The sequence below is a fragment of the Flagellimonas halotolerans genome (assembly GCF_035818535.1).
Lineage (GTDB): Bacteria > Bacteroidota > Bacteroidia > Flavobacteriales > Flavobacteriaceae > Flagellimonas > Flagellimonas halotolerans.
Genome location: NZ_JAYKYV010000007.1, coordinates 56,862 through 114,532, shown reverse-complemented (window position 1 = coordinate 114,532; position 57,671 = coordinate 56,862). Strand labels below are relative to the sequence as shown.

General features: G+C 42.6%; 53 protein-coding genes, 2 tRNA genes and 1 pseudogene (2 of these 56 cut by a window edge). 36 read left to right on the top strand and 20 right to left on the bottom strand.

Features of this window, described 5'->3' with window-relative positions; genetic code table 11:
- The 16 genes and pseudogenes from VM932_RS10185 to VM932_RS10120 form a co-directional block, all read left to right on the top strand.
- Nucleotides 1-47, top strand: the 3' end of a protein-coding gene (locus tag VM932_RS10185; protein WP_326278702.1) for an alpha/beta fold hydrolase. Its footprint begins 850 nt before the window's first position; 47 of the gene's 897 nt are visible here — the last part of the coding sequence; the start codon falls outside the window, past its left edge; the stop codon is at nucleotides 45-47.
- 107 nt (nucleotides 48-154) lie between these two features.
- Entirely contained in the window at nucleotides 155-481 is a 327-nt protein-coding gene (locus VM932_RS10180; RefSeq protein ID WP_326278701.1) for an ArsR/SmtB family transcription factor, read from the top strand.
- Nucleotides 474-965 (top strand): SRPBCC family protein, encoded by a 492-nt coding sequence (locus tag VM932_RS10175; RefSeq protein ID WP_326278700.1) that lies wholly within the window; start codon nucleotides 474-476, stop codon nucleotides 963-965. Before VM932_RS10180 ends, VM932_RS10175 begins: the two co-directional genes overlap by 8 nt.
- 1 nt (nucleotide 966) lies before the next feature.
- A complete protein-coding gene (locus VM932_RS10170) occupies nucleotides 967-1,308 on the top strand; it encodes a DoxX family protein (protein WP_326278699.1) in 342 nt (113 codons plus the stop codon).
- Between the two features lie 84 nt (nucleotides 1,309-1,392).
- Nucleotides 1,393-1,854 (top strand): SRPBCC domain-containing protein, encoded by a 462-nt coding sequence (locus VM932_RS10165; RefSeq protein ID WP_326278698.1) that lies wholly within the window; start codon nucleotides 1,393-1,395, stop codon nucleotides 1,852-1,854.
- Between the two features lie 883 nt (nucleotides 1,855-2,737).
- A complete protein-coding gene (gene istA, locus VM932_RS10160; protein WP_326278687.1) occupies nucleotides 2,738-4,282 on the top strand; it encodes an IS21 family transposase in 1,545 nt (514 codons plus the stop codon).
- 23 nt (nucleotides 4,283-4,305) lie between these two features.
- The gene (istB, locus tag VM932_RS10155) at nucleotides 4,306-5,025 is read left to right on the top strand and encodes an IS21-like element helper ATPase IstB (protein ID WP_326278686.1); all 720 of its coding nucleotides are present in this window, start codon (nucleotides 4,306-4,308) and stop codon (nucleotides 5,023-5,025) included.
- A 46-nt stretch (nucleotides 5,026-5,071) separates the two neighbouring features.
- Nucleotides 5,072-5,833 (top strand): penicillin-binding transpeptidase domain-containing protein, encoded by a 762-nt coding sequence (locus VM932_RS10150; RefSeq protein ID WP_326278697.1) that lies wholly within the window; start codon nucleotides 5,072-5,074, stop codon nucleotides 5,831-5,833.
- Between the two features lie 60 nt (nucleotides 5,834-5,893).
- Complete coding sequence (locus VM932_RS10145) at nucleotides 5,894-6,166, top strand: hypothetical protein (protein ID WP_326278696.1); 273 nt, start codon at nucleotides 5,894-5,896, stop codon at nucleotides 6,164-6,166.
- Nucleotides 6,157-6,528: pseudogene (locus VM932_RS16815) on the top strand (YdeI/OmpD-associated family protein). Before VM932_RS10145 ends, VM932_RS16815 begins: the two are co-directional and overlap by 10 nt.
- A 150-nt stretch (nucleotides 6,529-6,678) precedes the next feature.
- Nucleotides 6,679-7,110 carry a hypothetical protein gene (locus VM932_RS10140; protein ID WP_326278695.1) on the top strand — a complete coding sequence of 144 codons (432 nt, stop codon included), beginning with the start codon at nucleotides 6,679-6,681 and terminating at the stop codon, nucleotides 7,108-7,110.
- 224 nt (nucleotides 7,111-7,334) lie between these two features.
- Nucleotides 7,335-7,631 (top strand): hypothetical protein, encoded by a 297-nt coding sequence (locus VM932_RS10135; RefSeq protein ID WP_326278694.1) that lies wholly within the window; start codon nucleotides 7,335-7,337, stop codon nucleotides 7,629-7,631.
- Nucleotides 7,541-7,837, top strand: a complete 297-nt coding sequence (locus tag VM932_RS16770; RefSeq protein ID WP_428979826.1) for a GNAT family N-acetyltransferase — start codon at nucleotides 7,541-7,543, stop codon at nucleotides 7,835-7,837. The genes VM932_RS10135 and VM932_RS16770 overlap by 91 nt, the downstream gene beginning before the upstream one ends.
- 187 nt (nucleotides 7,838-8,024) lie before the next feature.
- The gene (locus VM932_RS10130) at nucleotides 8,025-8,357 is read left to right on the top strand and encodes a metalloregulator ArsR/SmtB family transcription factor (protein WP_326278693.1); all 333 of its coding nucleotides are present in this window, start codon (nucleotides 8,025-8,027) and stop codon (nucleotides 8,355-8,357) included.
- Entirely contained in the window at nucleotides 8,347-8,862 is a 516-nt protein-coding gene (locus VM932_RS10125; RefSeq protein WP_326278692.1) for an SRPBCC family protein, read from the top strand. The genes VM932_RS10130 and VM932_RS10125 overlap by 11 nt, the downstream gene beginning before the upstream one ends.
- A gap of 33 nt (nucleotides 8,863-8,895) precedes the next feature.
- Complete coding sequence (locus tag VM932_RS10120; protein WP_326278691.1) at nucleotides 8,896-9,753, top strand: alpha/beta fold hydrolase; 858 nt, start codon at nucleotides 8,896-8,898, stop codon at nucleotides 9,751-9,753.
- A gap of 425 nt (nucleotides 9,754-10,178) precedes the next feature.
- Here VM932_RS10120 and VM932_RS10115 read toward each other — a convergent pair whose 3' ends face one another.
- On the bottom strand, nucleotides 10,179-10,364 hold the full coding sequence (locus VM932_RS10115; protein ID WP_326278690.1) for a CPBP family glutamic-type intramembrane protease: 186 nt from the start codon (nucleotides 10,362-10,364) through the stop codon (nucleotides 10,179-10,181).
- Nucleotides 10,365-10,754: 390 nt separating this feature from the next.
- On the opposite strand from VM932_RS10115, the gene VM932_RS10110 reads away from it, so the two are divergent.
- The 5 genes from VM932_RS10110 to istB (VM932_RS10090) all read left to right on the top strand — a co-directional run bounded on the left by VM932_RS10110 (nucleotide 10,755) and on the right by istB (VM932_RS10090) (nucleotide 15,049).
- On the top strand, nucleotides 10,755-10,982 hold the full coding sequence (locus tag VM932_RS10110) for a helix-turn-helix domain-containing protein (RefSeq protein ID WP_318345870.1): 228 nt from the start codon (nucleotides 10,755-10,757) through the stop codon (nucleotides 10,980-10,982).
- Nucleotides 10,979-11,314 carry a HipA N-terminal domain-containing protein gene (locus tag VM932_RS10105; RefSeq protein WP_326278689.1) on the top strand — a complete coding sequence of 112 codons (336 nt, stop codon included), beginning with the start codon at nucleotides 10,979-10,981 and terminating at the stop codon, nucleotides 11,312-11,314. The genes VM932_RS10110 and VM932_RS10105 overlap by 4 nt, the downstream gene beginning before the upstream one ends.
- A complete protein-coding gene (locus VM932_RS10100; protein ID WP_326278688.1) occupies nucleotides 11,304-12,245 on the top strand; it encodes a HipA domain-containing protein in 942 nt (313 codons plus the stop codon). Before VM932_RS10105 ends, VM932_RS10100 begins: the two co-directional genes overlap by 11 nt.
- Before the next feature lie 516 nt (nucleotides 12,246-12,761).
- Nucleotides 12,762-14,306 (top strand): IS21 family transposase, encoded by a 1,545-nt coding sequence (gene istA, locus VM932_RS10095; protein WP_326278687.1) that lies wholly within the window; start codon nucleotides 12,762-12,764, stop codon nucleotides 14,304-14,306.
- Nucleotides 14,307-14,329: 23 nt separating this feature from the next.
- Nucleotides 14,330-15,049 (top strand): IS21-like element helper ATPase IstB, encoded by a 720-nt coding sequence (istB, locus tag VM932_RS10090; RefSeq protein WP_326278686.1) that lies wholly within the window; start codon nucleotides 14,330-14,332, stop codon nucleotides 15,047-15,049.
- 407 nt (nucleotides 15,050-15,456) lie between these two features.
- Here the strand turns inward: istB (VM932_RS10090) and VM932_RS10085 are convergent, their stop codons facing one another.
- From VM932_RS10085 to VM932_RS10070, 4 genes are all read right to left on the bottom strand, one after another.
- Nucleotides 15,457-16,680 carry a site-specific integrase gene (locus VM932_RS10085; RefSeq protein WP_326278685.1) on the bottom strand — a complete coding sequence of 408 codons (1,224 nt, stop codon included), beginning with the start codon at nucleotides 16,678-16,680 and terminating at the stop codon, nucleotides 15,457-15,459.
- Nucleotides 16,681-16,905: 225 nt separating this feature from the next.
- Nucleotides 16,906-16,980, bottom strand: a tRNA-Pro gene (locus VM932_RS10080).
- A gap of 17 nt (nucleotides 16,981-16,997) precedes the next feature.
- Nucleotides 16,998-17,081, bottom strand: a tRNA-Ser gene (locus VM932_RS10075).
- A gap of 112 nt (nucleotides 17,082-17,193) precedes the next feature.
- Nucleotides 17,194-19,230 (bottom strand): HD family phosphohydrolase, encoded by a 2,037-nt coding sequence (locus VM932_RS10070; protein WP_326278684.1) that lies wholly within the window; start codon nucleotides 19,228-19,230, stop codon nucleotides 17,194-17,196.
- 113 nt (nucleotides 19,231-19,343) lie between these two features.
- Here VM932_RS10070 and VM932_RS10065 point away from each other — a divergent pair, with 113 nt between their 5' ends.
- Both VM932_RS10065 and VM932_RS10060 read left to right on the top strand, forming a co-directional pair.
- On the top strand, nucleotides 19,344-20,519 hold the full coding sequence (locus tag VM932_RS10065) for an acetyl-CoA C-acyltransferase (protein WP_326278683.1): 1,176 nt from the start codon (nucleotides 19,344-19,346) through the stop codon (nucleotides 20,517-20,519).
- 116 nt (nucleotides 20,520-20,635) lie between these two features.
- The gene (locus VM932_RS10060) at nucleotides 20,636-21,388 is read left to right on the top strand and encodes a C40 family peptidase (protein WP_326278682.1); all 753 of its coding nucleotides are present in this window, start codon (nucleotides 20,636-20,638) and stop codon (nucleotides 21,386-21,388) included.
- Nucleotides 21,389-21,445: 57 nt separating this feature from the next.
- On the opposite strand, the gene VM932_RS10055 is transcribed toward VM932_RS10060, so the two are convergent.
- Together VM932_RS10055 and gyrA are read right to left on the bottom strand one after the other, a co-directional pair.
- The gene (locus VM932_RS10055; RefSeq protein WP_326278681.1) at nucleotides 21,446-22,708 is read right to left on the bottom strand and encodes a tetratricopeptide repeat protein; all 1,263 of its coding nucleotides are present in this window, start codon (nucleotides 22,706-22,708) and stop codon (nucleotides 21,446-21,448) included.
- Between the two features lie 52 nt (nucleotides 22,709-22,760).
- Complete coding sequence (gyrA, locus tag VM932_RS10050) at nucleotides 22,761-25,289, bottom strand: DNA gyrase subunit A (protein ID WP_326278680.1); 2,529 nt, start codon at nucleotides 25,287-25,289, stop codon at nucleotides 22,761-22,763.
- A gap of 260 nt (nucleotides 25,290-25,549) precedes the next feature.
- On the opposite strand from gyrA, the gene VM932_RS10045 reads away from it, so the two are divergent.
- Together VM932_RS10045 and VM932_RS10040 are read left to right on the top strand one after the other, a co-directional pair.
- Nucleotides 25,550-28,105, top strand: coding sequence for an ATP-dependent Clp protease ATP-binding subunit (locus VM932_RS10045; protein ID WP_326278679.1), 2,556 nt, complete (start codon nucleotides 25,550-25,552; stop codon nucleotides 28,103-28,105).
- 167 nt (nucleotides 28,106-28,272) lie between these two features.
- Entirely contained in the window at nucleotides 28,273-28,692 is a 420-nt protein-coding gene (locus VM932_RS10040) for an STAS/SEC14 domain-containing protein (protein WP_326278678.1), read from the top strand.
- A gap of 3 nt (nucleotides 28,693-28,695) precedes the next feature.
- On the opposite strand, the gene VM932_RS10035 is transcribed toward VM932_RS10040, so the two are convergent.
- Nucleotides 28,696-30,234: an NAD(P)H-hydrate dehydratase gene (locus VM932_RS10035; RefSeq protein WP_326278677.1), complete on the bottom strand. Its 1,539-nt coding sequence runs from the start codon at nucleotides 30,232-30,234 to the stop codon at nucleotides 28,696-28,698.
- 259 nt (nucleotides 30,235-30,493) lie between these two features.
- Here VM932_RS10035 and thrA point away from each other — a divergent pair, with 259 nt between their 5' ends.
- The 7 genes from thrA (at nucleotide 30,494) to VM932_RS10000 (ending at nucleotide 38,292) form a co-directional block, all read left to right on the top strand.
- Nucleotides 30,494-32,938 carry a bifunctional aspartate kinase/homoserine dehydrogenase I gene (gene thrA, locus VM932_RS10030; protein ID WP_326278676.1) on the top strand — a complete coding sequence of 815 codons (2,445 nt, stop codon included), beginning with the start codon at nucleotides 30,494-30,496 and terminating at the stop codon, nucleotides 32,936-32,938.
- 3 nt (nucleotides 32,939-32,941) lie between these two features.
- Complete coding sequence (locus tag VM932_RS10025) at nucleotides 32,942-33,865, top strand: homoserine kinase (protein ID WP_326278675.1); 924 nt, start codon at nucleotides 32,942-32,944, stop codon at nucleotides 33,863-33,865.
- Nucleotides 33,866-33,869: 4 nt separating this feature from the next.
- A complete protein-coding gene (gene thrC / locus VM932_RS10020) occupies nucleotides 33,870-35,165 on the top strand; it encodes a threonine synthase (protein ID WP_326278674.1) in 1,296 nt (431 codons plus the stop codon).
- A 101-nt stretch (nucleotides 35,166-35,266) separates the two neighbouring features.
- On the top strand, nucleotides 35,267-36,355 hold the full coding sequence (gene gcvT / locus VM932_RS10015) for a glycine cleavage system aminomethyltransferase GcvT (protein ID WP_326278673.1): 1,089 nt from the start codon (nucleotides 35,267-35,269) through the stop codon (nucleotides 36,353-36,355).
- A 7-nt stretch (nucleotides 36,356-36,362) separates the two neighbouring features.
- Nucleotides 36,363-37,181 (top strand): sugar nucleotide-binding protein, encoded by an 819-nt coding sequence (locus tag VM932_RS10010; RefSeq protein WP_326278672.1) that lies wholly within the window; start codon nucleotides 36,363-36,365, stop codon nucleotides 37,179-37,181.
- Between the two features lie 48 nt (nucleotides 37,182-37,229).
- The gene (locus tag VM932_RS10005) at nucleotides 37,230-37,511 is read left to right on the top strand and encodes a 4a-hydroxytetrahydrobiopterin dehydratase (protein WP_326278671.1); all 282 of its coding nucleotides are present in this window, start codon (nucleotides 37,230-37,232) and stop codon (nucleotides 37,509-37,511) included.
- Between the two features lie 70 nt (nucleotides 37,512-37,581).
- Complete coding sequence (locus VM932_RS10000; RefSeq protein WP_326278670.1) at nucleotides 37,582-38,292, top strand: YebC/PmpR family DNA-binding transcriptional regulator; 711 nt, start codon at nucleotides 37,582-37,584, stop codon at nucleotides 38,290-38,292.
- A gap of 42 nt (nucleotides 38,293-38,334) precedes the next feature.
- Here the strand turns inward: VM932_RS10000 and VM932_RS09995 are convergent, their stop codons facing one another.
- The 5 genes from VM932_RS09995 to tnpA form a co-directional block, all read right to left on the bottom strand.
- Nucleotides 38,335-38,586: a hypothetical protein gene (locus VM932_RS09995; protein WP_326278669.1), complete on the bottom strand. Its 252-nt coding sequence runs from the start codon at nucleotides 38,584-38,586 to the stop codon at nucleotides 38,335-38,337.
- 3 nt (nucleotides 38,587-38,589) lie between these two features.
- A complete protein-coding gene (locus tag VM932_RS09990; RefSeq protein WP_326278668.1) occupies nucleotides 38,590-39,285 on the bottom strand; it encodes an RloB family protein in 696 nt (231 codons plus the stop codon).
- A complete protein-coding gene (locus VM932_RS09985; protein WP_326278667.1) occupies nucleotides 39,270-40,562 on the bottom strand; it encodes an AAA family ATPase in 1,293 nt (430 codons plus the stop codon). Before VM932_RS09985 ends, VM932_RS09990 begins: the two co-directional genes overlap by 16 nt.
- A gap of 1,014 nt (nucleotides 40,563-41,576) precedes the next feature.
- Complete coding sequence (locus tag VM932_RS09980; RefSeq protein ID WP_326278666.1) at nucleotides 41,577-43,730, bottom strand: 2OG-Fe(II) oxygenase; 2,154 nt, start codon at nucleotides 43,728-43,730, stop codon at nucleotides 41,577-41,579.
- A gap of 186 nt (nucleotides 43,731-43,916) precedes the next feature.
- Nucleotides 43,917-44,354: an IS200/IS605 family transposase gene (gene tnpA, locus VM932_RS09975; protein ID WP_326278665.1), complete on the bottom strand. Its 438-nt coding sequence runs from the start codon at nucleotides 44,352-44,354 to the stop codon at nucleotides 43,917-43,919.
- Nucleotides 44,355-44,850: 496 nt separating this feature from the next.
- Here tnpA and VM932_RS09970 point away from each other — a divergent pair, with 496 nt between their 5' ends.
- From VM932_RS09970 to VM932_RS09960, 3 genes are all read left to right on the top strand, one after another.
- The gene (locus tag VM932_RS09970; RefSeq protein ID WP_326278664.1) at nucleotides 44,851-45,297 is read left to right on the top strand and encodes a MauE/DoxX family redox-associated membrane protein; all 447 of its coding nucleotides are present in this window, start codon (nucleotides 44,851-44,853) and stop codon (nucleotides 45,295-45,297) included.
- Complete coding sequence (locus tag VM932_RS09965) at nucleotides 45,294-46,394, top strand: hypothetical protein (protein WP_326278663.1); 1,101 nt, start codon at nucleotides 45,294-45,296, stop codon at nucleotides 46,392-46,394. Before VM932_RS09970 ends, VM932_RS09965 begins: the two co-directional genes overlap by 4 nt.
- An 89-nt stretch (nucleotides 46,395-46,483) precedes the next feature.
- Complete coding sequence (locus VM932_RS09960) at nucleotides 46,484-46,747, top strand: DUF6520 family protein (RefSeq protein ID WP_326278662.1); 264 nt, start codon at nucleotides 46,484-46,486, stop codon at nucleotides 46,745-46,747.
- A gap of 53 nt (nucleotides 46,748-46,800) precedes the next feature.
- Here the strand turns inward: VM932_RS09960 and VM932_RS09955 are convergent, their stop codons facing one another.
- From VM932_RS09955 to VM932_RS09945, 3 genes are all read right to left on the bottom strand, one after another.
- The gene (locus tag VM932_RS09955; protein WP_326278661.1) at nucleotides 46,801-48,897 is read right to left on the bottom strand and encodes a zinc-dependent metalloprotease; all 2,097 of its coding nucleotides are present in this window, start codon (nucleotides 48,895-48,897) and stop codon (nucleotides 46,801-46,803) included.
- Nucleotides 48,898-49,048: 151 nt separating this feature from the next.
- Nucleotides 49,049-50,446: a RagB/SusD family nutrient uptake outer membrane protein gene (locus VM932_RS09950; RefSeq protein ID WP_326278660.1), complete on the bottom strand. Its 1,398-nt coding sequence runs from the start codon at nucleotides 50,444-50,446 to the stop codon at nucleotides 49,049-49,051.
- Between the two features lie 11 nt (nucleotides 50,447-50,457).
- Nucleotides 50,458-53,487, bottom strand: coding sequence for a SusC/RagA family TonB-linked outer membrane protein (locus VM932_RS09945; protein ID WP_326278659.1), 3,030 nt, complete (start codon nucleotides 53,485-53,487; stop codon nucleotides 50,458-50,460).
- 733 nt (nucleotides 53,488-54,220) lie between these two features.
- On the opposite strand from VM932_RS09945, the gene VM932_RS09940 reads away from it, so the two are divergent.
- On the top strand, nucleotides 54,221-54,529 hold the full coding sequence (locus VM932_RS09940) for a hypothetical protein (RefSeq protein ID WP_326278658.1): 309 nt from the start codon (nucleotides 54,221-54,223) through the stop codon (nucleotides 54,527-54,529).
- 119 nt (nucleotides 54,530-54,648) lie between these two features.
- Here the strand turns inward: VM932_RS09940 and VM932_RS09935 are convergent, their stop codons facing one another.
- The 4 genes from VM932_RS09935 to VM932_RS09920 all read right to left on the bottom strand — a co-directional run.
- Nucleotides 54,649-55,653: an amidohydrolase family protein gene (locus tag VM932_RS09935; protein ID WP_326278657.1), complete on the bottom strand. Its 1,005-nt coding sequence runs from the start codon at nucleotides 55,651-55,653 to the stop codon at nucleotides 54,649-54,651.
- A 162-nt stretch (nucleotides 55,654-55,815) separates the two neighbouring features.
- Nucleotides 55,816-56,358 (bottom strand): lysophospholipid acyltransferase family protein, encoded by a 543-nt coding sequence (locus VM932_RS09930; protein WP_326278656.1) that lies wholly within the window; start codon nucleotides 56,356-56,358, stop codon nucleotides 55,816-55,818.
- A gap of 33 nt (nucleotides 56,359-56,391) precedes the next feature.
- Nucleotides 56,392-57,519 (bottom strand): iron-containing alcohol dehydrogenase family protein, encoded by a 1,128-nt coding sequence (locus tag VM932_RS09925; protein ID WP_326278655.1) that lies wholly within the window; start codon nucleotides 57,517-57,519, stop codon nucleotides 56,392-56,394.
- On the bottom strand, nucleotides 57,516-57,671 hold the 3' portion of the coding sequence (locus VM932_RS09920) for an HAD family hydrolase (protein ID WP_326278654.1). Its footprint extends 552 nt past the window's final position; 156 of the gene's 708 nt are visible here — the last part of the coding sequence; its start codon lies beyond the right edge, outside the window; the stop codon is at nucleotides 57,516-57,518. The genes VM932_RS09925 and VM932_RS09920 overlap by 4 nt, the downstream gene beginning before the upstream one ends.

Here is a 57,671-nt window from a genome sequence, read left to right as displayed (position 1 = left end):
TTGCCGTTCCAATGATCGAAAAGTTCCTTGGGCAGCAAGTAGAATAAAACAACGGAACCGCTAACATTTTTGGGGCAGGTCACAAAAAGGATTATGTGCAGAAGTATGAACTTGCTTATGCATTTACAAGCAAATGCTTACTTAAAAAATACCAATGATGAGAAGAGATGTATTTAATGCCATTGCAGACCCTACGCGAAGAGACATTTTAATGTCCCTCACAAGTAAAAAACAAAATGTTACGGCTCTGGCCAACCAATTTGATATGACAAGACAGGCCGTTTCCCTACACCTAAAATACCTTCAGGAATGCGGTGTCATTTCCATTGAGAAAGAAGGACGGGAACGTTACTGCCATTTGGAAGCTGACCAGTTAACAGCCGTTGCCGACTGGCTTGAACCTTTCAAGATCTTATGGGAAAAACGTCTCAATAAACTGGATGAATTATTGATAAAACTAAAAAAAGAAGAAAATGAATAAGACAATTTTTAAAGCAGAAAACAACGTCCTTACTGTGGAAAGAACATTTAACGCAGCTGTAAATTTAGTCTGGAAAGCTTGGACAGAAGCAGAACTCCTGGACCAGTGGTGGGCACCAAAACCGTGGAAATCCCAGACCAAATCCATGGATTTTAGAACGGGTGGTCAACGTCTCTATGCGATGGTGGGTCCAAATAATGAAGAACACTGGGGAATTACAACTTATACTAACATTGAACTTCAAAAACACTTCTCCGGAGAAGATGCCTTTTCTGATGAAGACGGAACAATCAATCCAGAATTTCCGGTAGCAAAATTCGACAATCATTTTGATTCTGAATCTGAAGACACCAAGGTAACCATTGTAACTACCTATGCCAGCGAGGAGCATTTAAAACAGGTTATTGAAATGGGTATGAAAGACGGGCTTACGAATGCCTTTAAAAACTTAGATGAATTATTAAACAACGCCCAACCTAAATAAAATGAAAAACAGAATCGTATTTGTATTAAGTCTGCTTTTGGGCTTGATGTTTATCAATGCCGGCCTCAACAAATTCTTTAATTATATGCCCGTTCCTGAGGATATTCCAGAAAAAGCGATGAAGATGATTATGGCAATGACAGAAATCACATGGTTAATGCCCTTATTGGCAATTGTTGAAATTATCGGAGGTGTATTATTCATGATCCCAAGGTTCCGAGCATTGGGCGCTCTGGCCATTTTACCCATTATGACGGGGATCATAAGTACATCATATCACCCTTGGGGAAGGATTGCTCATTTCCGTGGCAATGGCTTTCATTTTAGTATGGGCAATGTATGAAGAGCGAAGAAAATATCTTCCGCTGATACGCAAAACAACTATTTGAAAATCAAATAATATTTTGAATCAATAAATACTCCGCATATGGAAAATATCAACGAAAGTTCCATTAAAATGACAAAAACATTTAATGTTCCAGTTCACCTTTTCTGGAGAGCAATTACAACCCCTGAATACTTTAAAGAATGGTGGGGGCCTGATGGATTTACCAATACAATACACAAAATGGACGTCCGTGAAGGTGGGATATGTTCATTTACGATGCACGGACCTGATGGTACAGATTTCGAAAATGAATATGTGTATACCAAGGTCGTTCCTTTGAAAACTATAGTCATGGAACATCAAAAAGAACCTAGATTCACGATAAGCATTACGATCCTGGCCAATGGTGACCAAACCCAGGTTGAATGGTGCAACATATTTGATTCCGTACCCTCCAAAGAAGAGGCAATTAGGGCCTTCAAGGCTGACGAGGGATTACAACAAAGTCTATCGAGGTTCAATGAATACTTGAAAAGGAATACGGTTTTTTTGAACCGATAAACACGATAGCACCAAACTTTTAACCCCAATTATATCGCAATAAAACTGGAAATGATCAAAACTGAACCCTTAATCTCCGTAAAAAATGTCGCTCAGCGTTCCATCTGGCACCAAAGGTTGTTAGGTTGTAAAAGTGGACATGGAGGAAATTCCTTTGAAATTTTAAAAAACGAAAAAGGTCATCAAATTCTCTCCTTACACAAATGGAGCATTCACGGTCATCCCACATGATCCAATTCCAAAATTACTGCGGGCAATGGTCTTATTCCATATTTTTTGGTGGATAATTTAGATGTTGTCTGGAAGCGTGCAAAAACAATGGATGCCATTATAGAGCAAGAACCACATGTCAATAAAAATTCAGGTCGAAAAGAATTTTCGTTATGTGATATCGATGGGTATGATGTATCCATTTGTCAACCTCAAAACCAGTAACGCTCGAATTTTAATTTAGCCTTGTCCTGCTGGTATTCCCAACTGCCAAACATGAAATAACCATACTAACGATCTAACGACTGTAAACAACCACATAGACTAACATGCCTTACAATTTTCAAGCAAAAATGAAATCACATCTCACTCCCCTATTTATATTTTTCATAATTCCATGTATAACCCATGGACAGCATTCTATAAAATACTATGACAGTTGGATACGCCGGAGCATGTTGACCCCTCTACCGGAGGTCGTTTAGGGTACTGCCATTCCGGCGGATGCTGACCCCTTTTGAAAATATAAAAGTTATCTGGTTGGAGTCATATTCCGGAGCATGTTGACCCCTTTTCGGGGAAAATCGATCAAGATTCCGGAGTATGTTGACCCCACTGGTCATTGTTTTATTTGATTTTGGTTTTTTTGGTGTGAACCACCAAAAGATATTTAATGGCAGGAAAACCAAAACGAATGAGCCAAGTAAAACAGATACTCCGTATGCATGCGCAGGGCAAAGGGATCAAGACCATTGCCCGGGAATTGTCCATCAGCAAGAATACGGTCAAGAGCTATATCAAAAAAGTAAGCCGGGGCGGGCTCTCCATCACCGAGCTTTTAAAAGAAGAGGACCCTGCCCTGGAAGCTAAGCTCTGGTCAGGGAACCCTTCCTATAAGGATGATCGTTATGAGTACTTAAAACAGCGCCTTGACCACTACAACAGGGAACTTAAACGGGTAGGCGTAAACCGGCAGCTCTTATGGGAAGAATATTGTCAAGGTACTTCAAATCCCTATAGTTATACCCAATTTTGCTATCATTTACAGCAATTTAGGCATAGCAGCCGCCCTACGATGGTACTGGAACACCATCCCGGGGACAAGCTTTACATCGATTACGCGGGCAAACAACTGTCCTATTTTGACAGGGTTACCGGCGAGGAGATCTTTGCGCAGGTCTTTGTCGCCTGTCTCCCATATTCCGATTATTGCTTTGCACTGGCCGTACCCAGCCAGAAAACAGAAGATTTCATCCACGCTTTGAACTGCTGTTTACAATCCTTTGGAGGTGTCCCTCAGACCTTGGTCCCCGATAACCTGAAAGCAGCTGTGGTACAAGCCAACAGTTATGAGCCCACCATTAACCGTGTGTTGGAGGATTTTGCCAACCATTACGGCTGTTCGGTCACACCGGCACGCCCCAGAAGGCCCCGGGACAAATCATTGGTGGAGAACCAGGTAAAGCTGATCTACAGCCGGATATATGCCAAGCTTCGGGACCGGACCTTTTTTGACCTGCACTCCATGAACGTGGCCATAGCATCGAAAACCAAGGCCCATAACCAGACCCGGATGCAACATAGGGAATATTGCCGGGAAGAAAAGTTCCTGGCCGATGAGAGACAGCACTTGAAGCCCTTACCTGCCACTATCTTTGAGATCAAGTGCTATCGGGAACACAAGGTGGCCAATAACAACCATATCCGGTTGGGTATCGATAAACACTATTACAGTGTCCCCCATACCTATATTGGAATGCAGGTCAAGGTAATCCATACCCGGTCCCTGGTGAAGATATACCACAAGGGAGCGCTTATAGCCACCCATCCCAGAGGCCGTCGCAAAGGGGGCTATACCACACAAAAGGAGCACCTGTGCTCCCATCACCGGTATTACAAACAGCGGAGCCCTACGTATTATCTCCAGCGGGGATACAAACACTCCGAGGTGCTCTACAATTATATGGAAGCTTTGTTCAAGCAGGACAAATACCCGGAACAACTTTACAGGACCTGTGATGGCATCCTGAACCTGGCCAGAAAAACGCCTGCCGATACCTTTGACAAGGCCTGTCAAATAGGTTTAAAGTACCAGAATTATACATACCGCTTTTTAAAACAGGTATTGGAGAATAGAATGACCGAATACATGGAGGAGCCCAAGGAGGAACCGCTCCCAGGGCATGGCAATATCCGCGGTCCACAAGCTTATAAATAACCATTTTTAAATTTATCCATATCATGAGTACCATTGAAAACCAATTCACTGATTTACGGCTCCATGGGATGTATGCCCGTTGGAAAGCCATGGTAGAAACCCGGGAACACCACAAGCTCTCTTTTGGCGAAGGTGTTGAAGTCCTGCTGCAAGCAGAGGCACAGGACCGGGCGAACCGGCGTTTTGACCGGCTGACCAGGGCAGCACAATTTAGGTACCAGGCCACTATTGAAGAGCTTAACCTGGAAAGTGCCCGGGGCATCAACAGCTCACAGATCACGGAGCTGGCCACCGGAACCTACCTGGATCAAGGGGAATGTATCCTGATCACTGGGGCCACCGGTTGCGGAAAAAGCTTTTTGGCCTCCGCTTTGGGATACCAGGCCTGCGGACAAGGAAAAAAGGTGCTGTACTTTAATACACAAAAACTATTGATGAAAACCAAAATGGCCCGTATTGACGGGAGCTTCCTCAAGCTCTTTAACAAACTTGCCAAAACCGATCTATTGATATTGGACGATTTTGGACTCGCCCATCTGGACAAAAAACAGCAAATGGACCTGATGGAGATCATTGAGGACAGACATGTCAGGTCATCGACCATTATTGCAAGTCAATTGCCGGTAGGGAGTTGGTATGAAATCATTGGGGAGGCAACCATCGCAGATGCCATATTGGATCGGTTGGTACACACCTCACATCGCATCGAATTGAAGGGTGAAAGTCTGAGAAAAAAACTGTAAGTTTGTCAGTAACATATCTTTTTGACCAAAATCTTCACAGGGGTCAATGACGTCCGTTACGGGGGTCAACATTAACGGAATATCCAACAGTCTGGGTTTAAAAGGCAGTACAACCATTTATGATTACAACCATAAAAAATGGATGTATACCGATGAGCAAGACGCCAATGTTGCCACCTTACCTGCCTCAACATTCAAAATCCTGAACTCACTGATTGCCCTAGAGTACAAAGCTGTACAAGATGAGACTGAAATTTTAAACTGGGATGGCAAACCAAAATCACACTTTGGGACTGTTATTAAAGCTTGGAACAAGGACACAGACATGCGGAGTGCCTACAAAAATTCAACAGTATGGTTCTATGTTGAGATGGCCAAAAGAATTGGTAGGAAGAAGTATAGGAAAATCCTTAAAAAATGTAACTATGGCAATGGGAACTTCTCCGAAAAGGGAACCGATTTTTGGAATTATGGAGATTTCTCCATTACCCCTAAAAACCAAATTCAACTTCTGATCAAGCTATATGAAAATGAGCTGCCCTTTTCCGATGGGAACATAGATAAGGTCAAGGAAATCATGATTTCCGATCGCTCCGATACTCGCGTTTTACGCGGTAAAACCGGATGGACCAGGAAAGATGGAATCGATATAGGCTGGTGGGTTGGCTATGTCGAAACCACTGATGGCAATATTTTCTTTTTTGCCACTCGATTACAAAAAGACGTGCAGGACACCAATACCAATTTTTCAAGGGGACGTATCGCAGTAACAGAACGTATCTTGAATGATCTCGGGGTCCATTGGTGATTAACTTGATTATGTGATGTCATTTACATTGGCAAACAAAACCAAAATAGTAAACCATTGATGCTCAAAAACAAAAACGCAATTATTTATGGGGCAGGTAGCTCTTTGATCAATGCAGTTGCATGTTGGCAGGTGGATAACCTTAATTGTACATCGGATACTTTAACAGCTGTTGGAGCCAAACATTACGAAGGGATTACAGACAGAAACGGAGGCAAGATCAGCTTTGTCACTGCTTCCGTCATAGCTCCCTTCGAAACTATTTTAGAGATGATGTTCAACCACCAATTTCTAGACACTTTAAAAACAAATACCCCTGACCAATGGAATTAAAAGATGGCAAACCGGCCATATATTGCCGTACAAGAATGGAATGGCGACAATGGTTAACTGATAATTGCCAAACTGAAAAATCAGTTTGGTTAATACTCCATAAGAAAAATAGTAAACAAGCGTGTGTTAGTTTAATCGAAGCTACCGAGGAGGCTGTTTGCTTTGGCTGAATCGATAGTTTATGTAAAAAAAGGGATCAAGAAAGTTATTACTTGACATTTACACCAAGAAATCCCAAACGGAGCAATTGGAGTGTTCGCAATATGGAACGCGCAGAAAGAATGGTTCAAGAAGGTTTGATGACAGAGCACGGTCAACAACTCATTGACCTAGCTAAAGCACAAGGAAAATGGACTCTTTAGAAATCTACATAGCTAATAAGGAACATAAAGGCATCTGATTAAAGATGACCGATAGGAAGAGCATTATTGCTACTTGTAATTATTTGTTTGCCAAGATGGTATGCCAACAAATAACACACAAAACATTAACCTTTAAATCTGATAGGTATCATGTATGATCATAACAACAACATAGTGAAACTCTGTACAGAAGGTATGGAACTTGAAGGGCAAGGAAGAAAAGATGAAGCTTCAAAGCTTTTTAAACAGGCTTGGGATGAAGCTTCAAATAATTTTGAAAAGTTTACCGCTGCCCATTATGTAGCACGACATCAGGAAAGTGTTGCAGACAAATTAAAATGGGACAAGATGGCATTGCATCTTGCACTAAAAATTGATGATAAAAAAGTAAAGGGAGCTTACCCATCCTTGTATCTAAATATTGCCAAGGGTTATGAAGATCTAAATGATTTCAGGAAGGCTAAAATCAATTATGATGTAGCATTTTCATACACCAAATTTTTATCGGATGATGGCTATGGGAATATGATCAGGTACGGTATCAAAAATGGTATGGAGCGGGTTGCAAGTAAATTCAAATAACCAACCACGTTTTACCAAATGAAATTCTGGCCTGTTGTTATTGTAATAGGATATCCAGGTTAACCCATGCCCCATAGCGATCAAAAGATGTTACAGGGATACAAAGCCAATGGGAGATTTTCATGGAAGACCCGTAGTGTTGGACATCAACCCGTTCTTCAATAATTTACAACTGATAAGGCAATAGGTGTAATTGTTTTAGGTAGCCCCATGGGAAAATAAGTATGTTAAAATTAAAACCATTTAAAATAGATGATTGGGAATATCTTCAAAAATGGATTTCAAACGAATCAGAATTAATTCAGTTTGCAGGCCCGATTTTTACGTATCCCATCGACCAAAGACAAGTAGCACTGTATTTGTCCGACACCAAACGAATTGTATTTCGAATAGAACACGGGCATCGCAAAACAGTCGGTATTGCAGAAATATATTTGCCAAAGAAAAATGTGGCAAAATTGGCCCGTATTTTAATCGGAGAAAAATCAATGAGGGCGCCAAAGGCTTGGGGACGGCATTAATGAACATATTGGTTGATTTCGTGTGCCGTGAACTAAACAAAGAAAAGATTATTCTAAACGTATTTTCTTGGAACATTGGGGCCATCAAATGCTATGAAAAAGTGGGTTTTGTTCAAACTAACAAACCCATTGAAGTAATGAAAGTCGGTAATGAGGAATGGGAAATAATGGAAATGGCAAAAAACGGTGTAACAGGTCGCAATTAATCCTTGGGATTCAATTCGCTTTCTTATCAGGAAGATACAGGATTATAGCCCTCCCCTTTCCAAACCACCTCAATCCTCAAATTTTCAATTGAAATAGTGCAATTCATCCAAAAGCAGTTGATTTTGTTGAAGCAAAAATTGTGTAGTTAAATGACTTCATTTATATTTGTAGCCAAATAACTTCATAATGAAATTAAGACGGGATATTTTTCAGGCTATTTCAGACCCAACAAGGCGTGCTATATTGGTGTTACTTACCTCACAGACAATGACAGCTGGGTCCATCGCAGAAAAATTTGATGCCGCAAGACCCACCATTTCAAAACACATTCAAATCCTGAATGAGTGTGATTTGGTTGAGGCCAACCAAAAAGGTAGAGAGATATACTACGAGCTAAAGGTTGAAAAAATGAAAGAGATCGATATGTGGCTAGCGCAATTTAGGGCCATTTGGGAAAACCGATTTAACCAACTTGATAATGTATTGGAAACACTTAAAAAGGATAACGATGAAAAATAGCCTATTATTCAATTTTTCTGTTGACAAGGAAAATAAAACCATCAACATTAAACGGGAGTTTAACGCAGAACTTGAACTGGTTTGGCGTGCGTGGACAACCCCTGAAATACTAGACCAGTGGTGGGCACCAAAACCCTACCATATAGAAACAAAGCGTTTGAATTTGGAAGTTGGAGGAATGTGGCTTTATGCAATGGTAAGCCCTAAAAATGAAAAAACGTGGTGCAAAGCCGATTATAAGACGATTACAACAAACAAGCTATTATCTTGGTTGGATGCGTTCTGTGATGAAAATGGCAATGAAAACACGGTAAAGCCACGTTCGCTATGGACAAATCATTTCTCGGAAAAAAATGAGGTTACCCTGGTAGACATTACGTTGAAACACGATAGGCTTGAGGATATCGAGACATTACTGGAAATGGGCTTTAAAGAAGGCTTTACTTCTGGTCTTAAGAACCTGGACGAATATTTACAAATTCAAAAAAATAGAAGCAATACATAGTCGTACCCAACAAGAACCAATAAAAAATACAAAATGAAATATCTACTAATGGTATTGGGATTATGTTTTAAGTTGTCAATACTAAATGCACAATTACAACCCAATGTGGCCACTTACGCAAATACAAATGGTCTTGACATGTACTATGAAATATATGGGGAAGGTGAGCCATTGATCTTGGTACACGGTAGTTTTATGACCATTGCCACTACCTTTGGACAATTGATCCCCGAACTGGCCAAATCCAATAAGGTCATAGCTGTGGAGCTTCAAGGTCACGGGCACACAAAGAATATTGAAAGACCTTTTTCCTATGAAAATTTTGCCGATGACATTGTTGGACTAATGGATCATCTAAACATTGACCGTGCGCATCTTATAGGGTATAGCTTGGGGGCTACAATTGCACTTAAAACGGCCTTACGTTATCCTGACAAAACAAATAAAATTGTATTTATTTCTTCCGTTTACAGTATGGATGGGTGGCTTCCCGAGGTAAAACAAACATTTGCCCATATGAAGCCGGAATACCTGACAAATACGCCGTTGAAATCCGCTTATGATGAAGTAGCTCCGGACGCAAGCCAATGGACCAGTTTTGTAGAAGGAATGATAGCGTTTGAAAATCAACCTTTTGATCTAAACATTGATGAAATCAAAAAACTCAATCTTGATCTCTTGATCATTAACGGAGATTACGATGGTGTAGATTTAAACCACAGCCAAGCACTATTTCGAGCTGTTGGTGGGGGTGGTTTTGGAATTATGGAACCACTTTCCAATTCACGTTTAGCGATAGTTCCAGGTACTACCCACATTACACTTATGCAAAAAACCGAGGTCTTATTGAACTACATCACCCCCTTTTTATTGAATATTTCAAAAAAGTAAGTATATAAACTTGGGTTTGTGTAGCCTTACCCTTTTCGGACATCGCTAAATTCATAAGATTATCATGCTATATTGGTTTTGTAGAAAACTTGTTCTAAAGATCGGGGTATCTACAATTGTAAAACGTTTTTTGGTCATAGTGAGGATTTGATAATTGAACTTAATTTTTTAATTGCAAAACATCATGAATCGAGCAGCAGTCCATTTTTAAAGATTTGCCGGTAAACAATTTGCGTTTCAAATAAATCAGATTCCTGTTTCAACCATTTCATCCGATCTTCTTGTGTACATATCCATCGATACAGTCGAGCGATACTCCACTTTTTAAGGGGCATTCTGGAATATAAATTGGGTCGGCAAGGGACTCCATAAAGCTCACAACTTGGTGGTGGTCACTTTCTCCACCAATGGGTTGACATTGATTCCTAAAGAAAATACATGTAATATGTTAATAGGATGGCCGACATATTGTAGATGCCATGCGCCACCATGGAAGCCGTAATGCGTTTGGTCCAAATGAACAATACCGTGTAAAGTATGGTGGGCACCAAAATATCAAACCAATCCAAGGCGCTGCTCGGCATATGGCCCAAGGTGGAAACGCTGGACATAGTAGACCACCTTCGCCGGATCAAATTGAGCACCCTCGAAACCAACACAAAAACTTGACTTTCAATCTTCTAAATCCAAATACTGGATAGCTCAAATTTTCCGTTGTTGGTGGTCTCAACCATCCGGCTTATCCAGTTTGCCCAAGAATTCAATCGTATATAGTTGATTTTATGTGTTTTAATACATATTTAATGAAAAGTGACCTATTCGGCGAGCATAAAAACTTTAAGGGCTTGAAACCCTTATTTATTGGGGTTTCCAGAGATGGGTTGTAGAGCCCCTAGTAATAATTATATGTAAAAACATATAATTCTATAAAAAATAGTTGTTTTATATGTAAAAACATATAATTTAGTATATTTGATTGGTTTTATATCTAAAAGCATATAATGAATACATTATCCGAATTTGTAAAAACCCGTAGAAATGAGGTAAATCTCACACAAGAAGAGTTTGCCGAACGCGCAGGAGTGGCCTTAACCGTAGTCCGAAAAATAGAGCAGGGCAAAACCAATCTGAACATGGACAAGGTTAACTTGGTCCTGAGCATGTTCGGCCACACCCTCGCCGCCGTACCCTTGAATACCATAAAACATGGAAATATAGAAACACAATGAGGAAAGCCATTATATTCTATGATCAGGTCAAGGCAGGCGAACTTATTGAAACCAATGATGGTGATTATGTTTTTCAGTACGATAGTGACTATGTGAAGCAATATCCTGACCAATTCATATCGTTTTCCATGCCTGTGCGTAAAGAACCTTTCAGAGACAATAAATTGTTTCCTTTCTTCGAAGGCTTGATTCCCGAAGGATGGCTATTGAACATCGCATCAAAAAACTGGAAACTCAACAAAAATGATCGTATGGGCCTTTTGTTGGCCTGTTGTCAAAATTGTATCGGAGCAATCAGTGTTGAACCTTTAAGGGAAAATCATGACGAATAAGTGTCTATATTGTTATAAAGCGTTGGATGGTGAAATCGATTTTCATGAAAAGTGCAGTCTTGCCATCTTTGGAAAAAAAGACCCTCCAAAATTGGAATATAACTTGGATCAAATGTCCGAACTGGCCAAAAATGTCCTAGAACGAAGTGTTTCCGTACCGGGTGTGCAACCCAAGTTATCAATGTCACTATTCAATGAGATAGGGGGCACTGCCGATTACCGATTGACAGTGGTCGGCGCACTTGGGGGGCACTATATTTTTAAGCCCCCAACAACAGAATATCCGGAGATGCCCGCAAACGAACATCTGACCATGCGCATTGCAGAAGCATTTGGTATCCAAACCGTCCCATCCAGCCTAATACGCCTGAAATCCGGAGAAATATCCTATATCACCAAACGGATTGATAGAACTGATGAAGGCCATAAGATCCATATGCTCGACATGTTCCAAATAACAGAGGCTTTTGATAAATATAAGAGCTCCATGGAAAAGGTTGGAAAAGCCTTAAAGCAACATTCTGCCAATACTTTGTTGGATATGATTTTCCTATTTGAACTGACCCTGTTCAGTTTTTTAACGGGAAACAACGATATGCACCTAAAGAATTTTTCCATGATACACTCCTCATCCGGATGGATACTTTCCCCTGCTTATGACCTGCTCAATGTATCAATTGTCAATCCTGAAGATAAGGAAGAGCTTGCGTTGACCTTGCAAGGCAAGAAAAGTAATTTGAAGCGTATGCATTTTGAAAACCTTGGAAGAAATATGGGGCTGACAGAAAAACAGGTACAAGGTGTTTTCAAAAGATTTTTGAAACGGAAAAAGGATGCCTTAAGATGGGTGGACAGTTCCTTTTTATCCAAGGATATGAAAGGATTATATATTGATCTGCTTAATAATCGGTACGATAGAATTTATAATTAGCGACATAAATGATGGGAATCTGAATCCAACCTCCTACATTTTTTGCAATCAACTTACACACGGAATAGAATAAATTCTCTATTGCCTACGGATAAAGGTTAAAATTAGATGTAACCATTTAATAACCTGCACTTAATATACTCATGTCAAAAAAAGTGACCTATTCGGTGAGCACAAAATTTTAAAGGGCTTGAAACCCTAATCTCCACTAAAACACCATCAAAATGCAATAACAAACATGTAAATTACTGATTTACAGGTTTTTTTGTTTTATTAGGTTTCATGGATACGCCGGAGCATGTTGACCCCTCTACCGGAGGTCGTTTAGGGTACTGCCATTCCGGCGGATGCTGACCCCTTTTGAAAATATAAAAGTTATCTGGTTGGAGTCATATTCCGGAGCATGTTGACCCCTTTTCGGGGAAAATCGATCAAGATTCCGGAGTATGTTGACCCCACTGGTCATTGTTTTATTTGATTTTGGTTTTTTTGGTGTGAACCACCAAAAGATATTTAATGGCAGGAAAACCAAAACGAATGAGCCAAGTAAAACAGATACTCCGTATGCATGCGCAGGGCAAAGGGATCAAGACCATTGCCCGGGAATTGTCCATCAGCAAGAATACGGTCAAGAGCTATATCAAAAAAGTAAGCCGGGGCGGGCTCTCCATCACCGAGCTTTTAAAAGAAGAGGACCCTGCCCTGGAAGCTAAGCTCTGGTCAGGGAACCCTTCCTATAAGGATGATCGTTATGAGTACTTAAAACAGCGCCTTGACCACTACAACAGGGAACTTAAACGGGTAGGCGTAAACCGGCAGCTCTTATGGGAAGAATATTGTCAAGGTACTTCAAATCCCTATAGTTATACCCAATTTTGCTATCATTTACAGCAATTTAGGCATAGCAGCCGCCCTACGATGGTACTGGAACACCATCCCGGGGACAAGCTTTACATCGATTACGCGGGCAAACAACTGTCCTATTTTGACAGGGTTACCGGCGAGGAGATCTTTGCGCAGGTCTTTGTCGCCTGTCTCCCATATTCCGATTATTGCTTTGCACTGGCCGTACCCAGCCAGAAAACAGAAGATTTCATCCACGCTTTGAACTGCTGTTTACAATCCTTTGGAGGTGTCCCTCAGACCTTGGTCCCCGATAACCTGAAAGCAGCTGTGGTACAAGCCAACAGTTATGAGCCCACCATTAACCGTGTGTTGGAGGATTTTGCCAACCATTACGGCTGTTCGGTCACACCGGCACGCCCCAGAAGGCCCCGGGACAAATCATTGGTGGAGAACCAGGTAAAGCTGATCTACAGCCGGATATATGCCAAGCTTCGGGACCGGACCTTTTTTGACCTGCACTCCATGAACGTGGCCATAGCATCGAAAACCAAGGCCCATAACCAGACCCGGATGCAACATAGGGAATATTGCCGGGAAGAAAAGTTCCTGGCCGATGAGAGACAGCACTTGAAGCCCTTACCTGCCACTATCTTTGAGATCAAGTGCTATCGGGAACACAAGGTGGCCAATAACAACCATATCCGGTTGGGTATCGATAAACACTATTACAGTGTCCCCCATACCTATATTGGAATGCAGGTCAAGGTAATCCATACCCGGTCCCTGGTGAAGATATACCACAAGGGAGCGCTTATAGCCACCCATCCCAGAGGCCGTCGCAAAGGGGGCTATACCACACAAAAGGAGCACCTGTGCTCCCATCACCGGTATTACAAACAGCGGAGCCCTACGTATTATCTCCAGCGGGGATACAAACACTCCGAGGTGCTCTACAATTATATGGAAGCTTTGTTCAAGCAGGACAAATACCCGGAACAACTTTACAGGACCTGTGATGGCATCCTGAACCTGGCCAGAAAAACGCCTGCCGATACCTTTGACAAGGCCTGTCAAATAGGTTTAAAGTACCAGAATTATACATACCGCTTTTTAAAACAGGTATTGGAGAATAGAATGACCGAATACATGGAGGAGCCCAAGGAGGAACCGCTCCCAGGGCATGGCAATATCCGCGGTCCACAAGCTTATAAATAACCATTTTTAAATTTATCCATATCATGAGTACCATTGAAAACCAATTCACTGATTTACGGCTCCATGGGATGTATGCCCGTTGGAAAGCCATGGTAGAAACCCGGGAACACCACAAGCTCTCTTTTGGCGAAGGTGTTGAAGTCCTGCTGCAAGCAGAGGCACAGGACCGGGCGAACCGGCGTTTTGACCGGCTGACCAGGGCAGCACAATTTAGGTACCAGGCCACTATTGAAGAGCTTAACCTGGAAAGTGCCCGGGGCATCAACAGCTCACAGATCACGGAGCTGGCCACCGGAACCTACCTGGATCAAGGGGAATGTATCCTGATCACTGGGGCCACCGGTTGCGGAAAAAGCTTTTTGGCCTCCGCTTTGGGATACCAGGCCTGCGGACAAGGAAAAAAGGTGCTGTACTTTAATACACAAAAACTATTGATGAAAACCAAAATGGCCCGTATTGACGGGAGCTTCCTCAAGCTCTTTAACAAACTTGCCAAAACCGATCTATTGATATTGGACGATTTTGGACTCGCCCATCTGGACAAAAAACAGCAAATGGACCTGATGGAGATCATTGAGGACAGACATGTCAGGTCATCGACCATTATTGCAAGTCAATTGCCGGTAGGGAGTTGGTATGAAATCATTGGGGAGGCAACCATCGCAGATGCCATATTGGATCGGTTGGTACACACCTCACATCGCATCGAATTGAAGGGTGAAAGTCTGAGAAAAAAACTGTAAGTTTGTCAGTAACATATCTTTTTGACCAAAATCTTCACAGGGGTCAATGACGTCCGTTACGGGGGTCAACATTAACGGAATATCCAGTTCATTTATATTCAATTAAAATCAATGTAAAAGGCACCAAGTCGATATCCAAAAAATGTAAAATTCCTTTGCAGTACTTTTTTATCAAAAAGACAAGCGACTCGATAAATATGGAAACGCAGGACATAGAACACCACCTTCGCTGGATAAAATTGAGCACATTCCAACATGACACAAAAATCTGAATTTCAAATCACTACTACCAAATATTGGATGGCTCAAATTTTCCGTTGTTGGTGGTCTCAACCATCCGGCTCATCCATATATATTCCTAAAATGTAATAAAATCGATGAATTTGATTAATTCTTATTGGAAAGCTTTACTTGCCCCCCATTTTTTCAACCAATATCCTCATATCTTCACTAACTTTCTTTTCTAAGACCCTAGCATATATCTGGGTAGTTGACAATTTGGTATGACCCAACAACTTTGAAACTGTTTCAATCGGAACACCGTTGGACAGTGTTACCGTTGTTGCAAAAGTGTGCCTTGCTGTATGGAATGTGATCCTTTTATGGATTCCACAGGCTTTACTGATCTCCTTAAGATAAAAATTGACCTTCTGGTTGCTGAAAACAGGTAAAAGGGTATTTTTTATTTTCCTTTCCGATGACCCCTCATATTTCTTGATGATTTCCCTTGCTTGAGGCAGCAGTGGTATTTTGAGCCGCTCATCCGTCTTTGTCCTTTTGGTGAACAACCAGTCATTACCATCTATTCCTTTGATAACATTGTCGGGAGACAGTGCTTTTACGTCAATGTAGGATAGGCCCGTATAACAAGAAAAGAGGAATACATCCTTGGTCTTTTCAACGCCTTGTTTTGTAAAACTGGTTTCTTCAATGAGTCCAAGTTCCCTTTTCGTCAAATGTTCCCTTTGGGTTTTGACAAAATGCAGTTTATAGTTCTCAAAGGGATCCTTTGAGATCCATTCCAACCGAACGGCCAACCTCGACATTTTCTTAAGCCGTTCCATGTGTTTCATGGCTCCGTTATTTGTGCATTTGGTTCGTGTGGATGGTCTGTACTTTCTTAGGTACTGCTCAAAGTCCGATATAAAACGGTAATTCAATTTTTTGAGCTTAATGTCCTCCACCCCATATTCCTCTCTTAAAAATAGGTTTATGCACCTTTCTGTAATATGGTAGTTCTTCCTGGTTCCGGGGCGTAATGAGGTATGCATGGTCCCATTGTGATAGGCAATCAATTGTTTCAAGGTCTTGCCCCCATCATCTTCCCCAAAGAACCTTGCCTTTATGGCCAAAGGGGTGATTACCTTATCTTCTGCCATCAATAGCCTATGGGCCTCATGTAAACCCGTATAAATTTGATCCAGGTACTTGTTAAGGGAAATCACATAACTGGAAAAACCCTTGCCCCTTTTACGGCTATTGTCCCATAAATTGGTTTTGATTTCCCGATTTATACTAAAATCAGTGCGCTCTCCATCGATGGTGATCCTACAATAGATAATTCGATTCTCGGATTGAACCTTATGCTTTCTAGTAAAGAAATTGATTGTTAAGCGATTGTTTTTCTGCATGTTGCAATGTTTTAAACTGTTAATACCGTGAAAGTCAAAACACAAGCAAAACGCTTCAAAAGTCATCTAAAATTACAATATAAATTGTAATATTCTGCTCCCGATAGGAACACGCTTTATATGATTTTAGATGGTTTTAATTGATTTTAGATGATATGCCTAAAAACACAAAACACTGAAAATCATAAGATTAACAGTGTTTTGATTTTATTTAAATAAGTTAAGTCGGGGTGGCAGGATTCGAACCTGCGACCTCCTGCTCCCAAAGCAGGCGCGATAACCGGGCTACGCTACACCCCGAAGTATGTTGGAAAAAGCGGAGAGACCGGGACTCGAACCCGGGCAGCACTTACGCGCTGACAGATTAGCAATCTGCTCCGTTACCACTCCGGCACCTCTCCAATTAATTAATTATGAACATGCATCTGAAAATGCGGATGCAAATGTACCTTTTCAGATGTAAGATCGCAACTATTTTTACACTTTTTTCATGGAACTTTTATCACTTCCCTGCTATTCAGGATATTCCACTCGTAAATGGTAGATATTGGTGAGCTTTTGTTTGAGTACCTTCTTTACCATTTCAATTTCCTTGAGGGTAATATTGGCATTCAAGTACTGGTCGGCCTGCATCTGTCCCTTTACTATTTTCTCCACAAACTCATCTATTATGGTAAAAGTCGGATCCTTTAAACTTTTGGAGGCGGCCTCCACAGCATCCGACATCATCAATATAGCGGTTTCCTTTGAAAAAGGTATTGGTCCAGGGTATTTAAAATCTTCCTTATCCACCTCTTGATCCAATTCTTGTTGTTTTTTATAGAAATAGTAGACCATGGTTGTTCCATGGTGGGTCCTAATAAAATCGATAACACGGTCTGGCAAATTGTTTTTTCGTGCTATTTCAATACCATTGATTACATGGTCTATAATAATCTTGGCGCTCTCCTTGGGCGGTAAATCATCGTGCGGATTAACGTTGGTAATCTGATTTTCGGTAAAATAGGTCGGACGCTCCATCTTACCTATATCGTGGTACAGTGCCCCTACCCTGACCAACATGGCATTCGCACCTATTTCATTGGCAGCTGCTTCAGCAAGATTTGCCACCTGCAATGAATGGTGAAAGGTCCCGGGAGCCTTGTCCGATAATTCCTTTAGCAATTTAGAATTGGTGTCGGAAAGCTCCAACAACGACACATCGGATACAAGTCCGAACACTTTTTCGAACATATAGATCAGCGGTTGGGCAAAAAGCGTCAAAAGGCCATTCAGCACAAAAACACCAAACAATATCCATTCAATATTTTGCAAATTACCTTCATGGATGGCATGGAAGGCAAAATAACCAACTATGTAAATCAAGGTAATCTGACCCACCGATATAAACAGATTGGCCCTCTTGTATAGCTCTGAGGCAGTTAAAATGGTAACAATACCTGCTATGGTCTGTAAAAAAATATATTCAAAACTGTTGGGCACTACAAAACCAAGGATCAAAACAGTCAACACATGGACGAACAATCCTAACCTGGCATCAAAAAAGTTTTTCAATACCAATGGTAAAATACACAGGGGGACCATATAGATATAGTTCTCGTAATGCTTCGTCATCAATGTGGTGGCGAGTACCATCAACAAAATGTTGAAGAAAATAAAAGTAACCTTGTTGTTGTTCTGGAAAATCTCGCTCCTGTACCGTTTCAAAAATAGGAACAACATAATGAGCACCAAGGCTACCAATACGGTATACCCAAGTAAAATAAAATAATAATTGCTTCCCATCCAGAGCTCCGACTCGTACTCATCTTTAAGAGAGTTCAATATTTTAAAGTCCTCGGACTCCACAATCTCTCCTTTGGCAATGATCAATTTCCCTTGGTCGACCTCGCCACGCGTGTACGAGATCTTTGAAAGCTCATCGCTTAAAGCACTTTCGGTTAGAGCTTCGTCATAAAAAAGATTTGCCTTTAGGCTATTCCTTAATATTTCGGTCAAACGAGGAGCCCCGACCATGTTGGTCCCTGAAAAACGGCTCGACATTTCTTTTTTAGCTTGCTCAAGAGCCAAATAATCGCTTGGAGAAACAGGTTGCGCCTCGTTATTTTTTACTATTACTGTGGATTCGGATTCAGGTAAGTTTTGAAAAACGCCATTAGTATAAATATCTTCAATAACTTCTTCGGAAAGACTCCTCAATGATTGTCGTTGTTTTGAGGAAAAGTTGCCCGATTGAAAAATTGTATTCAACGCTGCAGCAACTTCTGCTCTAACATCAGAAACCACAGAAGCATTATAGGTGTAATAGGCGGTTTTATTGGCCCTGATCGAGGATTTTTCCTCTTCTATCTCCTTTTGGGTCTTTTTTATGGAAAAATCAATTGGGGCATACAGGTTTTCATATTGCCAAGGTTTTCCCTTTTGAAAATCGTACTTAAACTTCCCTCCTTTTGGGAAAAAGAATACAATCAGGGCAATCGAAACTACATACAGGAAATATTTGTAGACCAGCGATTGGTGTTTATATACATTATCCAAAGTTTTTCCCATTCCCTAAAACTGTTAGCCTCAAAAATAGAAAATATATATAAGAAGTCCGTTGCCCGAGACCCTTATCGGTTTGCATTTAAATTTAGTATTTTCGCAAGAGTAAAAATGCACATATGAAAAAAGTAGTAATCGTTTCCGCTGCAAGGACCCCAATTGGAAGTTTTATGGGGGCACTATCCAGTGTTCCTGCCCCAAAACTGGGAGCTGTGGCTATAAGAGGGGCTCTGGACAAAATAGGCCTAAAACCCGAACTTGTTGAAGAAGTTTTGATGGGCAACGTGGTACAGGCAGGCACGGGACAGGCTCCTGCCAGACAAGCTGCTATTTTTGCCGGCATCCCCAATACCGTGCCCTGCACAACAGTAAATAAAGTATGTGCTTCGGGCATGAAAGCAATCATGCAAGGCGCTCAATCCATTGCTTTGGGCGAAAATTCCATTGTCGTGGCCGGAGGTATGGAGAACATGAGCCTTATACCTCACTATGCCTATATGAGAAATGGAACCAAGTTTGGTCCAACAACCCTAGTGGACGGAATGCAGAAAGATGGCCTTGTAGATGCCTACGACCAAAATGCCATGGGCGTTTGTGCGGATGCCTGTGCCACCGAATACAAATTCAGCAGGGAAGACCAAGATGCTTATGCCATTCAATCCTACAAGCGATCGGCCGAAGCTTGGAAAAGTGGAAAGTTCGATAACGAAGTGGTTCCCGTTGAAGTACCTCAACGAAGAGGGGAACCTATAGTTGTAAGTGAAGACGAAGAATTCAAAAATGTGAAATTGGAAAAAGTACCGTCCCTAAAGCCTGCTTTTACCAAAGATGGAACGGTTACCGCGGCCAATGCATCCACAATTAACGATGGTGCCGCCGCAGTTGTTTTGATGAGCGAAGAAAAAGCCAAGGAACTTGGTTTAACACCTTTGGCCTCTATTAAAGGGTATGCCGATGCCGCCCATGAACCCGAATGGTTTACAACCGCACCTGCAAAGGCCCTGCCCAAGGCTCTTGACCGTGCTGGGGTTTCCATTGCCGATATTGATTATTTTGAGTTCAATGAAGCGTTTGCGGTGGTTGGATTGGCCAACATGAAAATCCTTGGACTGAATGATTCCAATGTAAATGTAAATGGTGGGGCGGTATCGCTGGGACACCCTCTGGGTTGCTCGGGAGCAAGAATTACCATAACATTGTTGAATATTTTGGAGCAAAACAATGCCAAATTGGGAGCTGCGGCCATTTGTAACGGTGGAGGTGGAGCTTCATCAATTGTTTTGGAAAGAAATTAGTGAACCAACTACCTCGGGGCAATCCCATGAGGTATTCAGACAAAAATAATTAATTCATTTCGACATAGAACGTCGGGGAATAAAACCCTCAATGAGGGATTCAATCTGTACAGTAAATGCAATATGGAATTTGTCCTCTAAGTATTGTTCCCATTAGAACAAACCCGGACGATTGTGCCGAAATGTCATCCCAATTATTATATGGGGAGCATTTCAAGGTTTTGGAGAGCAGAAAAAAATGGAGCAGAATTCGGGCAGCTTATGACAATTTTGAGGGTTGGATACCCAACAACCAGTTCAAACTTATTGCCGAGGAAACATACAATAACCTAGAAACGCTCGAGCCGCAAAAGATATGTTCCGATGTTATATCCCATATCTGCACCAATGATGGTATGCTATTGCCCATCCTTATGGGATCTATGATCAACGCTCCTGAATTATTGGGCCACACTTTTGAGGGCAGTATCCACAGCGGCAAAAACCCAAAGGATAGTTTGGTCGATACGGCCATTATGTATATAAAAGCCCCTTTTCTTTCAGGTGGAAAAACCCCATTTGGGATTGATTGTTCCGGGTTTGCCCAAATGGTATATAAAATTAATGGGTACTCTTTGGAACGAACGGCGGAGGGACAATCCAAGCAAGGGGAGGCCCTAAGTTTTATCGAAGAGAGCGAACCTGGCGACTTGGCGTTTTTTGATGATAACGAAGGAATAATTGACCATGTCGGCATTATTTTGAAGGACAACTATATTATACACGTAAATGGTCTGGTTCGGATTGATAGGATAGACCATACCGGCATCTTCAGTTCAGAAGAAAAAAGGTACACCCATCAGCTCAGGGTCATTAAAAAAGTGATATAAAAAAAGCCCCGTTGAAAGTTATCAACGGGGCTTTTTTTATGTAGGAAAAATATGGTATTACTCTTCCAAAAGCTTTTTAATCCTCATGAAGTTTTCGTTATCCCCCAAAGCTCCATAAATGTTTTTCAACTGGGTCAAGATGCTTTCGTTGTCCGGATTGGACTGGAGGGCATCTTCCAAAACTGCAGCCCCTTCTCTAAAAAGACTGTCTTTTTTATCCTTAAGCTCATCGTACTTGGCAATATCCGCTTTTGATGTCCCCAATTCGTTCATTTCATCAATAAGGCCGTTACCTTCATTCACATAGGTTGTAGATAGGTTCAACAAGGCATTGATATACCCTGGATCAATGGATAAAGCCTTTTTGTATGCATCCCTTGCATCTTCCAAGTTTCCTTGCTCCATGTTGATAACACCGATATTGTATAGCAAATCGGCATTGTCCGGAGCCATGGCAGAAGCCTGTCCCATTAATTCTTTGAATTTTTCTTTATCACCTATGGCATAGTACAAGTTCGCTTCTCCCAAAACCAAATTCACATCGTCCGGGTTTTCGGCCCTTGCATCGGCATAAGCTTCGATAGCTTTTTCATTCTCTCCCATTTGCTGGTAGATCAGTGCAATGTTCTTTACGATTTCCGGTTTTTTAGATGGGCTTACCTCTTCCTTCGGATCCTTGTGTGTTCCCGCTTTTACATAAAGGTCACGGGTTGCTTTGTCCATACTTTCCGTCTCCCCTGTCTCTATATTAACAGCGGTATAGGTTACAGATTCTCCATTGTAACCTATATCTTTAAGCTCCTTGTAATATTTTAAGGCCTCTTCGTAGTCTTGTCCGTTTACCGCACTACTTGCTGCGTAATAAAGGTATACCGTATCTTTTGGGCTTAGCTTGTAGCTCATATACAACTTCTCAGCAGCTTCACTAAACTTTTTGTTGTTGTTGTCCTCAACTGCGGAATTGACCAAATCAGCGGTCATTTGTCCCATTTTTTCTTGTGCTACGGAAGTGTATTTAGATCTTCCGTCCGCTTCTTCTACCGCGATTACTTTGTTGTAAGCATCAACAGCTTCCTGAAATGCGGATACTTCCCCCTTTTTGGCTAATTCATAGTTCGCATTTCCCAGAAGTGCATAATACTCGGCCTGATCTTTCTCCTTGGCCGAATCTATAGTGGATGCGGCGCTTGTCAAAGCAGCTTTTGCCGCAGCGGCATCACCATCTTTCAGAGCCCTTTCCGCCGTCTTCATCGCGTCCTTTTGGGCAAAACCCATAGTGGATATTCCTACGGCCAATAGTATTAAGATTCTTGTTCTCATGTTAAAAAATTGTAATTATTTAGTGTTTATCGATTACTACTTAGTTGAAATTCTATTCTTTTTCGTCGGTATTATTATCAATAGCCGTGCCATCTCCCCCTTTGACTTCGATATCCCTGATATCTACTTCGTCTACGGGGTCATCTTCTTTCATCACTTTGGCAACGGCCGCAATGGAGTCACTGTCCTTAAGATTGATCAAGCGAACCCCTTGTGTTGCCCTTCCCATAACCCTAAGGTCTTCGACACCCATTCGGATGGCGATTCCGGATTTGTTGATAATCATCAGATCATCCGTGTCCGTAACGTTTTTAATAGCGACAAGATCACCTGTTTTCTTTGTAATGGAAATGGTTTTGACACCTTTTCCACCTCTGTTGGTAATCCTGTAATCTTCTATATTGGAACGTTTTCCGTAGCCTCTTTCCGAAACTACTAGAATATCGTCTTCAAAATTATGGACAGACACCATTCCTACAACCTCATCGTCATCATCAGCCAGTCTGATACCTCGTACACCAGATGCATTTCTACCCATTGGCCTTGTCTTGGATTCCTCAAAACGAATGGCTTTTCCTGATTTAAGGCCTAGGAATATTTGGCTGGTACCCGTAGTCAGTTTAGCTTCCAATAGTTCATCATCCTCGCGAATGGTTATGGCGTTGATACCATTTTGACGCGGTCTGGAGTATTGTTCCAAAGAAGTCTTTTTAACGGTCCCTTTTTTGGTGGCCATAATCACAAAGTGACTGTTCACGTATTCCTCGTCCTTGAGATCTTGGGTACAGATAAAGGCTTTTACCTTATCGTCTTGCTCTATATTGATCAAGTTTTGAATGGCCCTTCCTTTGGAAGTCCTACTACCCTCGGGAATTTCGTAGACGCGCATCCAGAAACATTTTCCTTTTTGGGTAAAGAACAACATGTACTGGTGGTTGGTGCCCACGAACAAATGTTCCAAGAAATCTTCGTTTCGGGTAGAGGATGCCTTTTGGCCAACTCCGCCCCTATTTTGGGTCTTATATTCTGTAAGCGGTGTTCTTTTAACATAGCCAGCATGGGAAATGGTTATGACGACCTGCTCGTCCGGAATCATGTCCTCGATGCTCAAATCCCCTCCGGCATAATTGATTTCAGATCTTCTTTCGTCTCCATACTTCTCTTTAACTTCGAGAAGCTCATCTTTGATGATCTGCATTCTGCGTTCTTTCTTTTCAAGAATATCTTTTAAATCCTCAATGGTGTTTAAAAGTTCCGCATGCTCCTCACGCAATTTATCCTGCTCCAGACCGGTAAGCTGACGCAAGCGCATTTCTACAATGGCCTTGGCCTGAACCTCGGTCAATTTAAAACGCTCGATCAAACTATTCCGTGCTTCTTCAACATTGGAAGACCCCCTAATAATGGCAATTACCTCGTCAATATTATCGGAAGCGATAATAAGTCCTTCCAATATGTGCGCGCGGTCTTCGGCTTTTTTCAGCTCAAATCTTGTTCTTCGAACCACAACCTCGTGCCTATGCTCCACAAAGTGATGGATGATCTCCTTTAGGTTCAAAAGTTCTGGCCTACCATTTACCAGTGCAATATTGTTGACACTAAAAGATGACTGAAGCGCTGTGTACTTGTACAACATGTTAAGTACAATGTTCGGAATGGCATCCCGCTTTAAAATGTACACGATACGCATTCCGTTTCTATCGGACTCATCCCTAATGTTGGATATTCCCTCTATTTTCTTTTCATTGACCAAATCGGCGGTTTTTTTGATCATATCCGCTTTGTTCACCTGATAAGGGATTTCGGTAACAATTATACATTCTTTCCCCTGAACTTCTTCAATGGTCGCTTTGGCCCGCATAACTACGCGCCCTCTTCCTGTGTGGAAAGCTTCCTTTACGCCATCGTAGCCATAAATGAGTCCCCCAGTCGGGAAATCGGGAGCTTTTATGTGCGTAATGAGCTCATCTATTTCAATGTCATGGTTATCTATATAAGCTATAGTACCGTCCACCACTTCCGACAAATTGTGCGGCGGCATATTTGTGGCCATACCAACTGCAATACCGGAAGCCCCGTTCACCAATAAGTTGGGAATTCGGGTGGGCAACACGGTAGGCTCCATGATGGTATCATCAAAATTGAGTTGATGGTCCACGGTGTCCTTATCGATATCGGCCAACATCTCCTCTGCGATCTTGCGCATTTTGGCCTCGGTATATCGCATGGCCGCCGGGCTGTCCCCATCTACGGAACCAAAGTTACCCTGGCCATCGACCAACATGTACCTAAGACTCCATTCCTGGGCCATACGTACCATGGTATCATAAACTGAAGAATCGCCATGTGGGTGATATTTACCCAAAACCTCCCCAACAATACGGGCAGACTTTTTATGCGAACTGTTGGACCTTACTCCCAAATCGTGCATTCCGTAGAGCACTCTTCTATGTACAGGCTTTAAACCATCACGAACATCTGGCAGGGCACGTGACACAATGACCGACATTGAATAATCAATGTAGGCAGATTTCATCTCATCCTCAATATTTATAGGAATTAACTTTTCTCCTTCCGCCATGCTTATTTATTATTGATTTTTGTGGTTAAATTATCATGGCAATATACAGAAAATAGCAGCTTTCATAACGCTTTGCGATTACTTTATTAAAAAAATTATCAACAGTGCCAACATGATCGAGGATGTGATAATAAACCTTTGTTAAATCAGTGAAAAATGGTAATTATTCCGACATTTACCACTACTTTATCGAATAAGGGTACGGTATTTGACCACCGTAACAATACTTTTATTAATTTTAATTGCTGAAAAAGAAACGTATGGACGATAATTTTTCCCCCCGCGTAAAGGACGTTATAGCATACAGCAAGGAAGAAGCCCTGAGACTGGGCCATGATTTTATTGGCACGGAGCACCTTATGCTAGGTCTTTTGAGAGACGGAAATGGCAAAGCCATAAATATATTGGATGCACTCGATGTGGATTTAGATCACCTGCGTAGAAAGGTGGAAATCCTAAGTCCCGCAAATCCGAATACAGGAACGATACAGAAGGACAAAAAGAACCTTCATTTGACCCGCCAAGCAGAACGGGCCTTGAAGACCACTTTCTTGGAAGCAAAGCTCTTCCAAAGTTCTTCCATCAACACAGCGCATTTGCTGCTCTGTATTTTGAGGAACGAGAATGATCCAACAACCAAACTATTGCATAAACTGAAAGTGGATTATGACAATGTCAAAGAACAGTTCAAGTCCATGATCACCAGTGACGATGATTATATAGATACCCCCCAAGCGGATTCCTTTCCCGGGGACACAGACGATATGGGAGATAGCAAAGAAAGCTCTTTCGGTTCCAGTGCCTCCCAAAAGGGAAGCAAAAAGTCCAAGACACCTGTTTTGGACAATTTTGGGCGGGACCTTACCCGTTTGGCCGAAGAGAACAAATTGGACCCCGTTGTGGGCAGAGAAAAGGAAATTGAGCGTGTTTCCCAAATATTGAGCCGAAGGAAAAAGAACAACCCACTGCTTATAGGCGAGCCCGGTGTGGGTAAAAGTGCCATCGCAGAAGGATTGGCCTTGCGCATCATCAACAAAAAGGTATCGCGCATTCTTTACAACAAAAGAGTGGTGACCTTGGATTTGGCTTCTTTGGTGGCAGGCACAAAATACCGTGGCCAGTTCGAGGAGCGAATGAAAGCAGTGATGAACGAGCTCGAAAAGAATGACGATATCATCCTCTTTATCGATGAGATACACACCATTGTTGGTGCCGGTGGGGCCACTGGGAGTTTAGATGCTTCCAATATGTTCAAACCTGCATTGGCCAGAGGTGAAATTCAATGTATCGGAGCAACCACGCTTGATGAATACAGACAATACATAGAAAAAGACGGTGCCTTGGAGCGTCGCTTCCAAAAGGTAATGGTAGAACCCACTACCGTGGAAGAGACCATCGAGATTTTGATGAACATCAAAGGCAAGTACGAGGAGCACCACAACGTAAACTATACCGACGAGGCTATTTTGGCCTGTGTAAAGTTGACCAACCGTTACATGACGGACCGATTCCTCCCCGACAAGGCCATTGATGCCTTGGACGAAGCGGGATCAAGAGTGCACATCGTGAACATGGACGTACCCAAACAAATCTTGGAACTGGAAAGCCAGTTGGAAGATGTTCGCGAACTCAAAAACAGCGTGGTCAAAAAACAGAAATACGAAGAGGCCGCCAAACTTAGGGACGATGAAAAACGTCTGGAAAAAGAATTGGCATCCGCACAGGAACGTTGGGAGGAAGAAAGCAAACTGCACAGGGAAACCGTATCCGAGGACAACGTCGCCGACGTAGTTTCCATGATGAGCGGTATACCCGTAAATAGAATAGCTCAGACCGAAAGCAATAAATTGGCCGAGCTCCCAAACCTTATCAAAGGATTTGTCATCGGTCAAGACGAGGCCGTGTCCAAAGTGGCAAGGGCCATACAACGTAACCGCGCAGGACTCAAGGATCCAAACAAGCCAATTGGTTCATTTATTTTCTTGGGACAAACAGGTGTCGGTAAAACGCAATTGGCCAAAATATTGGCCAAGGAACTTTTCGATTCCGAAGACGCCCTTATCCGCATAGATATGAGCGAATACATGGAAAAATTCGCCATTTCCCGCTTGGTAGGAGCACCTCCAGGATACGTGGGTTATGAAGAAGGTGGGCAGTTGACCGAGAAAGTTCGGAGAAAGCCTTATTCCGTAATATTGCTGGACGAGGTGGAAAAAGCGCATCCAGATGTATTTAATATGTTGTTACAGGTGCTGGACGATGGATTCCTTACCGATAGTCTTGGACGCAAAATCGATTTTAGGAACACCATAATTATCATGACATCCAACATCGGCGCAAGACAATTGAAGGATTTTGGACAAGGTGTGGGATTCGGTACGGCGGCCAAAAAGGCCCAGGCCGATACACATCAAAAAAGTGTCATCGAAAATGCATTGAAAAAAGCGTTTGCCCCAGAATTTTTAAACAGGATAGACGATGTAGTAGTTTTCAATGCGCTGGAAAGAGAGGACATACACAAGATCATCGATATCGAATTGAACAAATTGTACAAGAGAATCAAGGACATCGGATACGACTTACATCTTTCTGATAAAGCAAAAGATTACATAGCCGATAAAGGTTTCGATAAACAATATGGGGCACGGCCTCTTAAAAGAGCTATCCAAAAATATATAGAAGATACGCTGGCCGAGGAAATCGTAAACTCCAAATTGGAAGAGGGCGACAGTATTTTTATGGACTTGGACGAGAAAAAAGAAGAACTCACCATCAAAATAAAAAAAGCTGAAAAATCACCCGAAGCAGAAAAATAAAGCTTGATACATTTTTCGGAAAAAGCTGACCGGTCGGTCGGCTTTTTTTATGCCCTTGAGGCAACATACACCATACATACGATATTTTAGCGTTTAATCTATTATTTTTCCTTTGATTGGCTTTCCCTCATAATTTCGTGGACGAGACACTATAATTACACTTGGGAATGAAAATAACTTCTAAAAAGAAGACCATAGTGGTACGTGAGTATCAACTTGAGGTCGGAACGGTGCAGGTTTTTGGCAACTATATGGTCGCTTCTTTTGACGAAGGTGCCACTATAACATTGGAAAGGACCTATCAAATCATCGGAATTTCGGAAATACACTTCAGGGACAAAGACTTTGGCTATATCAGCCTTAGAAAGAATTCCTATGCTATAGACCCTACTGTATACAATTATCTCAGAGGCCTGGACAACTTAAAGGCCTTCGCCATTGTTTCCAAAAAGGAAATAGACATGCACAATTTCAATATCGAAAAGATGTTCTATAAAAAACCTATGGAATTTTTTATAGAATTTGACAATGCCTTGGATTGGGTGCAAAAAAGAATAAAACCCAAAAAAGGAAGAAATAGCGCCTAACAACTAGTGGGCATTATCCTTCTGTTCCATTTCCGGTTGACGGAACAGTTCGGAATAGGCATTCCCAATATGTTTCACAAGTATGGATGCCTTGAGTGCCTCATAACCCATAGAGGACGCTCCCAGATCACCTGCCAAACCGTGCAGGTACACACCAAATATGGCTGCCTCGACAGATAAATAGCCTTGTGCCAATAACCCAGTAATCATTCCGGTCAATACATCGCCACTACCTGCGGTAGCCATACCGGGGTTTCCTGTAGTATTCACATAACCTTTGCCATTATATATGGTAATCGTGTGTGCTCCTTTTACAACCACCACAAGATCATACTTGGATGCAAATGCCTTGGTTTTTTCCAACTTATCAAAATCCGAGGCCCACTCACCTATCAACCGTTGCAGTTCCTTTGGGTGTGGGGTCAGTACGGATAATCGGGGAACATCTTTCAACATTTCAGGGTTTTGGGATAAAATATTCAACCCATCGGCATCAATGACCATAGGAGAATTGCTTTTCTTTAAAAAGGAACCAAAGGCCGAAACGGTATCGTCATCCAACCCGATTCCCATACCAATGCCAACGACCGAGGGTTCAAAAGGAATCTCGATTTCAGAAATACTCTTTTCCCGAGATCCAGTCAACACCATCACTTCCGGAACTGCGCTTTGCAAAGAATCATATCCACATTTGGGAACAAAAGCGGTAACCAAGCCACTTCCAACACTCAAACAGGCATTAGTGGCCAGTTGTACGGCACCGATCTTCCCATAACTGCCGCCAATAATAACGGAATGACCGTAAGTCCCTTTATGCGAGAACTTAAGTCGCGGCCGGTACATGGGCAGTACTTCCGGTCTGCCCATAAGTTCAAAATCGGCATCCGTTTTAGCAATACAATCAGGATCTAGACCAATATCCACTATTTCCCATTGGTTAACATAAATGCCTGTTTCCGGCAAAAAGAAAACCAATTTGGGCAGTTGAAAGCTCAACACATAACTAGCCCGGATCACATATTCACTATTCCAAGGATTTCTATCCACAGGCAATCCCGACGGAACATCCACGGATAAGGTAAAGGCTCTTGAATTGTTGATATGTCGAATCAAATTTCCGACCCAATCATCCGGAGCTCTGTTGAGTCCGATACCAAAAATGGCATCCACCACAATATCGTTCGGTGATATTTGGGGCAAGTCGCTTTCCTTATTGATAAAATCCGGCCAAACTTTCATGTCCTTTAAACGTTCCAAGTTCAGTAAAAAATCCTCAGAACGCCTTTCACTATAATTTACCACATGCACCTTAATGGAGTAATCGTGTTCGTGCAGTTTTCTGGCCAGTACCATGCCATCCCCCCCATTGTTACCTATACCACAAAACAACTGAACATTGACTTGGGTACCCCGCAAACGGGAATGTAACCACTCGAACAGCTGGGTAGCCGCCCTTTCCATAAGCACATCGCTGGTTATCTGTTCTCTTTGGATTGTGGATTTATCAGCTTGATAGATTTGTTGAGCAGAAAAAATTTTCATTCAGCAATAAAAATTGATTATTCGTACGGATTTCGTAAAAAACAACACCAACGATTTGATGAAGTATACAAAAGTACTACATTTATCATCTCATTACAGAGCAATGGAGTTAAAACAAACGGATATTAACCTTAATTTGATGAACCCTTTTTCATCTACAATTACAATTACTACCACCACCCCTTTGGGGTAAGTCTTCTATATATAATTCCGTCCGTTTATTTAAACCATTTTCAATTTTTCACATCAATATTTCTTTATGAAAGTCTTAAAATTTGGAGGCACTTCTGTTGCCAATCCAGAACATATAAATAAGGTCAAATCCATCCTTGGCAATCAAAACAAGGAACAAATTGCGGTTGTAGTATCAGCTTTTGGGGGCGTTACAGACCTTCTCCTCAATGCATCGCGCTTAGCATCGGAACAAGATGTAAGTTATAAAAACAGTCTCAAGGAAGTTGAGGACAGACATATTTCCGCCATCAGGGAATTGATTCCCGTAAAATCTCAAAGTGCCGCTTTGAGCAAAGTGAAAAGTGAACTCAATATTTTGGAAACTTTGCTGGAAGGTGCTTTTTTAATCGGAGAACTCACTCCAAAGCTATCGGATAAAATAGTAAGCTACGGGGAATTGCTGTCATCCTTCATTATTAGTGAATTTTTAAAATCCGAAGGATTGGATGTCGCATTCAAGGACAGCAGGGAGCTGATCATTACCGATAACAATTTTGGCAAGGCCAATGTGGATTTCAACATCACCAATGCCAATTGTAAAGGTTTCTTTGCCTCGAACAAACATCGGACAACAATCTTGCCCGGGTTCGTGGCATCTAGCAAAAGTGGAGATCTTACCACCCTGGGCAGAGGCGGCTCCGATTACACTGCCGCCATTATCGCCGCTGCCGTAGATGCGGAAATATTGGAAATATGGACCGACGTTAGCGGCATGTACACGGCCAATCCAAAATTGGTAAAGCAGGCAAAATGTGTTTCCAATATCAGTTATGAAGAAGCCATGGAACTGTCCCATTTTGGGGCCAAAGTATTGTATCCCCCTACCATTCAACCGATTTTGGGAAAAGAAATTCCTATTGCGATCAAAAATACTTTTGACCCAGATAGCCCTGGAACCTTGATTACCAAAAACAACAATGGGAATGGGAAAACGGTGCGAGGCATCAGCCATGTGGGCAACATAAGCCTTCTGTCATTGGAAGGGCCCGGTATGATCGGGATTCCGGGAATCTCCAAACGATTTTTCGAGACACTCTCCGTAAAAAACATCAGTATTGTTTTGATTACCCAAGCATCTTCCGAGCACTCCATCTGTGTAGGGATTGCCGATGAAGATGTGGACATGGCAGCCGAAGCGGTCAACGAGACCTTTGAATACGAAATATCAAGGAAAAAGATAAAACCCGTTATCGTTGAAAAAGATCTGACCATTGTTGCACTTGTTGGCGACAATATGAAAAGTCACCAAGGGTTGAGCGGTAAAATGTTCAGTACACTAGGGAAAAACAATGTGAATATTAGGGCAATCGCCCAAGGGGCTTCGGAACGAAACATCTCTGCGGTCATCAAAAAAGAGGATGTAAAAAAAGCACTCAACGCGTTGCACGAAACCTTTTTCGAGGAAAACATCAAACAGCTTAACCTCTTCGTGATGGGCGTTGGCAATGTGGGTTCCAAATTTTTGCAGCAAATCCGCCAGCAAAAAAAGTATTTAAAAGAAGAGCTAAAACTTAATGTTCGGGTTATTGGAATCAGCAACTCCAGAAAAATGGCTTTTGATGAAAGTGGAATTTCACTCAAAGACTGGGAAAACATAATAGATCAGGGAGAACCTGCCAATAAGGAAGTATTTTTTAGCCGCGTCAATGCACTGAACTATCGCAACAGTATTTTTGTGGACAATACTGCCAGTGCCGAAGTCTCGGAAAGCTATTCGAGCTATCTCAAAAACAGTATTTCCGTGGTCACTTGCAATAAAATTGCATCCTCTTCAAATTACGAGTACTACAAGGAACTAAAACACTTGGCCAAGGAATACAATGCCCCTTATTTATTCGAGACCAATGTGGGGGCAGGCTTACCGATTATTGACACCCTAAAGCACTTGATCGCTTCGGGTGACAAAGTGAGAAAAATTCAGGCCGTGCTATCCGGTAGTTTAAATTTTGTCTTTAACACGTTTGATGACTCCACTACGTTCCACGACGTAGTAAAGCAAGCACAGGAACAAGGCTATACCGAACCCGACCCTACAATTGATTTGAGCGGAGTGGACGTGATGCGCAAAATCTTGATTCTAGCACGGGAAAGTGGCCATCAATTGGATATTGATGACATCGAAAACGAAGCATTCCTTCCCAAAGAAAGCCTAGAGGCCGATTCCAACGATGTATTTTTTGAAAGCTTGAAAAAATATGAAGCCGACTTCCAAAAATTGTACAAAGATGCTGCCAATGCCGATAGCAAACTAAAATATGTGGCCCAATTTGAAGATGGAAAGGCCAAAGTGGGCTTACAGCAAATTCCAAAAGGGCACGATTTTTTCAACTTGGAGGGGAGCGACAACATTGTACTGTTCTTTACCGACCGCTATGTAGACCAGCCTTTGATCATAAAAGGGGCCGGAGCGGGTGCCGATGTTACCGCATCGGGTATCTTTGCGGATATAGTTCGAATAGGTAATTTCTAGATTATGGAGGAAATCAAAGTATTTTGCCCGGCAACCATAGCCAATGTCTCCTGCGGATTTGACGTACTGGGTTTGGCACTCGATTCGGTCGGCGATGAAATGACCATTCGCAAAACTTCCGAAAAAGGCATTCGAATCACCAAAATAAAAGGGCAAGAGCTTCCTTTGGAAACGGAAAACAATGTAGCAGGCGTAGCGGGTTTGGCCTTTATGGAAAATAGCGATTACGAAGGCGGTTTTGAAATTGAAATCGACAAACGTATAAAACCAGGAAGTGGGATTGGCAGCAGTGCCGCAAGTTCCTCAGGTGCCGTTTGGGCCATGAACGAATTGTTGGACAGGCCGTTTACCAAATTGGAATTGGTACAGTTTGCCATGCAAGGGGAAAAATTGGCCAGTGATGTGGCCCATGCCGATAATGTGGCCCCAGCCATTTATGGTGGGTTCACCTTGGTTCGGAGTTATGAACCTTTGGACATAATTCCCATACCAACACCATCGGAATTATATGCTACGGTTATCCATCCGCAGATTGAGATAAAAACCTCGGACTCCCGTAAAATTTTGAAGACCACTATTTCCATGCAACAAGGCATCCGGCAATGGGGCAACTTGGGAGGTTTGGTCGCAGGGCTTTTTCAAAATGATTATGACTTGATCGGACGCTCTTTGCACGACCATATTGTAGAGCCCATCCGTTCCATTTTAATCCCCGCTTTTGATGACATTAAGGCCAATGCCCTAAAAGCGGGGGCGCTCGGAAGCGGAATCTCAGGGTCTGGCCCATCCATTTTTGCACTGAGCAAAGGGGAAAAAATCGCACAAAAAGTAGCAGAGTCCATGAAAGAAACCTATCAAACCATTGGGGTAGATTTCGATATTCACATTTCCAAAGTCAACAGCCAGGGGATAAAAAAAATTGCTTAAATCCATGAAATTCCACAGTCTAAACAACCAAAATATACAAGCCTCGTTCAAAGAGGCGGTCATAGCAGGAATCGCTCCTGATAAAGGGCTTTATTTCCCAGAAAGCATCACTCCCCTTGCTGCTGATTTTTTTGAGAATATTGAAGAACTTTCCAACCACGAAATAGCATTTCAAGCCATTCATCAATTCGTGAACGAAGACATTCCAAATGGTATCTTGAAAAAAATCATCGCCAACACCTTGGATTTTGATTTTCCCGTGGTGGACATTGAAGAAAATGTTGCCACTCTGGAGCTTTTTCACGGCCCCACTATGGCCTTTAAAGATGTTGGCGCGCGTTTTATGGCCAACTGTCTTGGGTACTTTTCCCAAGGCGAAAAGCAAGATGTTACCGTTTTGGTGGCTACTTCCGGGGATACCGGTGGTGCCGTTGCCAATGGCTTTTTAGGGGTTGATGGTGTCAAGGTGGTTATCCTTTACCCTAGCGGAAAAGTGAGCGAGATTCAAGAAAAACAATTGACCACATTGGGCCAAAATATCGAGGCCATGGAAGTGGATGGCGTTTTTGACGATTGCCAACGCATGGTAAAGACCGCTTTTTTGGATGAAGAAATCACAGCACACAAAAAACTGACCTCAGCCAACAGCATCAACGTGGCCAGGTGGTTGCCCCAGCTCTTCTATTTTTTGTTTGCCTACAAACAGGCAAAATCAAAAGGAAAGGAAATTGTTTTCTCCGTACCCTCTGGGAATTTTGGAAATATCTGTGCAGGGATGGTCGCCCAAAAATTGGGAATGCCCGTCAAACATTTTGTGGCCTCCACCAATGTAAACGATGTGGTGCCCAAATTTATGGAGAATGGGGTATACAAACCGATGTCATCCATTGCTACTATTTCCAATGCCATGGATGTGGGCGACCCCAGCAATTTTGTACGGATCCGACATATGCACAAAAATGATTTAGAAACGCTCAAAGAGCACCTTTCCTCCTACGCTTTTACGGATGAAGCCACCAGGGCGGCTATGAAAGAGGTATATTCCAAAACAGGGTACGTTATGGATCCGCATGGTGCCGTTGGGTACCTTGGATTAAAGGAATATCAAAAATCCCGCCCGGATACCTATGGTATTTTCCTGGAAACCGCCCATCCTGTTAAATTTTTGGATGTGGTGGAGGGTACTTTGGGGTTGAGTCCAGAAATCCCACCTCAAATTATAAGGGTAATGCACAAACAGAAAAAGTCGCATCAAATCTCTGCATACGAAAATCTAAAATCCTATTTGCTCGATACTTAGTCGAACACTCGGCTATTTTAACAAAGCGTTGTTTAAAACATTCTTTTGGATGAAGGTGCATCTGCGGTGAAATCAATAAATTTGCTTCAAAACCAAAAGGAATGAAAAATACTGCACTTACCAAAACGCATGAGGCATTGGGGGCTAAAATGGTACCTTTTGCGGGCTATAATATGCCTGTTTCCTATGAAGGTGTAAATATTGAACATGAAACCGTTCGCAAAGGTGTGGGCGTTTTTGATGTCTCTCACATGGGGGAGTTTTTGATCGAGGGCCCAAAGGCTTTGGAACTGATCCAAAAAGTGACGACAAATGACGCTTCCAAATTGACCGTAGGAAAAGCGCAGTATAGTTGTTTGCCCAACGAAACGGGCGGAATCGTGGACGATCTAATTGTTTATAGGGTAAAAGACGAGACCTATCTATTGGTGGTGAATGCATCCAATATTGAAAAGGATTGGGACCATGTTGCAAAATATAATAAAACCATTGGTGCCGAAATGCGGAATATTTCAGATGATTATTCCCTATTGGCCATCCAAGGACCCAAGGCGGTAGAGGCTATGCAATCCATCACTTCCGTGGATTTATCCGCCATTAAGTTCTACAACTTTGTTGTAGGTGATTTTGCAGGGGTTGACCATGTAATCATATCCGCCACTGGATACACCGGTTCCGGAGGTTTTGAGATCTATTGCAAGAATTCCGAAGTGCAACAAGTGTGGGACAAAGTCTTGGAAGCTGGGGCTGATTTTGGCATTAAGCCTATTGGTTTGGCCGCCCGTGACACCCTTCGCTTGGAAATGGGTTATTGTCTTTACGGAAACGACATTGACGATACCACCTCTCCGTTTGAAGCGGGCCTGGGTTGGATTACAAAGTTCACGAAGGAATTTGTGAACAGCGAAAACTTTGCCAAAGAAAAAGCCGAAGGTCCCAAAAGAAAACTGGTAGCATTCCAAATGGAAGAGCGGGGGATCCCAAGAGCGGGATACCCTATTTTGGATACCGATGGTAACGTAATAGGAAAAGTAACCTCGGGCACCATGTCGCCATCCCTTTCCAAAGGAATCGGGCTCGGCTATGTGACCACCGAGTTTTCAAAAGTGGATACCCCTATCCATATTCAAATACGAAAAAACACTGTTTTGGCAAGCATTGTAAAATTGCCATTCTATAAAAACACCTAACTGACATTTGGATAAAAAAAAGATATTGATATTGGGAGCGAGTGGATTTGTGGGCAATGCCATATACAAAGAACTCTGCTCCTATTTTGATACTTACGGTACTTACTGCTCCAATCGTTCTTTTGCCAAGAACAAACAGTTTTTACGCTACGATATTGAGGAAGATGATATTTTTAAGGTTCTTGAAAAGGTCAAGCCAGATGTAATTGTTTCATCGCTCCGGGGAAATTTTCCCGCACAGATTCAGGCCCATCAACATTTGATGGAGTATTTGATGCAAACAGATACAAAATTGTACTTCATTTCATCTGCCAATGTTTTTGATGCCTACAGCAAGTATCCATCCTACGAGCACGACAAAACCCTATCGTTAAGTGTCTATGGACGCCTCAAAATAAAAATCGAAAACATGATGATGCGTTTGCCCAAAGGTAAAACCGCAATACTTCGTGTACCTATGGTTTTTGGAAATGCTTCGCCCCGGATCAAAGAAATAAAGGAAAACATAGCGAACAAGGAACCTATTGAGGTATTCCCGAACCTTATCATTAACGTGACCAACGATGATAGGCTTACACAACAAATCCACTACCTTATCAATAGAAACAAAACAGGCATATATCATTTGGGCAGTAACGATCTTATCCAACATGAGGAATTCATCAAGGAGGTCATTGAACATTTGGGAAATTATCACCCGATTTACAAAAGGGTCTACACCACCAACGAGGATAGATATTTGGCCGCTTTGCCCAAGGACAACATTTTGCCCAGAAACCTGCGCATCAGTTGCCAAGAAATTATAGAGCACCATCTCCCGGTATAGTTTTCTTTTGATCACTTATTTGGTTATCTTCTGGAAAAATGAAGATGTATGAAAAAGTTGACCACCAATGAAATTGCAGAAGCCTTGAAAAACTTATCGGGTTGGGCCTTAAAGGATGATATGATCGAGAAAACCTTCACTTTCAAAGATTTTAAAGAGGCTTTTGCTACAATGACGCACATTGCCTTTGAATGTGAAAAACAAAACCATCATCCCAACTGGGAAAATGTCTACAACAGCCTCACGATCAAACTAAGCACGCACGATGCCGACGGGCTTACCCAAAAAGATATCGACCTGGCAAAATCCATAGATGAAATAGTTGGGTAGCCCAGCCCTATTCATCTTGACAAAGGGGCTTTTTTTGCTAAATTTGCCATCATCCAGAATTTAAGATTATATGGGAAGAGCGTTCGAATTTAGAAAAGCACGAAAAATGAAGCGTTGGGCAGCCATGTCCAAAGCCTTTACACGTATTGGGAAAGATATTGTTATGGCCGTTAAAGAAGGTGGCCCCGACCCCGATGCCAATTCCAAGCTACGTGCCGTAATTCAGAATGCCAAGTCCGTAAACATGCCCAAGGACAATATTGAGCGTGCCATTAAAAGGGCTTCGGACAAAAGTCAGGGCGATTACAAAGAAGTGCTTTTTGAAGGCTACGCACCCCACGGTATTGCTATTTTAATCGAAACGGCCACCGACAATAATACACGGACCGTGGCCAATATCCGAAGCTACTTTAACAAATGCAACGGAAGTTTGGGCACATCGGGCTCTGTTGAATTCATGTTCGACCATACCTGCAACTTTACCATCAACGGAGAGGGCATCGACCCCGAAGAACTGGAATTGGAAATGATTGATTTTGGTGCCGAAGAAGTATTTGTGGATGAGGACGGCATTCATATTTATGCACCTTTTGAAAATTTTGGTGCCATTCAAAAAGAATTGGAATCGAGAGCGATTGAAATTGTTTCCTCTGGTTTTGACCGCATTCCACAAGTAACCAAAGAACTCAATGAAGAAGAAATGGCCGATGTAGATACACTTCTGGAAAAAATCGAAGAGGACGATGATGTGCAGAACGTGTTTCACAATATGAACATGTAGGTATATATCTGATATTCAATTATTTACATATTAATCTGAATATTAAGTTTGTGCATCATACATTACATTTTTGGAAGAGTTTACACAGCTTAACAAAAAAGCATAACTAGCTTTAATGCAGTTATTTATAGATTTACCAAAGAAAAAAGGTCTTTGGACAGGAAATTCGGAAAGACCAAATCCTTCGAATTCAAGGTCCGTGATTGATTTCTCAATATTCTCCAACCTTTCAGGACTATCTCCTATATCTAAAAGTCCTGCTTGTAAAAGAGGTTGTAAAAATTTGTTTTCCATAATCTAATCTATTGTAGTTAATGTCTTTAATTCTTCTATTAATTTGTATACCATCGTACAAGGATTATGATTGGCATAATCCTGTCGCTGTCCATACTTTTCTGACAACCTCTTTCCATTTCGGATAGCATCTTCTTGGCTACCATATTCCTTAAGAAGTGCATACATCTGTTCATTATTTTTTTCATATCGGAATACCTCCCCTAAAACAGGTTTGAGATTGTTCTCGATCAGTTCCTTAAAATCCTTTCTGAGTATAGCATTTTCGTAATATTGAAAATGTAGCAAGTACCAAAGTTCAAATGCTTCATTGCTCCAAGCACATCCAATATCATCATTCCCACAACGCTGAATAGCGGCATTAAAATCCTGTGATGAAAAACTGTCCTTGTCGAACACAACCCAAAGCTTATCTACCTGTCGGGTGTTGCTCTTTTCGTAAACTCCTTTTAACCGCAAAGCTTCATCCACCAAAGATTGGGTATTCCTGCCCGTCCCTTCAATATCTATTTGGTATGCGGTCAACACACCTTTAGGCAAATCCTGTTTTAGTCCTTCAAAATAGTTAGGTTCCGTCGCTTCACCCTCGCATACAATGAGGTAATACTTACGCTTGTTTCGGATGTTCTTCTTCCGTTTTTGCTCTTCCCTTGCAAATCGTTTTAACCGTTCATTCGGGATTTTTATTTTTCTTGCCATCCTGTTACTACGTTTGAAAGGTTGCCTATAAACGGAATTGCTCCGTAACGTCCTTCTATATAATCTTTCTCGAATGAACGATCCTTGCGAATCGTTTTTCCTTCTTCCTTATATTCCACTAAGGAATACATATCCGAAGCACCATATTGGTCCTTTTCCACAAAATAAATCTGGTCCCTTCGGTAATTACCATAGTACAATAAGTTCGTGTCGTGCGTGGCAAAAATGAGCTGTGCATTATTGGGATTGAATTGCTTCGAGTTAAAGAGCCGGGTGACCGCAAGTGTCAATAATGGATGTAAGCTGGCATCAAGTTCATCTACAACCAATATGCCACCATCATTTAAAACATCAAATACAGGCCCGGAAATATTAAATATTTTGTTTGTGCCGGAGGATTCCTGACTACGCATATCAAATTCTACATCGCCGACAGCTTTACCTTGATCATTATATTTCTTATGTATGGTTTTTATATCAATTTTATATGCCCCTTCTAAATCAGTTACTAATTGTCTCACAAGGCTTTCCGGCATATCATTGGGAAGCTCTTTGGCATCAAAAGGCTTTTTATTGATAGCTATATCATCAAACCCCAAATCCAGTCTTTTATAAAAATTAAGTAGCTTGGAACTTGTATGTTTGTCCTCCAGCATCCCAAATGTCACACCTTTGTATCCTTCATGGGTTAACCCAGAAATGGTAATGAAGTTATCAAACCATTTCATGATCTTTTTGGCAATCTTTCCATTAAACTGGTCTGCTACAGCCAGAAATAGCGCATTATCGCGGGTACGCTCTTCCAGATCTTTCCCTTCGGGAAAATTCCTGGTTACTTCGATACCGTCATATTCGCGAAGAAACATGGCTTTCTCTGCATTTTTTGGTGCTTCAAAAAGCCATTCGGCATGCACTTGCCTATCATCCACTTCAAAACCATATCTATATCGAACGTTATCAATGATAAAAATGGCCTCAAAGAGAGAGGGAGCCTTTTCAGTTTCTGTACTTAATAAAAATGGGGTCACGTCCAACTCATCTGCAGATGATTGATCAAAAGATTGCAGGACCAAACGTCTCATTGTGGACATGGCGCGGACAAAGTTACTTTTGCCACTGGCATTGGCTCCATATATCACGGCTCCTTTCAACAAATCCCTACGCTCGGTAGAGAATATATTCGTGTCTATATGCTCTTTTATAGAGGTTGCGGCAAGACTCAGCGTTGTTTTAGCTTTGAATGAAAGAAAATTGCCTACTGAAAATTCGAGTAACATATTTTTATATTTATGAGAATTTTTCTCAAAAATACAAATAATTAAATCACTAATAGTCTTTTATTGAGATAATTTCTCATATTTTATGAATTTATAACCAAGTATGCGGTAGTATTCCCCATCTAATAAGCACAATGTTATTTTTACCATATGGTATAATACTTCAGAGTAAAAAATTTGGATGTGAATATCTAAACAAAAGTAGACTGATTTTGATGTTGAGTTTGTTGTGAACAGTAACATGCCTTATTGCACAAAAGTCGATTAGATTTTATCTCATAAAAAAATAATTCAATAAAAAAACGAACTAATTTCGAACTAATAAGATAAATTAAGTCTCAATTAATTAATAATCAAATTATTAATAGTGAAATAATGACAATCAGAACGTGTACCACACCATGCAGGGATAAGTACGCCCACACCCTTTAAATAAACGCAAAAGCCTCTACTTGAAATAGAAGCTTTTATTATTTATAATAATTATAGGCTGGAATTTCATTGACACTACGATCAGAAACGGGTTCGAGTCCCGTACTCTCCACCAAACCGTCGATTGAAAAGTATTTTCTTTTGACGGTTTTATTTTCACCAGTAGCTGATTATCAATACACAAAAATTCTTTCAACGTTTCTGAAGAAATTGCCCGATTTATGAAGCTGAAAAAGGGAAAGGGCTTTCATAAATTTATTAATACAATAAATAACAATGCATTAAGGTCAAAAAAAAACAATTTAAACTCACTTTGGTTCGATAAATCCGGGGAGGTCAGCTAGCTGGAAACGAACCGCCATAAAATACTGGTAAATAGAGGCCTAAATATATCTAAAGGCTTTTTCTGCTATAAAAACCACCTATTTAGAGAGTTTTCACAAGAAAACAGAAACACACCGAACCAATGAAACATCCTCCCCCAATCTTTCGCTCGACTTTCTCAATCACCTGCTTTCCTCTTTAATTTGGAGCATTGTAGATTCCCACATCTCTTATGCGAGTATCCTTATCCGTATCTGCTTATTTCATATTCTCTAACAACGCCGCGTCCTTATGCCAGCTTTTCATCAAGCGGTTATAAGCATCTTGTGTCTTGGTAATACGAAGTATATGTGGCGAACCTTTTTTGATGGTTTCGGTCTTCAAATCAATGACCACATTTTTTATAGCCAACTCCATTTTACTTCTTTCACTCTGATTTTTACGAAAATCAAAGACCGTTTCATCGGGTGATTCCAAAAATGTTTTTAATATTTTCCATTGTGCGCTATATCCGGTTGTGTCGGGTATCGGGCGGCTCCAATCGGCAGGTGGTTGTGGTTTGTTATCTATGCGTTGTTGCAGGTATTCACGACAAAATGAAAGTAGTTTTTCTGTAAATTCTGATGATTCTGCAGTTAGTAATTTCGGAACCAGCATATTGTGTATGTATTCCCATTGTGTGTTTTTTGTAAGGGCTTCAACAATTGTTTTTACCCATTCTTTTTCGGTTGGAATTTGCGCCAGCTGAAACAAATCGGAAAGTGCTGCTGCACTGATTCCCCGTTTAGTATTGGCATACAACTTTTTAAAGTGATCGGGCAACAATGCTATTTGTTGCAAGGTTATAGATTTTAGGGTGCCGGTATCTATCATTGTGTTTAGTACGCCAAGCAATTTTTCCAGAACCGGAAATGTAATGTCGCCCACAATTTTTTCAAACACTATTGTTGTGTTCTCAACAGGCAGAAATTGAAAGAGTTTAACCCAGTGGTCCGAATCTATTTTCTCAAAAAAGAATTGTAAACGCTCCTGGTCCAATTTCGTCAAAAAGACCTTTTCATTTCTATTAACAAGCCAGTCGGCTACAGCGTTGAAGTTTTCTTTTTCATCCGACCGGGACCTCCCCTTTAATCCCTCGGTTAACATATCTTTCACTGACGCAACTTCTGCATCGCTAATTTTCTGTGCACGGTTAAAAAAGGTGATCCAGTTGAGTTGCGTTGCCGCATTTTGGGCATACAGTAATTCTGCGTTCATCTCCGGCGACCAAATCATTACCGCTCCATAGTGGTACCAATGCATTATGTCAGGGCCATAATTGCCCATATAACCCGTAGATTCTTTTATGAGAGGTTCTCCTTCGTTAAGAGGAAAGGAAGTCAACAATTCGTCTTCTTCAAAATTTATCTCATCGAAAGCCGGCAGTTCGTTTTCCAGCCAGTGTTCTATGGACAAGTATTCTTCATATACCTCTCCCATTTCAGTGTTCTCTTCATCATCATAATATCCGTCATATTCCGGAGTTCCGGCAAGATAAGAAGTAACCAGACACAATTTTGCATAATATCCCGCCTGTTTTGCTGCCAGTAGAAGAGCTTCAGTTTTAGCGCGGTCGTTCAGTTTTAATGCATCTTCCGAAAAGTTTTTGGGAGTGTATTGATGCCCGAGTAAGATGATATAAGGATTATTCGGAGTATTGTTTTCAACAAATAATCCGGCGAGCCTGCCAGCGTAGCTTTGCAAAGATTGCGGTTCGATTTTTTTTCCTGCCTTTTGTTGTACAAGATTATATACCAGGCAAACACGATGGCCAGAAGTAAGCAGTTTTACCTCGTGATCGCAATCTGCATAAAAAGCGGCGTAGTTTAAGGTATGACCGGGATTTGCATTGGCAAAATCGGCGGTTACCTCATTTCCATCAAAACGAATTACCAATTCGCCGCCGGTGTATTGGGAAGGCAAACCAATGACGAGCGAACCAAACATTCCCTTTTCTTTTTCCGAATCTTTGTGCGATAGAAAGAAATCGCCTTCTTCGTAAATAAGCAGTTTATAAAGATGTGCCGTAACGGTATAATCTTCCAGCCCGAGGTCGGTTTTGATGTTTTTGATGGCTTTTCCTAAAAACCCGTTCCAGTTCGGATTGTTGAAATGTAGTTTATCGGCATCAATTTCCCAGGCACTCCGCACGTTATTGTCCACTATGGTTTGGCTACCTTTTCCAAAGGGTGCTTTGTGGGCAACCTGTATTAACGCCTTTGCCTGAAATTGATTTATCGGATAGGCTACTTCACCCACCGTTTCTACCTCCAGACCGGGAAATATAAAATCAGCTGTGCGGATACTTGCAAATTTTCCACTGCCTTTGATGTCTTGTAAGCAGATAAGGATATTTTTCTTTAGTTGATTCATCTGTTCTTTTTTGTTTGTTTTTCATAGGTCATGCTTCGACAAGCTCAGCACAAGGATGGAATGCCCTGTTGACCATATCGGTTGGTGTCCAAAAATTCGCTTATGGGCATTTTATAATGCCTAAAAACTAAACCACTATGGACTTGAGGTCCATAGGTTCAAAAACATAGGACAAGAATGAAATTCTTATTCCAAAATAATTTTATCATCATCCATATTGGACGGATTGCGATGATGTTCAAGGTAATCCTCGACCATCTTGTCGGTGATGTTGCCCGTGCTCCATACCCCATATCCAATGGCCCAAAAGTGCCGGCCCCAGTACTTCTTGGAAAGCCTGGGGAATTCCTCCTGAAGACGGCGGGAAATCCTGCCCTTAAGGCGTTTCACCAAGTCGCTCACCTTCTGGGAGGGACGGTAATCAATATGTATGTGTACATGGTCCTTACTTATGACCCCCTTGAGAATCCGTACATCTTCCGAATCGCAAATCTGTTTGACAAGATCACGGCACCTGACCTGGACATCCCCCGTGAGCACGTGATATCGATACTTGGTGACCCATACCATATGGGCCGTCAACCACGATACAGTATCACCCGACCTTCTCTGCTCATTTCCCATAAAACGAATATAGGAAATGTGTAGCAACTAAAAGCCTTGCACTAAAGTGCATAGTTTTAACTAACGATTGTGACCAATAAAAACTTGGATGGATAGGGAATGTAGGGCTTCCCTCCAATATGGATATTATATATTTCGATTGGAATAGGATCTTTCGTACCAGGGCTCAAAGAAGAAACCCAAGTTCAAAACTATTGGGAGCCTTGTTGATCTGGTCCATTCCACTTTGATTAAATAGCCCGTATGATTTCTTTAACGGTCATGGGACAATAAGTTGTATTAATATGACAGTGTGGATCCAAATCCATTTGATGAAGGGATTCACGGAAGGTACACCGATGAAAAAAAATGCAAATAGTCGGATTTTGACATCAGATTGTCGGATTTTGCCATTTTCTATTTCGTTGGCCTTGAATAACTTCGTAGTCAATTTCGTTCGTTAAGATATTTTTTAGATTCACCAAAAACGGTATTTATCCCAAGAGACCCACAAACTATGAAACTGTTCCACATCCATAAGAAAAATGTTGTTGCCGCCATTGCGGTATTGTTCATTTTTCTGTTTGTGTATGCCGCAACAAGTAAGTTATGGGATTTCGGGCAGTTCAAAGTGCAGTTGGGACAGTCTCCCATTCTAACGGCATACGCCGAATGGGTAGCTTGGGGCGTTCCCGGCATAGAGTACCTTCTTACCCTGCTATTGGTGCTGAACCCTACCCGGCACCTGGCATTTTTTGGGTCCTTGGCACTGATGACCATGTTCACCACCTATATTATTTTGGTGCTCAACTTTAGTGACTACATCCCTTGTTCCTGTGGGGGTGTTCTCGAAGACCTGGGGTGGAACGAACATATCCTGTTCAACCTGTTTTTCATTGCCCTTTCGATAGTGGCCATTCTCCTGACAAGGGGTGATCGAACCCATCAAACACAGATATCATGATCACAAACAATATCTATATAAAACTACTGGGGACCATTTGCTTGAGTATTGGCTTGGTGGTCATCGTGTTTCTGTCCTCAGAAAGGCAAGTACACCGCAACAATGCCTTTACCCGGAGGTATCCCCCGCACCCAGTGGTCAAACAGTATGATCTGGACATTGGGTTTAACTCCTACTATATTGCTGGCCTTGACAAGGATATGCTTTATCTTGGCAATAGAACATCTCCTTGGCACCTGCTTCAGGTAAATCTGGAAACCAAGGACACCTCCCATATCCAATTAGCCCCCCGCTCCCATACGTTGGAATACCGAGCCATCAAGGTCGAGGTATTGCCGCCCTATTTTTTTGTCATGGACGGCACCATGCCCATTATTCTTCGGGGAAAAATCGGGGAATGGCTGGCCGACCCATGGATGAGGGAACAAGCCTATTTTAACAAGGCCATTCCCATTGACAGTAACACCATCTATATCAGGACCACCCATGCTACCACCCATCGATCTACTTTGGGATTGATCCAAAAAAAGGGGGAACATATCAAAGTGCAATTGGACACTACATTATTGCAAGCGCAGATTGACGGTGTATTTGATGTGGACGGCCTATTGGCAAAAGACCTGTCGGGCACAAAGTTGGGGTATGTGTACTATTACCGAAACCAATTTTTCACCATGGACAGCATCCTTGCCTCCCTTTCTCGCCAACGTACCATTGATACCGTACAAAGGGCACAATTAAAAATTGCATCCAAGGGCAATAGTGGTCGCACTATACTGGCAGCTCCTCCCCTATATGTCAATCGAACGGCTGCCATGTCAAAGCATTTAATACTGGTACTGTCCCAGCGTCTAGGCAGGAATGAAAGCAAGGAATTATTGGGGCAGGCCTCTATTGTCGATGTTTATGACCATACCAAAAACACCTATGAATTTAGTTTTTACCTGTACGATATCGACAAGCACAAGGTTCGGGAATTTACGGTCGGCCAAAATCGTATCATCGCACTGATCGAAGACCATCTCTCGGTTTACCTTATGACCGATCGTTATTTCAATGCCGTACCATCAAGAGAAACTGAGCGCCAAATGCCTTAGACAAACTACTGGCCAGTAGCGGGGGAAGATCGAAAACCCGTAAACAGAGTAGATCATCACTTTAATATTTTATCATTATGAAAAAAAGAATGATCAAATTAGTAATTCCAGCTTTGGCAATCATCTTTGCCATTGCCACCAGTGCCTTTACCTCCTTGAACACGACCGATGCCAAGGATGGAACTACCATAACCGGATATATACAAACGCTCAATGACCCATGTAAGGACATCCAAGTTGATTGTCAATATGAAGGTACCGTTCAATGTGAAACGGAAGAATTGATTCCTGTATATGATTTTAACAGCCACGGTACCGCTTGTAATGTGCCATTGTTCAAAATTCAGTCTTAATAGCTGAGACCAAGGGAAAGGGAGCATGCTCCCTTTCCTTTTTTATACCTCATTTATATCCCCTCCTCCAACCATTGTACACAACGCAGTACATGACCCGATCGACCATCACTTTTTCTTAATTTCCTTTGAAGCGTTTGTAATAGTTCATGGCCTTTGGCCGCAAAAACATCCTTGGCCGATTCACTGTAATAATACCACATATATCTATTATCCATCTTCTTTTCTTTCAAGGACTTCATGATTGTTTTGATATAGTTTTTTTGAAGTTCTTTTCTATAACGGTCTCCCGTCAATACTTTGGAAAACAGTACCTGTTGCACCCGATCCACTACCGATTCCATCAAGGTTTCATCGCCTAGGATATCCTCAAGCTTCTCCAACCGCTTCATCCTAAAGGAATCCAATAGTTCTTCAAGAAGCTTCTGCTGATACCCTCCCATCACATCTTGATTTGTGGAATAACGCATCCCCTCCAAACATTTGGGATCCACCAACCATTTGGGCGGTGAAAAGGCATTCTCCAGCAAAAAGTCCAATGCCTCCCTTTGCTGTTCCAAGGAAATGCTTCGATAGATCTCACCACCATTGAAATCCAGATGATTCTGTTCGACGTATCCGCCCACCAACGAGATGACATGTCGCATTTGCTCATACCATAGGTCCAAAACCTTATCATAGCGGCGAAGGACCGTTTCATGGTCCAAAACGGTACCCTTGTCTTCATATAAAATGTCCAATACCCGTCTAATATTTTGAAGGCCCAAGCGCGTACTGGCAATGGGATTGTCATTTTCGACCACTTCATTGGTTTGTCCAGGGCCAAAAATCTCCGCACCTAACTGAGTGTGACGGTACCAGGGTATAGTATCTTGTCGGCGTATCAAAGCTTCCAAATAGGGAAGTTCCTCTTCAGGTGTTGTGGCTTCGGGAAACTCACGGTACCCCCATTCGATATAGTATCTATCCGTCGGCCCTACCTTTTGATGGAGCCATTTCGGGGGAATACCATCGGTCGGCTGCACCAGATAATTCTGTCTGGCATAGGTCATGACACTTGGGGTATGCCCCATCTTTTTCAACCAATCAAGATCCCGCATTTTTTCAAAGGGATAAGCAAATTCCCCATAATTCGCATCTCTAACACCAAAGGCATGTCCAGCTTCATGGGCCGTCACACTTTGGAGCAGTTCCCCCATCAGCTCCTCTGGTATGGTCTTTTCCCTTACCCGTATATCCAAAGGAGCACACCTTACATAGTATTGTTCAAATAAGGACATAAAGTCATTGATTACGATATCGCATTTGAGTATTTCCCCTGAACGCTGATCGACCACCAAATTAACCGTGGAACCGGATTGCAGCTCTTTTCCCCGAATCCCGATACGGTTGTTCCATTTGATCATGGAATACTTCATGCCGATAGGATCCTGATACTCTTTCTCCCGATTAAACTCCCTGACTTCAATGGCATTGGTAAAGCCTGCCGCTTCAAAAGCGGGCAACCATTCCAAAACCCCGGCAGTGATATAGGGTTTCCATGTATCGGGCATCTTGGGATCCAGATAGAATACAATGGGGGCCACGGGATCGCTCAACCTACGGCCCGGATACTTTTTCTTGAGTCGCCAACGCATGATACTCCCCTTTCCCGATATATAGTTGCCAGCATGTTGCTCAAAGTGAAACCCCATACGTTTATCATATAACCTGGGACGCATTGGCTTGGGCAGTATAAAGAAGCTGAAATCCACAGCTTTGGTCGTTTCCTTTCCACCTTCGTGTACCATCAGTTGGGTTTGGACCAAAATTTCATCCTTCGATGAGCTGTACCGATCGATATAGGATTCGTTCCGTATGACGTCCTCATGTCCAAATTTCTTTAAATAGGATTGACCACTCAACAAAAATCCGGATATATCAATGGTAACCCCCTCTCCTTGACCAGGTATATTCAGCATGGAAAAGACACCCAATACCTGTGGTATGACCCCATTTTTACTCTGGGTAGGAATCACTACCCCGGTGAGTGATCTGACCGGTAGGGCCTGCATGATAAGCTTATTGCCCCTGCGTTCCCATTCGACATGTATCCCATCCCTGCCATGGCGCACATGGAGCATGGGCCTATCCAAGAGACTCTCATCCATTCGGAGCAACAATCGATTACCGTCCTTTCGAATATCCCATGGTTTAGCCTGCCCCCTTAGGGAGCAGGCTGTGGCTAAAACAAAAAAAACAACTAAGAACGTCGCCCTGAAGGTCGCACGCCTTTTCATCATCCTATGGAGTATCTCAAGTTCAATAGCCTTCATTTTGCGGGGACAGGTTAGGGTTCAACAAAAGCTCGGATTCGGGAATGGGCAGCAGTGCATCGGTAGCTTCCCAATTGTCCTTGATCGGCCCGAGCACCCCACTCGCCCTTCCCGTTCGCTTGAGATCAAAAAAACGATGTCCCTGCTCCGAGAAGAGCTCTATCCGGCGTTCCTGTTCCACAGCAGATAGCAAGCTGTTCTTATCGCCCCCGGCCAATGGGACCAAACCGGCGCGGGACCTGATGGCATTGAGGTAATAAAGGCCTTCCGAAAGTCTATCCAATTGAATGGAGGCCTCTGCTGCTATCAGATAGACTTCCGCCAATCGAAACAGTATGGAATATTCCTCCGTCCGATCTGTGGGTGCCGTTTCTTTGTACTTATAGGGATAGTACCAAGTATCCTCCCCATCGCTGACCGAACCCACCCAGGCATTGAAACGCGCATCGTTCTCCTCAAAATCAGCAATCAAAAATGGTGATAGTGCTGAATTGGGCGGGGGCGTGGTCTCAAACACGAAGGTAAAGGCCTCTCGAGTATTGATACCATCCGAGATCGGCCCCAAATGCCATAAGGTCTCCGGACTGTCCCCGAGAAACACTTCTCCGACATCCAAGGCCAATGCGTATCCGCCATGATCGATCAGATCGACCGCCTCGGTCTGGGCAAGTTCCCATTGACCTTGATAGAGATAGGTCCGGGCCAATAATGCCGAGGCCACCCAATAATTGGGACGCAGTGTATTCCCGGTTTCCATGGTCAACAAGTCCTTGGCCCGCTTAAGGTCATCCACCATCCGCTGGTGCACATGATCGATTTCATTCCGCTGTATATTGGTGTTCACGGTATAATCGGAACTTTCCACGTAGGGTATCTCCCCATAGAGCTGATACAAGTAGAAATGCAACAAGGCCCTTAAAAAATGGGCCTCCCCCAAAAAACGGTCCTTATCCGTATCCAGTAAGGTATCCGATGCTCCGACCCCTTCAATGATCCGGTTAATGGCATATATCAAGGTATAGGAAGCCGTCCACCAATTGTCCACATTGGTATCCGTCGCCAATAAATTGTTTTCATAGAAATACCCCACGTTTGACAAACTGGGATTGTGGAGATCGAATTCATCGGCATAATGCCCCAATAGATAAGACATGCCATCGATATTGCCTTTGAAGGGAGACTCATCCCTTAACTCGGCATAGATATTGGCCAAAGCGGCATCCACTGTGGATGGATTCTGAAAGACCACTTCGCCCGTCAGTTGATTGTTGGGCAGGTCAACATCCACAAAATCTTCACAACCCCATAGCATCCCCAATAGGAGGAAGCATCCCAGCAATAGAGAGGGAATTGACTTAACCAGTATGGATTTTCTTAGTTTCATGATCATCATTTTTAAAAGGTTATTTGTGTCCCCAGAGTAATAAATCGCAAGGCCGGAACCGTTCCGTTCGATCGGATTGCCGGATCTAAACCATTGTATCCGGTAATGGTCAACAGGTTTTGCCCCCTGAGGAACAAAAGGCAACCGACTCCATTATCTTGTTTGGAGGACAGCTGATAGGAAAGGGAAAGGTTCTTTAGACGAATGAACGAAGCATCCGATATGGCTGCATCACTTTGGCTATGGTTGGTATTGGCCGTTCTGGCCTCCTGTGAGCTGGATGTGGCAAACCGTTGTACCTCCACCTGATCTCCAATGGTCTGCCAACGTTGCAAGACTTCCCGAGGTTGGTTGAACATCCGCCCGGGCATGGCTCCCCTCCCCCAAAGGTTATAGCCCAACTGCTTGGTGAACTGGAACAGTATGTCCATGGAAAACTTACGGTACACCAAACTATTGGTCAATCCACCAAAATATTTGGGGGACAGATCACGAAGCACTTGCTTGTCCTCCACACTGGAAATGTTCCCATCCCCGTTGAAATCGGTAAATTCATAGAGTCCCGTTTCGGGGTCGACCTGTTCCATTTGATAGACCTTGGTAATGCCCAAGGGCTCCCCGATCACAAATCGGTTGGCGTAGGTGGAACCTTCCAGATCGGGAAAGGCCACCAATCTGTTCTTGGGAAGTGTCAAGTTCAGGGATGTGGACCACTGGAATGCATCCGAACGGAGATTGACGGCATGCAGTCCCAACTCCCAACCGGTGTTCTCCACCGTAGCGTCCAAATTGGCATTGATACTGGAAAAACCGGTCGTGGCCGGCAAGGGAATCCCCACCAATTGATTGGAGGAACGATTGCGGTAATGCGCCGCATTGAGCATCACACGATCGTTGAAAAGACCAAGGTCGAGGGCAAACTCAAGCTTTTTGTTGGATTCCCAACTAAAGTCAGGGTTGAACAAACGGGTGGGATATAGCCCCACCACATTGGCATATTGGTCGTTACCAAAGGAATAGGTGTCCAGGTATTGGTAGTTCCCGATCTGGTCGTTCCCCGATGTCCCATAACTGGCCCTTAGTTTTCCAAAACTGACCCAGGGCAGCCCGTTGGCCATAAAATCCTCATTGGACAACACCCAAGCGGCCCCAATGGCCCCAAAATTCGAAAAGCGTTTGTCCGGGCCAAACCGGGAAGAGCCATCCCGCCTACCGGTCAAATTGAGGATATACTTCCCCTTATGGTCAACATTGATCCTGCCATATACGGCCTGATATCTATACTCCTCATAAATATCAGCGATAATGGAGAGAAATGATGCCGCTGCCCTGTTCTCTATCAAACTGTTCGTGGTAAAGCTACTGGCCGACTCCGATAACCGCACATCCTGCTGACCTTGAAATGTCATCCCCAATAAAGCATTGAACCGGGTATCGCCCAATTTTGGGGACCACGACAATTGTGGCTCCAATATCCAAGAGGTTCGCTGTCCCACATTATGCCTGGCCGATGAATAACCGGTAATGGCATCAAAGGGCGGTGCATATCTTGTGGAAGGCCATGTGTTGATTTCCTTGATATGGGTCTCGGTATAGCCCACATTGGCCGACAACTCCAAATTGTCCAGTACCCGGTATCCAATACGGGCGTTCCCCACCAAATTGGATGCCTTGGAACGGTATACCCCCTCAAGATTTGCCAAGGGATTGAGCCATGTCCTGTTCTCCCAATTCATATTTCCATTTTCATCATAGAGTTCGGGGGCATTGGGAGGCAACGAAGTAGCTGAAAGCACCAGGCCCGAAGCCGGGAGATCGTTCCTCGTGGACGAAAAGTTGGCCGATAACTGAAAACGCAAGCGATCATTATCAGACCTATGGTTCAGGTTGGCCATTGCGGATACCTTGTCATTGTGGTAATCACCTAAAAGCACATTGGTCTGCCTATGGTAATTGCCGCTGACCAAAAATTGGGTCTGGTCACTTCCTCCGGACAAGGAACCCTGGATATTGGTCAGGTAGGCGGTTTTCCCGAACAACACCTTTTGCCAATCGGTCTCCCTATCCATGTCCCAAGTGCCATTGATATCATAGGCATTGTCGGGAATGGGGTCGATGCCCTCATTGGCAAAGGCCTCCCGACGCATGGCCAAGTACTCCGATGTCCCCATCAGGTCCAAGGTGTTGCTGACCTGTCCCAGGCCAGAAAGGATATTGAACTGCACCTCGGTACGGCCCGCCTTGCCTTTTTTGGTCGTGATCAGCACTACCCCATTGGCCCCGCGGGATCCATAAATGGCCGTGGCATCCGCATCCTTTAGAATCTCGATGCTCTCGATATCGGTAGGGTTTAGGTTGTTCAAAGGACTGACCGCACCCCCCGGCAAAATGGAGGCCGAGGTCTGCTGCTCCCCGAGGCTCCCGGAGGAAAAGGGCACCCCGTCAACAATGTACAGGGGTTCGTTCCCATCGGTGCGTATACTGTTCCTCCCCCGTATTTGAATGGAGAAGTTGGCACCTGCAATACCCGAATTCTGTTGGATATCCACACCTGCCACCCTGCCCTGCAGTGCCGCCAAAGGATTGGAAATGGGCTGTTTTTCGATGTCCACCGAAGTCACTTTTTCGATACTGCCCGTGCGTTCCTTTTCTGAAACGGTATAGTAGCCCGCATTGAGCACCACCTCGCCCAATACCGTTACATCCTCCTCCAAGGAAACCAAGATATCTTCCCTGCCCGCAATGGGCACGATAAGCGTCTTGAAACCGATCATGGAAAAAATGAGCACATCATCAGGGCCTGCATTAATGGTAAAGGAACCGTCCAGACCGGACATGGTCCCGATATGCTTGGATTCCACCACAAGATTCACCCCGGCCAGGGGATTCCCAGACGTATCGGTGACAGTGCCGGATACGGTGGCCTGTGGTGGTTCCAAGACATTGCCCGCCTGCATATACGAGGCACAAAAGGGCATTAAAAAAACATATAGGAGCACAAGCAGGGATGCCCTGCGCATGCGTATTGTTATTGGTTGCATAAAAATGAGTTCTTTTGATTAAAGCGTTAGTTATTCTCCACACTGCCCTATAAGTCACGGAAAAGCCGTAACTTCCAAAAAGGACATCAAGGTTCGGACATAGGCCATCCTGCCCGGGCAAAAACATACCCAGAAATAGGATTCCTAAACCAAAAAAGACCATGGTTTCGTGATCGGGCCGGTTGCCCTAAAAGTGTGTGTGTTGATTGCGGGACAAAAGGATATCATGAACCGGAAAAATGTGTAACGTGTATCCCACAACCGTGGCCTTGGGTTTAAACGGGGTTCTTGGGCTTCTTTTTAAATAGGATATCGAACACCGAGTGCGCTGCCCCAAAAACAGGACAACAACACGGTGTGAACCCTACATAAAAAAATTGCCAAATGTTTCCCATAACCCAAAATGGTTGGGCGATGCCCCGAAAGGACCAAAGAAACCAAACGCTAAGAAAAAAGTTGGGCGTGAAACTCAACTCATTGCCATTGGGGTACTGGTATACCTTGCAACAATAAGCGAGCCCACGCCCGGGTCGTGAGCAAACTGCTTATCATCTCGTTGCAAAAATTACCAGTTTTCAATGGCGAGATTCAAAGCGAATGCTTCTAGTATTTTCCTTTTAGAAGAATCGCAAATGTATTTATAACGATGGCAATATAACAAAATTTTATAATCATTCGCTATAGCGAACAGATATTTTTTTGTTAACGGCTTTTTTTGAGTAAAACAATCAAGTTGTCAAAGGAGACTTCCAACAAAGACGAAATAAACAAAATAAATGCTTTAGTAAATAAGTATTTATGCAACTTCATTGCTAAAAAATTCTTTAGTCCATTTTGCAATCAAGATGGTCAAGAAATCTCACAAAACGAATACTCTATTGGTTGTGGAATTACATCTTCAACTCTAAGTAAAATAAAAGGTTTGGACGGTTACAATATACCAATGACAACCATTTATAGTATTTGTCGATTTGAAAATTATTCGTTGGAAGAATTCTTTTCTGAATTTGAGAAAGAATACGGTACAAACATCCGACCTTAAAAATAACGATACGCAGAACGTTTTTCATAGTATGAAAGAATAGAAGCTTCCCTTATTATAAGCAAAAAGGGGGCTTGCCGGTCGGAAGCCCCTTTTTGTTCATTCTCCTTATTTGGTGGTCATTCAAATTTGGAGGCATCCAAATTAAAAAACCGCACTGCGTTGTTAAAGAATATATCTCTTTTCTGCTCCTCGGAAAGATAGTTGGCACTTTCAATCACTTCAATGGAAGTTTCGAGCAATTCCGGCCACATCATTAAATCCGTTCCGTACATAATTCTTTTGGCAAAACCTGCCTGCACCAAGCGTTTTAAATACGTATGGATCTCCTCCAGCGGATACGACCAAATAAAGCCAGCCAAATCCACATAAACATATGCATTGGCACCCATGAGCGCAATCATTTGGTCCGCCATGGGATACCCCGCATGCATTACCCAAATTTTCAGTTTAGGATGTCTTGCCAACATATCTTCCAACAAAAAGGGTTGGCCAAGAGAGGCCCTGTATTCGGGTCGGGTAATATTGGCCATGCCATTGCCCCCTGTTCCCATGTGTATTCCAACAGGGACACCCAATTCTTCGGCCACACCAAAGTATTCATCCAGTGACATATCGCTTGGGGACATTCCTTGGTATTGGGGGGCCACTTCTCCCATTACTTTATAAAAGCCTGAGGACAATGAATCCCTAAATGCTTCAACTGTCATCTCATTGGCATTGCTGATTCCCAGAGATGGAATTATATGATCGGGAGCAGCTTTGTGCCATCTATGGATAACCTTGGCATCCCCACTCACCACCATGGTTACGTTCAATTCTTTGTTTGCCCTAAGAATAGCCGCATCCATTTCGGCATCGCTTCTGGCAGGTTGTAAGGGAGAAATACAATTGGTATTTATAAAAGATGGTGGCTCTTGGTTTGGGCCACTGCCCGGCATATCCTTTAGAAACCATGGACACATAGGCGAGGCATTCGGATTGCCTCCCATGGCGTGCACGTGCACGTCAATAATGGGCAGTCTTTTTTTTGATTCTTGTGCCATTGAAGTATTGGCAAAAGCGAAGCATAAAAAACAACAAAGCGTAGCTTTACCAATACATTGGAAGGTTGATAATTTCATAAATAGTTTGTTAGTTAATAATCAATTCAAGATAATGGTTTTTTAAGCAAAAGAACTTCCATATTATACAATCACACCATTTTTAAAATTTAAGTTGGTATCATAACATGCTTGTTTGTCCGTTTATTTATAACCATCAAAAATATTGGAAAGGGGTGTAATTTAATCAAAGCTGTTTTCGGGCACTTTTCCCCTCACCCCTTTATAAAAGCCTTGAATTTTTTGGAAGTCATTTTCTTGATTGTCCGTAGTGAAAAACGGTTCCCCTATTTTGATTTCTTTTTTGCCAAAATCGAATGCTACCATAACAATGGGAACATTGGCCTTTTTGGCAATGTGGTAAAATCCAGTTCTGAGCTGTTCTACTTTTTTACGGGTGCCCTCTGGGGCCAATGCCAGGCGAAATGTTTTTCTGGAATTGAAAATCTGAACAACAGTATCTACCGTATTGGAATTTTTGGAACGATCTACGGGTGCACCGCCAGTCCACCTAAAAAACCATCCGAACGGGGGCTTAAAAAGACTCTTTTTACCAATGTAGTTGATTTTCTGGTCAACCACTTTCCTAATCAGCAATCCCAAAAAGAAATCCAACCAATGGGTATGGGGAACTACAATGATAACACACTTGTCCACATCGGGAAAAGAGCCGATAAGTTTCCATCCCAACAATTTGAAGTAAATAAACTTGGCCAGTTTACGCATTTATTGTGATGATTGTTCAATTTGGTACAATCCCTATATTTTTTCGTAAAGTGCCTGAAGCCGCTCTGGGGTCATAATGGTTTTCCAGTCCCTCCCCAATGCATTTTCCCATAAAGGCTCCAAGCCCAATGAGATATTCACCATTACATCAAAATCGTTTTGGGTTAGATTGGCACAAATTCCTTTTGGTAATTGAATATTGTGCTTGTCCATCATTTTGTTGAACAATGCTACACCCTCGGGATAAAATTCTTCCAAATGTTGAAACACCAAACAATTTCCGATTCCGTGTTTTACCCCCAAGACGTATGATAAACCATAGCTCATGGCATGTGCCACCCCAACCTGTGAATAAGCGATGCTCATTCCCCCGTGCCAAGATGCCATCATTAATTTATCCCTGGAATCTTCTGCAGGAATATCCCCAAGAAACACCTCTTGGCAAAGTTCCATGGCCTTCTCCCCATAACTCTGGCTAAAGGCATTCAGGTAGGTGCCCGTTAAGGATTCCACACAATGGATAAAGCAATCCATACCGGTATAGAACCATTGGTCTTTGGGAACGGTTTTTGAAAAGTCAGGATCCAAAAGCACTTGATCAAAAGGTGTAAAATCCGAATTGATCCCCAATTTTTTTTCTGGCCCCAGCAATACTGTGGTACGCGACACTTCGGCTCCTGTTCCACTAATTGTGGGGATTCCAACATGGTACAATGCCGGCTTGTTCACCAAATCCCATCCTTGGTAGTCCTTGGCGAGTCCTTTATTGTTCAATAATATGGATACGGCCTTGGCCAAATCCAATAGCGTTCCTCCCCCAATACCTATAATGCCCGATGGAAGCTCGCTGTACTTTTCCCTGATCTGGGCAACAAGCGCATCTACTTGTGCTGTTTTGGGCTCCTCTTCCGCGGAAATAAAAATGACCTCGTCATTGAACATTAAGGGAACCTTTGCCAAAAACTGTTCGTTTTCAAAAAAATCGTCGACCATAAAAATAAAGGGGGACTCCGAGCTTTTTCGCATTGGCAGCAAAATATCGCCCAATTGGGAAAAACTTCCGGCTCCAAAAATAACTTTGGGTACCATGGGAAAGTTCCGGTAGGTGGTTTTATTTGCAGGGTTTATTTTATGCTTTTTCAAATTGCTTTCTATCTTCATTGGTTATTCAAATACTTCAAAATTTCTTTGAGGCCATTAAGTTTTAGATGGTTGTTCACCAGCTCGTCCTCGGAAACCATTTCGTGCGCCCATGTGGTGTGAAATGGAACGTGAACAGCTTGGGCCCCAATATTTAGGATGGGCAATATATC

Bases quoted from the DNA above. Each gene is read 5' to 3' on its own strand.
- VM932_RS10180 (WP_326278701.1), top strand. From the start codon at position 155: ATGATGAGAAGAGATGTATTTAATGCCATTGCAGACCCTACGCGAAGA.
- VM932_RS10175 (WP_326278700.1), top strand. From the start codon at position 474: ATGAATAAGACAATTTTTAAAGCAGAAAACAACGTCCTTACTGTGGAA.
- VM932_RS10170 (WP_326278699.1), top strand. From the start codon at position 967: ATGAAAAACAGAATCGTATTTGTATTAAGTCTGCTTTTGGGCTTGATG.
- VM932_RS10165 (WP_326278698.1), top strand. From the start codon at position 1,393: ATGGAAAATATCAACGAAAGTTCCATTAAAATGACAAAAACATTTAAT.
- istA (WP_326278687.1), top strand. From the start codon at position 2,738: ATGGCAGGAAAACCAAAACGAATGAGCCAAGTAAAACAGATACTCCGT.
- istB (WP_326278686.1), top strand. From the start codon at position 4,306: ATGAGTACCATTGAAAACCAATTCACTGATTTACGGCTCCATGGGATG.
- VM932_RS10150 (WP_326278697.1), top strand. From the start codon at position 5,072: ATGACGTCCGTTACGGGGGTCAACATTAACGGAATATCCAACAGTCTG.
- VM932_RS10145 (WP_326278696.1), top strand. From the start codon at position 5,894: ATGCTCAAAAACAAAAACGCAATTATTTATGGGGCAGGTAGCTCTTTG.
- VM932_RS10140 (WP_326278695.1), top strand. From the start codon at position 6,679: ATGTATGATCATAACAACAACATAGTGAAACTCTGTACAGAAGGTATG.
- VM932_RS10135 (WP_326278694.1), top strand. From the start codon at position 7,335: ATGTTAAAATTAAAACCATTTAAAATAGATGATTGGGAATATCTTCAA.
- VM932_RS10130 (WP_326278693.1), top strand. From the start codon at position 8,025: ATGAAATTAAGACGGGATATTTTTCAGGCTATTTCAGACCCAACAAGG.
- VM932_RS10125 (WP_326278692.1), top strand. From the start codon at position 8,347: ATGAAAAATAGCCTATTATTCAATTTTTCTGTTGACAAGGAAAATAAA.
- VM932_RS10120 (WP_326278691.1), top strand. From the start codon at position 8,896: ATGAAATATCTACTAATGGTATTGGGATTATGTTTTAAGTTGTCAATA.
- VM932_RS10115 (WP_326278690.1), bottom strand. From the start codon at position 10,364: ATGTCCAGCGTTTCCACCTTGGGCCATATGCCGAGCAGCGCCTTGGAT.
- VM932_RS10110 (WP_318345870.1), top strand. From the start codon at position 10,755: ATGAATACATTATCCGAATTTGTAAAAACCCGTAGAAATGAGGTAAAT.
- VM932_RS10105 (WP_326278689.1), top strand. From the start codon at position 10,979: ATGAGGAAAGCCATTATATTCTATGATCAGGTCAAGGCAGGCGAACTT.
- VM932_RS10100 (WP_326278688.1), top strand. From the start codon at position 11,304: ATGACGAATAAGTGTCTATATTGTTATAAAGCGTTGGATGGTGAAATC.
- istA (WP_326278687.1), top strand. From the start codon at position 12,762: ATGGCAGGAAAACCAAAACGAATGAGCCAAGTAAAACAGATACTCCGT.
- istB (WP_326278686.1), top strand. From the start codon at position 14,330: ATGAGTACCATTGAAAACCAATTCACTGATTTACGGCTCCATGGGATG.
- VM932_RS10085 (WP_326278685.1), bottom strand. From the start codon at position 16,680: ATGCAGAAAAACAATCGCTTAACAATCAATTTCTTTACTAGAAAGCAT.
- VM932_RS10070 (WP_326278684.1), bottom strand. From the start codon at position 19,230: ATGGGAAAAACTTTGGATAATGTATATAAACACCAATCGCTGGTCTAC.
- VM932_RS10065 (WP_326278683.1), top strand. From the start codon at position 19,344: ATGAAAAAAGTAGTAATCGTTTCCGCTGCAAGGACCCCAATTGGAAGT.
- VM932_RS10060 (WP_326278682.1), top strand. From the start codon at position 20,636: ATGCAATATGGAATTTGTCCTCTAAGTATTGTTCCCATTAGAACAAAC.
- VM932_RS10055 (WP_326278681.1), bottom strand. From the start codon at position 22,708: ATGAGAACAAGAATCTTAATACTATTGGCCGTAGGAATATCCACTATG.
- gyrA (WP_326278680.1), bottom strand. From the start codon at position 25,289: ATGGCGGAAGGAGAAAAGTTAATTCCTATAAATATTGAGGATGAGATG.
- VM932_RS10045 (WP_326278679.1), top strand. From the start codon at position 25,550: ATGGACGATAATTTTTCCCCCCGCGTAAAGGACGTTATAGCATACAGC.
- VM932_RS10040 (WP_326278678.1), top strand. From the start codon at position 28,273: ATGAAAATAACTTCTAAAAAGAAGACCATAGTGGTACGTGAGTATCAA.
- VM932_RS10035 (WP_326278677.1), bottom strand. From the start codon at position 30,234: ATGAAAATTTTTTCTGCTCAACAAATCTATCAAGCTGATAAATCCACA.
- thrA (WP_326278676.1), top strand. From the start codon at position 30,494: ATGAAAGTCTTAAAATTTGGAGGCACTTCTGTTGCCAATCCAGAACAT.
- VM932_RS10025 (WP_326278675.1), top strand. From the start codon at position 32,942: ATGGAGGAAATCAAAGTATTTTGCCCGGCAACCATAGCCAATGTCTCC.
- thrC (WP_326278674.1), top strand. From the start codon at position 33,870: ATGAAATTCCACAGTCTAAACAACCAAAATATACAAGCCTCGTTCAAA.
- gcvT (WP_326278673.1), top strand. From the start codon at position 35,267: ATGAAAAATACTGCACTTACCAAAACGCATGAGGCATTGGGGGCTAAA.
- VM932_RS10005 (WP_326278671.1), top strand. From the start codon at position 37,230: ATGAAAAAGTTGACCACCAATGAAATTGCAGAAGCCTTGAAAAACTTA.
- VM932_RS10000 (WP_326278670.1), top strand. From the start codon at position 37,582: ATGGGAAGAGCGTTCGAATTTAGAAAAGCACGAAAAATGAAGCGTTGG.
- VM932_RS09995 (WP_326278669.1), bottom strand. From the start codon at position 38,586: ATGGAAAACAAATTTTTACAACCTCTTTTACAAGCAGGACTTTTAGAT.
- VM932_RS09990 (WP_326278668.1), bottom strand. From the start codon at position 39,285: ATGGCAAGAAAAATAAAAATCCCGAATGAACGGTTAAAACGATTTGCA.
- VM932_RS09985 (WP_326278667.1), bottom strand. From the start codon at position 40,562: ATGTTACTCGAATTTTCAGTAGGCAATTTTCTTTCATTCAAAGCTAAA.
- VM932_RS09980 (WP_326278666.1), bottom strand. From the start codon at position 43,730: ATGAATCAACTAAAGAAAAATATCCTTATCTGCTTACAAGACATCAAA.
- tnpA (WP_326278665.1), bottom strand. From the start codon at position 44,354: ATGGGAAATGAGCAGAGAAGGTCGGGTGATACTGTATCGTGGTTGACG.
- VM932_RS09970 (WP_326278664.1), top strand. From the start codon at position 44,851: ATGAAACTGTTCCACATCCATAAGAAAAATGTTGTTGCCGCCATTGCG.
- VM932_RS09965 (WP_326278663.1), top strand. From the start codon at position 45,294: ATGATCACAAACAATATCTATATAAAACTACTGGGGACCATTTGCTTG.
- VM932_RS09960 (WP_326278662.1), top strand. From the start codon at position 46,484: ATGATCAAATTAGTAATTCCAGCTTTGGCAATCATCTTTGCCATTGCC.
- VM932_RS09955 (WP_326278661.1), bottom strand. From the start codon at position 48,897: ATGGATGAGAGTCTCTTGGATAGGCCCATGCTCCATGTGCGCCATGGC.
- VM932_RS09950 (WP_326278660.1), bottom strand. From the start codon at position 50,446: ATGAAACTAAGAAAATCCATACTGGTTAAGTCAATTCCCTCTCTATTG.
- VM932_RS09945 (WP_326278659.1), bottom strand. From the start codon at position 53,487: ATGCAACCAATAACAATACGCATGCGCAGGGCATCCCTGCTTGTGCTC.
- VM932_RS09935 (WP_326278657.1), bottom strand. From the start codon at position 55,653: ATGAAATTATCAACCTTCCAATGTATTGGTAAAGCTACGCTTTGTTGT.
- VM932_RS09930 (WP_326278656.1), bottom strand. From the start codon at position 56,358: ATGCGTAAACTGGCCAAGTTTATTTACTTCAAATTGTTGGGATGGAAA.
- VM932_RS09925 (WP_326278655.1), bottom strand. From the start codon at position 57,519: ATGAAGATAGAAAGCAATTTGAAAAAGCATAAAATAAACCCTGCAAAT.